The 56,478-nt window shown below is 66.2% G+C and carries 49 protein-coding genes and 1 pseudogene (1 of these 50 only partly in view); 30 read left to right on the plus strand and 20 right to left on the minus strand.

Annotation, left to right across the window (positions count from 1 at the left end; translation table 11 throughout):
• Positions 1 to 185 precede the first annotated feature (185 nt).
• From N5C88_RS20675 to N5C88_RS20725, 11 genes are all read left to right on the plus strand, one after another.
• On the plus strand, positions 186 to 806 hold the full coding sequence (locus N5C88_RS20675) for a TRAP transporter small permease (protein WP_059375734.1): 621 nt from the start codon (positions 186 to 188) through the stop codon (positions 804 to 806).
• Complete coding sequence (locus N5C88_RS20680; RefSeq protein ID WP_059375736.1) at positions 803 to 2,086, plus strand: TRAP transporter large permease; 1,284 nt, start codon at positions 803 to 805, stop codon at positions 2,084 to 2,086. The genes N5C88_RS20675 and N5C88_RS20680 overlap by 4 nt, the downstream gene beginning before the upstream one ends.
• A 74-nt stretch (positions 2,087 to 2,160) precedes the next feature.
• Complete coding sequence (locus N5C88_RS20685; protein WP_118932042.1) at positions 2,161 to 2,844, plus strand: DUF2848 domain-containing protein; 684 nt, start codon at positions 2,161 to 2,163, stop codon at positions 2,842 to 2,844.
• A gap of 83 nt (positions 2,845 to 2,927) precedes the next feature.
• Complete coding sequence (locus tag N5C88_RS20690; protein WP_280016135.1) at positions 2,928 to 4,277, plus strand: amidase; 1,350 nt, start codon at positions 2,928 to 2,930, stop codon at positions 4,275 to 4,277.
• A 78-nt stretch (positions 4,278 to 4,355) separates the two neighbouring features.
• Positions 4,356 to 5,261, plus strand: coding sequence for a LysR family transcriptional regulator (locus N5C88_RS20695; RefSeq protein WP_059375739.1), 906 nt, complete (start codon positions 4,356 to 4,358; stop codon positions 5,259 to 5,261).
• A gap of 107 nt (positions 5,262 to 5,368) precedes the next feature.
• Positions 5,369 to 6,175: a putative hydro-lyase gene (locus N5C88_RS20700; RefSeq protein WP_059376159.1), complete on the plus strand. Its 807-nt coding sequence runs from the start codon at positions 5,369 to 5,371 to the stop codon at positions 6,173 to 6,175.
• Positions 6,176 to 6,404: 229 nt separating this feature from the next.
• Positions 6,405 to 7,652, plus strand: coding sequence for an ABC transporter substrate-binding protein (locus N5C88_RS20705; RefSeq protein WP_059375741.1), 1,248 nt, complete (start codon positions 6,405 to 6,407; stop codon positions 7,650 to 7,652).
• Positions 7,653 to 7,700: 48 nt separating this feature from the next.
• Positions 7,701 to 8,552: a branched-chain amino acid ABC transporter permease gene (locus N5C88_RS20710; RefSeq protein ID WP_054454041.1), complete on the plus strand. Its 852-nt coding sequence runs from the start codon at positions 7,701 to 7,703 to the stop codon at positions 8,550 to 8,552.
• 1 nt (position 8,553) lies between these two features.
• A complete protein-coding gene (locus tag N5C88_RS20715; RefSeq protein ID WP_280016137.1) occupies positions 8,554 to 9,543 on the plus strand; it encodes a branched-chain amino acid ABC transporter permease in 990 nt (329 codons plus the stop codon).
• Entirely contained in the window at positions 9,524 to 10,246 is a 723-nt protein-coding gene (locus N5C88_RS20720) for an ABC transporter ATP-binding protein (RefSeq protein ID WP_280016138.1), read from the plus strand. The genes N5C88_RS20715 and N5C88_RS20720 overlap by 20 nt, the downstream gene beginning before the upstream one ends.
• Before the next feature lie 4 nt (positions 10,247 to 10,250).
• A complete protein-coding gene (locus N5C88_RS20725; protein WP_059375749.1) occupies positions 10,251 to 10,958 on the plus strand; it encodes an ABC transporter ATP-binding protein in 708 nt (235 codons plus the stop codon).
• Positions 10,959 to 11,015: 57 nt separating this feature from the next.
• Here N5C88_RS20725 and N5C88_RS20730 read toward each other — a convergent pair whose 3' ends face one another.
• From N5C88_RS20730 to N5C88_RS20745, 4 genes are all read right to left on the minus strand, one after another.
• A complete protein-coding gene (locus N5C88_RS20730; RefSeq protein ID WP_059375752.1) occupies positions 11,016 to 12,086 on the minus strand; it encodes a porin in 1,071 nt (356 codons plus the stop codon).
• Positions 12,087 to 12,412: 326 nt separating this feature from the next.
• The gene (locus N5C88_RS20735) at positions 12,413 to 13,714 is read right to left on the minus strand and encodes a TRAP transporter large permease subunit (protein ID WP_059375756.1); all 1,302 of its coding nucleotides are present in this window, start codon (positions 13,712 to 13,714) and stop codon (positions 12,413 to 12,415) included.
• Positions 13,707 to 14,207 (minus strand): TRAP transporter small permease, encoded by a 501-nt coding sequence (locus N5C88_RS20740; protein ID WP_280016140.1) that lies wholly within the window; start codon positions 14,205 to 14,207, stop codon positions 13,707 to 13,709. Before N5C88_RS20740 ends, N5C88_RS20735 begins: the two co-directional genes overlap by 8 nt.
• A gap of 7 nt (positions 14,208 to 14,214) precedes the next feature.
• Positions 14,215 to 15,189, minus strand: a complete 975-nt coding sequence (locus N5C88_RS20745; protein WP_059375768.1) for a TRAP transporter substrate-binding protein — start codon at positions 15,187 to 15,189, stop codon at positions 14,215 to 14,217.
• Between the two features lie 270 nt (positions 15,190 to 15,459).
• Here N5C88_RS20745 and nudC point away from each other — a divergent pair, with 270 nt between their 5' ends.
• The 3 genes from nudC (at position 15,460) to N5C88_RS20760 (ending at position 20,562) form a co-directional block, all read left to right on the plus strand.
• The gene (nudC, locus tag N5C88_RS20750; protein ID WP_118932038.1) at positions 15,460 to 16,230 is read left to right on the plus strand and encodes an NAD(+) diphosphatase; all 771 of its coding nucleotides are present in this window, start codon (positions 15,460 to 15,462) and stop codon (positions 16,228 to 16,230) included.
• A gap of 138 nt (positions 16,231 to 16,368) precedes the next feature.
• Entirely contained in the window at positions 16,369 to 16,878 is a 510-nt protein-coding gene (locus N5C88_RS20755; RefSeq protein WP_059375770.1) for a winged helix DNA-binding protein, read from the plus strand.
• Positions 16,879 to 16,938: 60 nt separating this feature from the next.
• Complete coding sequence (locus tag N5C88_RS20760) at positions 16,939 to 20,562, plus strand: hydantoinase B/oxoprolinase family protein (protein WP_280016142.1); 3,624 nt, start codon at positions 16,939 to 16,941, stop codon at positions 20,560 to 20,562.
• 73 nt (positions 20,563 to 20,635) lie between these two features.
• Here the strand turns inward: N5C88_RS20760 and N5C88_RS20765 are convergent, their stop codons facing one another.
• Positions 20,636 to 21,670, minus strand: a complete 1,035-nt coding sequence (locus tag N5C88_RS20765) for a C45 family peptidase (protein ID WP_280016143.1) — start codon at positions 21,668 to 21,670, stop codon at positions 20,636 to 20,638.
• A gap of 167 nt (positions 21,671 to 21,837) precedes the next feature.
• Here N5C88_RS20765 and glnH point away from each other — a divergent pair, with 167 nt between their 5' ends.
• From glnH to glnQ, 3 genes are all read left to right on the plus strand, one after another.
• On the plus strand, positions 21,838 to 22,590 hold the full coding sequence (gene glnH / locus N5C88_RS20770) for a glutamine ABC transporter substrate-binding protein GlnH (protein ID WP_054454063.1): 753 nt from the start codon (positions 21,838 to 21,840) through the stop codon (positions 22,588 to 22,590).
• A gap of 143 nt (positions 22,591 to 22,733) precedes the next feature.
• Entirely contained in the window at positions 22,734 to 23,390 is a 657-nt protein-coding gene (glnP, locus tag N5C88_RS20775; RefSeq protein WP_054454065.1) for a glutamine ABC transporter permease GlnP, read from the plus strand.
• Positions 23,387 to 24,115, plus strand: coding sequence for a glutamine ABC transporter ATP-binding protein GlnQ (glnQ, locus tag N5C88_RS20780; RefSeq protein ID WP_059375777.1), 729 nt, complete (start codon positions 23,387 to 23,389; stop codon positions 24,113 to 24,115). Before glnP ends, glnQ begins: the two co-directional genes overlap by 4 nt.
• A gap of 47 nt (positions 24,116 to 24,162) precedes the next feature.
• Here glnQ and N5C88_RS20785 read toward each other — a convergent pair whose 3' ends face one another.
• From N5C88_RS20785 to N5C88_RS20805, 5 genes are all read right to left on the minus strand, one after another.
• Positions 24,163 to 26,460 (minus strand): bifunctional (p)ppGpp synthetase/guanosine-3',5'-bis(diphosphate) 3'-pyrophosphohydrolase, encoded by a 2,298-nt coding sequence (locus tag N5C88_RS20785; protein WP_054454071.1) that lies wholly within the window; start codon positions 26,458 to 26,460, stop codon positions 24,163 to 24,165.
• Positions 26,461 to 26,481: 21 nt separating this feature from the next.
• On the minus strand, positions 26,482 to 26,685 hold the full coding sequence (gene rpoZ, locus N5C88_RS20790) for a DNA-directed RNA polymerase subunit omega (RefSeq protein ID WP_006219679.1): 204 nt from the start codon (positions 26,683 to 26,685) through the stop codon (positions 26,482 to 26,484).
• Positions 26,686 to 26,729: 44 nt separating this feature from the next.
• A complete protein-coding gene (gene gmk / locus N5C88_RS20795; protein WP_082400970.1) occupies positions 26,730 to 27,362 on the minus strand; it encodes a guanylate kinase in 633 nt (210 codons plus the stop codon).
• Positions 27,363 to 27,464: 102 nt separating this feature from the next.
• On the minus strand, positions 27,465 to 28,382 hold the full coding sequence (locus tag N5C88_RS20800; RefSeq protein ID WP_059375780.1) for a c-type cytochrome: 918 nt from the start codon (positions 28,380 to 28,382) through the stop codon (positions 27,465 to 27,467).
• The gene (locus N5C88_RS20805) at positions 28,379 to 29,083 is read right to left on the minus strand and encodes a c-type cytochrome (RefSeq protein WP_059375787.1); all 705 of its coding nucleotides are present in this window, start codon (positions 29,081 to 29,083) and stop codon (positions 28,379 to 28,381) included. The genes N5C88_RS20800 and N5C88_RS20805 overlap by 4 nt, the downstream gene beginning before the upstream one ends.
• 333 nt (positions 29,084 to 29,416) lie before the next feature.
• On the opposite strand from N5C88_RS20805, the gene N5C88_RS20810 reads away from it, so the two are divergent.
• On the plus strand, positions 29,417 to 30,187 hold the full coding sequence (locus N5C88_RS20810) for an SDR family oxidoreductase (RefSeq protein WP_059375790.1): 771 nt from the start codon (positions 29,417 to 29,419) through the stop codon (positions 30,185 to 30,187).
• A gap of 102 nt (positions 30,188 to 30,289) precedes the next feature.
• Here the strand turns inward: N5C88_RS20810 and N5C88_RS20815 are convergent, their stop codons facing one another.
• Entirely contained in the window at positions 30,290 to 30,889 is a 600-nt protein-coding gene (locus N5C88_RS20815) for a C40 family peptidase (protein ID WP_059375793.1), read from the minus strand.
• Positions 30,890 to 31,201: 312 nt separating this feature from the next.
• Between N5C88_RS20815 and N5C88_RS20820 the strand changes: the two genes are divergently transcribed.
• Together N5C88_RS20820 and N5C88_RS20825 are read left to right on the plus strand one after the other, a co-directional pair.
• Positions 31,202 to 32,698 carry an AMP nucleosidase gene (locus tag N5C88_RS20820; protein ID WP_280016171.1) on the plus strand — a complete coding sequence of 499 codons (1,497 nt, stop codon included), beginning with the start codon at positions 31,202 to 31,204 and terminating at the stop codon, positions 32,696 to 32,698.
• Positions 32,699 to 32,880: 182 nt separating this feature from the next.
• Positions 32,881 to 34,395 carry an amino acid permease gene (locus N5C88_RS20825; protein ID WP_133304578.1) on the plus strand — a complete coding sequence of 505 codons (1,515 nt, stop codon included), beginning with the start codon at positions 32,881 to 32,883 and terminating at the stop codon, positions 34,393 to 34,395.
• A 78-nt stretch (positions 34,396 to 34,473) separates the two neighbouring features.
• Here N5C88_RS20825 and N5C88_RS20830 read toward each other — a convergent pair whose 3' ends face one another.
• Both N5C88_RS20830 and N5C88_RS20835 read right to left on the minus strand, forming a co-directional pair.
• Entirely contained in the window at positions 34,474 to 34,836 is a 363-nt protein-coding gene (locus tag N5C88_RS20830; RefSeq protein ID WP_347881406.1) for an addiction module antidote protein, read from the minus strand.
• A gap of 24 nt (positions 34,837 to 34,860) precedes the next feature.
• Entirely contained in the window at positions 34,861 to 35,793 is a 933-nt protein-coding gene (locus N5C88_RS20835; protein WP_059376168.1) for a YicC/YloC family endoribonuclease, read from the minus strand.
• Between the two features lie 180 nt (positions 35,794 to 35,973).
• Here N5C88_RS20835 and rph point away from each other — a divergent pair, with 180 nt between their 5' ends.
• Positions 35,974 to 36,708 carry a ribonuclease PH gene (rph, locus tag N5C88_RS20840; protein ID WP_054454085.1) on the plus strand — a complete coding sequence of 245 codons (735 nt, stop codon included), beginning with the start codon at positions 35,974 to 35,976 and terminating at the stop codon, positions 36,706 to 36,708.
• A gap of 65 nt (positions 36,709 to 36,773) precedes the next feature.
• Here the strand turns inward: rph and N5C88_RS20845 are convergent, their stop codons facing one another.
• Together N5C88_RS20845 and N5C88_RS20850 are read right to left on the minus strand one after the other, a co-directional pair.
• Positions 36,774 to 38,150: an MmgE/PrpD family protein gene (locus N5C88_RS20845; RefSeq protein WP_280016144.1), complete on the minus strand. Its 1,377-nt coding sequence runs from the start codon at positions 38,148 to 38,150 to the stop codon at positions 36,774 to 36,776.
• A gap of 16 nt (positions 38,151 to 38,166) precedes the next feature.
• On the minus strand, positions 38,167 to 39,327 hold the full coding sequence (locus N5C88_RS20850; protein ID WP_059375802.1) for an acyl-CoA dehydrogenase family protein: 1,161 nt from the start codon (positions 39,325 to 39,327) through the stop codon (positions 38,167 to 38,169).
• A 212-nt stretch (positions 39,328 to 39,539) separates the two neighbouring features.
• Here N5C88_RS20850 and N5C88_RS20855 point away from each other — a divergent pair.
• A pseudogene (locus tag N5C88_RS20855) lies at positions 39,540 to 40,973 on the plus strand (methyl-accepting chemotaxis protein); the annotation flags it as partial.
• Positions 40,974 to 41,123: 150 nt separating this feature from the next.
• Here N5C88_RS20855 and N5C88_RS20860 read toward each other — a convergent pair.
• A complete protein-coding gene (locus tag N5C88_RS20860) occupies positions 41,124 to 42,977 on the minus strand; it encodes an EAL domain-containing protein (protein ID WP_251879977.1) in 1,854 nt (617 codons plus the stop codon).
• A gap of 206 nt (positions 42,978 to 43,183) precedes the next feature.
• On the opposite strand from N5C88_RS20860, the gene rdgB reads away from it, so the two are divergent.
• The 5 genes from rdgB to ntrC all read left to right on the plus strand — a co-directional run bounded on the left by rdgB (position 43,184) and on the right by ntrC (position 49,403).
• On the plus strand, positions 43,184 to 43,807 hold the full coding sequence (gene rdgB / locus N5C88_RS20865) for an RdgB/HAM1 family non-canonical purine NTP pyrophosphatase (RefSeq protein ID WP_280016145.1): 624 nt from the start codon (positions 43,184 to 43,186) through the stop codon (positions 43,805 to 43,807).
• 37 nt (positions 43,808 to 43,844) lie between these two features.
• On the plus strand, positions 43,845 to 45,065 hold the full coding sequence (gene hemW, locus N5C88_RS20870) for a radical SAM family heme chaperone HemW (RefSeq protein WP_118932481.1): 1,221 nt from the start codon (positions 43,845 to 43,847) through the stop codon (positions 45,063 to 45,065).
• 184 nt (positions 45,066 to 45,249) lie between these two features.
• On the plus strand, positions 45,250 to 46,662 hold the full coding sequence (gene glnA, locus N5C88_RS20875; RefSeq protein WP_059375815.1) for a type I glutamate--ammonia ligase: 1,413 nt from the start codon (positions 45,250 to 45,252) through the stop codon (positions 46,660 to 46,662).
• A gap of 183 nt (positions 46,663 to 46,845) precedes the next feature.
• Positions 46,846 to 47,910, plus strand: coding sequence for a nitrogen regulation protein NR(II) (gene glnL / locus N5C88_RS20880; protein WP_059375818.1), 1,065 nt, complete (start codon positions 46,846 to 46,848; stop codon positions 47,908 to 47,910).
• The gene (gene ntrC, locus N5C88_RS20885; protein ID WP_280016146.1) at positions 47,910 to 49,403 is read left to right on the plus strand and encodes a nitrogen regulation protein NR(I); all 1,494 of its coding nucleotides are present in this window, start codon (positions 47,910 to 47,912) and stop codon (positions 49,401 to 49,403) included. Before glnL ends, ntrC begins: the two co-directional genes overlap by 1 nt.
• 18 nt (positions 49,404 to 49,421) lie before the next feature.
• Here the strand turns inward: ntrC and N5C88_RS20890 are convergent, their stop codons facing one another.
• Positions 49,422 to 50,336, minus strand: coding sequence for a LysR family transcriptional regulator (locus N5C88_RS20890; protein WP_059376173.1), 915 nt, complete (start codon positions 50,334 to 50,336; stop codon positions 49,422 to 49,424).
• A 171-nt stretch (positions 50,337 to 50,507) separates the two neighbouring features.
• Here N5C88_RS20890 and N5C88_RS20895 point away from each other — a divergent pair, with 171 nt between their 5' ends.
• The 3 genes from N5C88_RS20895 (at position 50,508) to N5C88_RS20905 (ending at position 53,284) form a co-directional block, all read left to right on the plus strand.
• Positions 50,508 to 51,206 (plus strand): pirin family protein, encoded by a 699-nt coding sequence (locus tag N5C88_RS20895; RefSeq protein ID WP_059375824.1) that lies wholly within the window; start codon positions 50,508 to 50,510, stop codon positions 51,204 to 51,206.
• Between the two features lie 106 nt (positions 51,207 to 51,312).
• Entirely contained in the window at positions 51,313 to 52,218 is a 906-nt protein-coding gene (locus N5C88_RS20900; RefSeq protein ID WP_059375827.1) for a pirin family protein, read from the plus strand.
• An 88-nt stretch (positions 52,219 to 52,306) separates the two neighbouring features.
• The gene (locus N5C88_RS20905; protein WP_059375831.1) at positions 52,307 to 53,284 is read left to right on the plus strand and encodes a tripartite tricarboxylate transporter substrate binding protein; all 978 of its coding nucleotides are present in this window, start codon (positions 52,307 to 52,309) and stop codon (positions 53,282 to 53,284) included.
• Between the two features lie 15 nt (positions 53,285 to 53,299).
• Here N5C88_RS20905 and N5C88_RS20910 read toward each other — a convergent pair whose 3' ends face one another.
• The 3 genes from N5C88_RS20910 to N5C88_RS20920 form a co-directional block, all read right to left on the minus strand.
• The gene (locus N5C88_RS20910; protein ID WP_042797075.1) at positions 53,300 to 54,076 is read right to left on the minus strand and encodes an ABC transporter ATP-binding protein; all 777 of its coding nucleotides are present in this window, start codon (positions 54,074 to 54,076) and stop codon (positions 53,300 to 53,302) included.
• 5 nt (positions 54,077 to 54,081) lie between these two features.
• Positions 54,082 to 55,752 (minus strand): iron ABC transporter permease, encoded by a 1,671-nt coding sequence (locus tag N5C88_RS20915; protein WP_118932476.1) that lies wholly within the window; start codon positions 55,750 to 55,752, stop codon positions 54,082 to 54,084.
• A gap of 145 nt (positions 55,753 to 55,897) precedes the next feature.
• Positions 55,898 to 56,478, minus strand: partial view of a Fe(3+) ABC transporter substrate-binding protein gene (locus N5C88_RS20920; protein WP_059375838.1) — the 3' portion only. It continues 463 nt past the right edge of the window; 581 of the gene's 1,044 nt are visible here — the last part of the coding sequence; the start codon falls outside the window, past its right edge; the stop codon is at positions 55,898 to 55,900.

Here is a 56,478-nt window from a genome sequence, read left to right on the forward strand (position 1 = left end):
CGGCGGAGCCGGATCCGCGGCATCCGGATCGGGGAGGGGCGCTGCAGATCGGCTGAGCTGGCTTCGTGGCCCCCTGATGGGGGAGTTGCTGCAGATCGGCATAGCCGGCTTCGTGGCATCGCTATGGGATCGTTCGTTACATAGCAGGGAGGGCGATGTGTGCCTGCCCTGCAAAGGTTTGACTCATGACTCAATCTGAACACTTCCGCCTGCTGGGCGGGCTATTGCGGCGCGCCGAGAGCTTTTCGCGCTTGGCCGTGTGGGCCGGCGGCGCGCTGACGGTGGCCAGCGTGTTGCTGATCTCGTTTGACGTGCTGGCCCGCAAGTTCCTGGGCTTCACGACTGGCGGCGCGGACGAGTTGTCCAGCTATGCCTTCGCCATCAGCACCTCCTGGGCGTTGGCATTCGCCACGCTGCAGCGCGCCAACGTGCGCGTGGACGTGGTCTACCAGTACATGCCGGTGCGCGTCGCCGCCGTGCTGGACTGGATCTCCATGGTGGCCCTGGCGGTCTTCATGGTGTATCTGACGTATTACGCGTTCGAGGTGGTGCAGACCTCCTGGGCGCAGAAGTCCGCGGCCAATACGCCGCTGGCCACGCCTTTGTGGATTCCGCAGGGCCTGTGGGCGCTGGGCCTGGCCTGGATGTGCGTCACGGTCGCGCTGATGCTGGCGCGCGCTTCCGCCGCGCTGGTCACGGGTGATATCGAACTGGTCAGGAGCATTTGCGGCGTGCGTTCGGCGCAGGAAGAGGCCGACGAGGAAGCCGCCGCCGGCGAGCGCATGGTGAAGGGAGAGGCCGCATGATTTCCACCGCATTGATACTGCTCCTGGTTTTGATCGGCCTGTCGATTCCGGTGGGCGCGGCGCTGGGCGTGCTGGGCCTGATCCTGGACCCGCTGTTCTCCATGTTGCCGCTGACGCGCGCGATCGGCGAAGTTTCCTGGAGCACCAACAACGAATTCCTGCTGGTGGCGATTCCGCTGTTCATCATGCTGGGCGAGGTGCTGCTGCGCGCAGGATTCGCCGAACGCATGTATGGCGCGATGAGCCTGTGGCTGTCGTGGCTGCCGGGCGGGCTGATGCACGCCAACATCGGCGCCTCGACGTTGTTCTCGGCCACCTCCGGCTCCAGCGTGGCGACCGCCGCGACGGTGGGCACCGTGGCGATCCCGCAGATCCGCAAGTATGGCTACAACGAGCCGTTGTTCCTGGGCAGCCTGGCCGCCGGCGGCACGCTGGGCATCCTGATCCCGCCCTCGATCAACCTGGTCATCTACGGCGTGCTGACGAACTCCTCGGTGCCCAAGCTGTACCTGGCCGGCATCATCCCGGGTTTCGCGATGGCCGCGCTGTTCATGCTTACGGTGGTCATCGCCTGCGTCGCCAAGCCGTCCTGGGGCGGCAAGAAGATCCAGGCGACCTGGGGCCAGCGTTTCGCCAGCTTGGTGCATCTGGCGCCGCCCATGGGGATCTTCTTCCTGGTGGTGGGTTCCATCTACGCCGGCCTGGCCACGCCGACCGAGGCCGCCGCGCTGGGCGTGCTGGGCGCCTTCATCCTCGCGGCCTGGTTCCGCCGCCTGTCGTGGTCGATGCTGCGCGAGGTCATGGAAGGCACCATGCGCTCCACGGCCATGATCATGCTGATCGTGGTGGCGGCCAGCTTCCTGAACTTCGTCATGTCCGCGACCGGCCTGACCGATGCGCTGACCAAGTCGATCACGGGCCTGGGCCTGTCGCCCGGCTGGATGCTGCTGATCGTGGTGATCTTCTACCTGGTGCTGGGCTGCTTCATGGAAACCCTGTCCATGATGATCACGACCATCCCCATCGTGGCGCCCATCATGATCGGCCTGGGTTTCGACCCCATCTGGCTGGGCATCGTCATCATCATCCTGGTCGAAGCCGCCCTGATCACGCCTCCGGTGGGCCTGAACCTGTTCGTGGTGCAAAGCCTGCGCAAGAGCGGTTCCATGAGCGCGGTCATCGTCGGCAGCCTGCCGTTCGTGGCCGCCATGTTCGTGATGCTGGCGCTGCTGGCCTTCTGGCCGGACGTGGCGCTGTGGCTGCCGCGCGTATTCGGCTGACCTTTATTGCCTAGACGTTCCGGGGCGCGGCGAACCGCCGCGTCCTTCACTCCCTAATTCTCAGCAGGACAGATATGAAAGCCGTATTCCAGATCGAAGACTCGCAACCCCGCCAGGTGGAAGTGGAGTTCAACACCCTGATCGTCGCCGGCTGGGCCGGCCGCGACATGGCCGCGATCGAGCATCACATCGAAGAGCTGGCCGCCATCGGCGTGCCGCGTCCCAGCAGCGTGCCGCTGTACTACCGCATTGCCGACAATCAACTGACGCAGAAGGAAACCGTGCAGGCCCTGGGCGAGGATTCCTCGGGCGAAGTCGAGACCTTCGTGTTCTCCGTGGACGGCGAAATGTACGTCAGCATCGCCTCCGACCATACCGACCGCAAGCTGGAAACCTACAGCGTGGCGATGTCCAAGCAGGTCTGCGTCAAGCCCGTGGCCACGAGCGCCTGGCGCCTGGCCGACGTGGCGGACTACTGGGACGAGCTCGTCATCCGTTCCTACATCGTCGAGAACGGCGTGGAAGTGCTGTACCAGGAAGGCCCGCTGGCGTCGCTGCGCACGCCGCAGGACCTGATCGCGGGCTATACCGGCGGCGCCACGGTGCTGCCGGCCGGCGCGGGCATGACCTGCGGCACGGTGGGCGCGATCGGCGGCATCCGCGCCGCGGCCGACTTCACCATGGAATTGCACGATCCGCGGCGCCAGCGCAGTCTGCGCCACCGCTATCATGTCGAGACGCTGCCCGTGGTGGCCTGATTCTGGCCCCAGGCGCCGATCGCCAGGCGCGCCCGCGGGCGCGCCCGTTTGCACTCAAGCCGCAAGACGGCACTAGGATGACTATGGTTCCGACTTTGAACGATCTGACCCAGGCCCTGCAAGAGGGCCGCAGCACCTCCGTGGAACTGACGCAGGCGGCGCTGGCCCGCGCGCAGGACGAAGCGGGCGAGGGCGCGCGCGCGTTCACCCGCCTGTACGCCGAATCCGCGTTGGCGCAGGCGCAAGCTTCCGACACGCTGCGCGCCGCCGGCATCGTCCGCTCCGCGATCGAGGGCTTGCCGATCAGCATCAAGGATCTCTTCGACATCGAAGGCGAAACCACGATGGCTGGCTCGGTGGCCCGTGAAGGCGAACCGGCGGCCGACGCCGACGCTGAAGTCGTGCGCCGTCTGATCGCGGCAGGCGCGGTCATCATCGGCCGCACCAACATGACCGAATTCGCCTATTCGGGCCTGGGCATCAATCCCCATTACGGCACGCCCCTGAACCCCTACGACCGCGCCACCGGCCGCATCCCGGGCGGCTCGTCCTCGGGCGCCGCGGTGTCGGTTGCCGACGGCATGTCGGCCGCGGCCATCGGTTCGGACACTGGCGGTTCCGTGCGCATTCCGGCCGCGCTTTGCGGCCTGACGGGCTTCAAGCCCAGCGCCTGGCGCGTCTCCATGGAAGGCGTGCTGCCGCTGTCGGCCAACCTGGACTCCATCGGCCCCATCGCCGCCAGCGTGCGCTGCTGCGCCGAACTGGACGCCATCCTGTCCGGCGACGGCGGCCCGGCGCCGGAAGCGGCGGTGCTGCGCGGGTTGCGCCTGGCCATCCCGACCACGCTGGCGCTGGACGCCATGGACAAGCATGTTGCCGACAGCTTCGCAGCCGCCGTGAACCGCCTGAAGGCCGCCGGCGCCCTGGTCGAAGAGATCGCGATTCCGGAATTCGCCGAACTGGCCGCCATCAACGCCAAGGGCGGCTTTACCGCCGCCGAAGCCTGGGCCTGGCACCGCGACCTGATCGCCCGCGCCGGCAAGCGCTATGACCCGCGCGTGGTGTCGCGCATCATGCGCGGCAAGGACATGAGTGCGGCCGACTACCTGGACTTGCTGGATGCGCGCGAAGCCTGGGTCTCGGCGGTGGACCGCCGCATTGCCGGCTACGACGCCCTGATCATGCCGACCACGCCCATCGTGGCGCCGGCGGTGGCCGACCTGCAGGCCTCCGATGATGCCTATTACGCCGCCAACGGCCTGATCTTGCGCAATCCGACGCTGATCAATTTCCTGGATGGCTGCGCGTTGTCGCTGCCTTGCCATGCCGCCGGCACGGCGCCGGTGGGCCTGATGATCGCGGCCAGCAACGGCGCGGACCGCCGTATCCTGAGCATCGGCCTGGCGGTGGAAGCGCTCTACGCCGGGCAGTGACGCGCAGCCGGGACGGGCGGCGGCCGCCGGTCCGTCCTGGGCGCTAAGATGGCGGCTGCATAGCCGGATGCCGCCGCCATGATCGATCTGCGCAATATCGAAACGTTCTTCTGGGTCGCCACCCTGGGCGGTTTCCGGGCGGCGGCCGAGAAGCTCAATGCCACCCAGCCGGCCATTTCCCAGCGCATCGCGTCGCTGGAATCCGATCTGGGCGTGCGCCTGTTCGACCGCGACACGCGTGGCATCAAGCTGACAGGCAAGGGGCGCGAGCTGCTGTCGCATGCCGAGCGCATGCTGCAGATGCGGCGCGACATGCAGGAGGCCGCGCGCGCCAAGAGCGTGATGAGCGGCATGCTGCGGCTGGGGGTATCGGAAACCATCGTCCATACCTGGCTGCCAACCCTGATGGAATATCTGCACGACGCCTATCCGGCGCTGATGGTCGAGATCCAGGTGGATACGACCACGGTGCTGAAGACGCAGCTTGCCTCGCGCCAGATCGACCTGGCATTTCTGCTGGGGCCGATGGAAGAGCCCCGCATCGAGAACCTCTACCTCTGCAATTACCCGCTGTCCTGGGTGGCAAGCCCCAAGCTCAAGGTCGGACGCCAGCCGATCGCGCTCAAGCGCCTGGCCGAATGGCCGGTGATCACCTATCCCTCCACCACCGATCCGCATCGCGCCGTGCGCCAGCTGTTGCAGCAGGCGGGCGTCGAGGCGCCGCGCATGTACGGCAGCTCCGCGCTCAGCGTCATCGTGCGGATGGCGCAGGACGGCATCGGCACCGCGGTCATCGCGCCCGTCATCCTGCACAAGGAGCTGGCGCAGGGCGAATTGCGCATCCTGGACGTGAAGGCGCCGGCCTTGCCGCCGCTGCATTACACCGCTTGCTGGATGCAGGGGCCGGACAGCCAGATTCCGCGCGCGGTGGCTGAGGCGGCGCAGCAGATCGCGCGGGAAGAGGCGCTGCGCCATCCGGCATAACCCTGATAAATATTTTTGATCGGGGTCTATCGCAACTTGTGATTGGACGCTGGCCCGCGGTTCCTGTGCAATGCCCCAATACCTGCATCATCATCAAGGGGATAGGCATGCAATCCAAACCCGCGGCGCGCGCCAGCGTCGAATTGGCCCGGCAGGCGCGGCTGGACGCGCGCAGCGGCAAGCTGACCGGCCCGACCGCCAATCTGGCGCCGGGCCACGTCCAGGCCAACCTCGCCATTCTGCCGCGCGCGCTGGCCGCGGACTTCCTGCATTTCTGCCAGCGCAATCCCAAGCCCTGTCCCTTGCTGGCCATGTCTGAGCCCGGCGATCCCGCCTTGCCGGAACTGGGCCAGGACATCGACATCCGCAGCGACATCCCGCGTTACCGGGTATGGAAGAACGGCGAGCTGGTGGCCGAGCCTACCGATGTGCGCGATATCTGGCGCGACGACCTGGTGTCGTTCCTGATCGGCTGCTCGTTCTCCTTCGAGGAAGCGATGCTGGACAACGGCTTGCCCGTGCGCCACATCGAGCAGGGCTGCAACGTGCCCATGTATCGCACCAGCGTCCCGACCCATGCCGCGGGCGTGTTCGGCGGTCCGTTGGTCGTGTCCATGCGTCCCCTGAAGGCGGCGGACGCCATCCGCGCCATCCAGGTCACTTCGCGTTTTCCCTCGGTCCACGGCGCGCCGGTGCATATCGGCGACCCCGCGTTGATCGGGATTGCCGACATCAACCGCCCGGACTATGGTGATCCGGTGGAAATCCGCGAAGGGGAAATGCCCGTGTTCTGGGCTTGCGGCGTAACGCCACAGTCGGTGGTCGCAGCGGTCAAGCCGGAATTCTGCATTACCCACGCGCCGGGCCATATGCTGGTCACGGACCTCATCAACAGCCGGATGGCGGTGTTCTGACCGCCCGCGATCCGCTTTCTCAGTAGCGCGTAAGCGGGTAGCGGTTAGAGGTCTCTACTCGCGCTGCAGTACCAGTTGTGCCACCAAAACGATCCATTAAAGGACAAGGGGAAATGGCGACAACCGCTTTGAATCTGGGGCCTTCCGGCTTGCCGGAGGGTCTCGTGCCGCCGCCAACGCGGCCATGCATTGCTTTCACACCCAGCCGGTCCAATCCAGGAGTCCAGTTATGAAGATGAAGCTCATCGCGGGTGTCGCCGCGAGCCTGGCGCTGATGTGCGCCGTTCCCGCGCAGGCGCAACAGGCCGTGCGCATCGGCGCAATCTATCCGCTATCGGGCGCCTTGGCGTCCACCGGGGCTGAAATCAAGGCGGCCGTCGAACTGGCGGTCGAGATCATCAACAATCCGCATCCCGAGCTGGAAGGCATACCGCTGGCAGCGGGCAGCGGCTTGCCGGCGCTGGGCGGCGCCAAGATCGAAGTGGTGTTCGGCGATTCCCAGGGCAAGCCCGAAGTGGGCCTGGCCGACGCCCAACGCCTGATCGACCAGGAAAAGGTAGTGGCCCTGACCGGCGCTTACCAGTCCGCCGTAACCAAGACCGCCAGCCGCATCGCCGAGCAGCGCGGCATACCCTACGTCAATGGCGAATCCAGCAGCCCGGACCTGACCGAGCGCGGCTATAAGTGGTTCTTCCGCACCTCGCCCAACGACGATACCTTCGTCGAGAACATGATGCAGTTCCTGGATGGCATCAAGGCGGTGCCGACCGCCAAGATCGCCGTGGTGTACGAGAACACCGACTTCGGCGTGAACACCTACAAGGCGGTCGAAAAGTTCGCCAAGCAATACAACCGCCAATTGGTCGCCAACATCGCCTACAGCGCCGGCTCGGCCTCGGTGACGGCGGAAGTGCAGAAACTGGCGGCCGCCAAGCCCGATGTGGCGATCTTCGCCAGCTATACCTCGGACGCCATGCTGTTCGTGCGCACCATGCGCGAAAGCAAGTACGCGCCGCCGGTGTTCCTGGCCAACGACGCGGGCTTCATCGATTCGCGCTTCGTGCAGGAGGTGGGACCGCAGGTCCAGGGCGTGCTGACGCGCGACGTCTGGGGCAATGACGTGGCGGCATCAAAGGCCGGGCTGAAAAAGATCAACGACATGTACAAGGCCAAGACGGGCAAGGACCTGAACGGCAACAACGCCCGTTCGATGCAGGGCGTGCTGGTGCTGGCCGACGCGATCAACCGGGCCGGTTCGACCGACCCCGAGGCGATCCGCAAGGCGCTGGCCGCCACCGATCTGGGCGAGGCGCAGGTCGCGATGCCCTGGGCCGGGGTGCAGTTCGACGCCAAGGGCCAGAACACCAAGGGTTCGGGCCTGATCCTGGAGCTCAAGGGCGCGGCCTACCAGACCGTGTGGCCGGAAAAATACCGTACCGACAAGAACCTGCCCACGCTGCCGTTCACCTGGAAGTAAACATAGTCTGACGCGGCGGGCCGCGGGGCCCGCCGCGAGGAGCACTCCATGTTCGAAGCTCTCTCGGCAGGCCTGTTCAACGGCCTGATCTATGCCGCGGTGGCGGTGGGGCTGGCGCTGATCTGGGGCATCACCGACGTCATCAACTTCGCCCATGGCGAGTTCCTGATGCTGGGCATGTATGCCGCCTATTGGCTCTACACGCTGGGCCACATCGATCCCACGCTGTCGGCGCCGCTGGTGGCGGTCCTGCTCGCCTTCGTCGGCTTCCTGACTTATGCCCTCATTATCCGCCGCCTGCAAAAGGGGCCGGCGATGGCGGTCATCCTGGCCACCTTCGGCCTTGGGCTGGTGCTGCGCCAGATTGCCTTCATCGCCTTCAGCCCCGACTACCGCAGCCTGCCGGACACGCTGGTGTCGGGCAGCGTCACGGTTGCCGGCATCTCGCTGGGCCGACCCCAAGTGGTGACGGGCCTGATCGCGCTGGTGGTGGTGGTCGCGCTGTTCATCCTGGTGTACCGCACGCGCTGGGGCCATGCCCTGCAGGCGGTGGCGGAAGACCGCCAGGTGGCGGCGCTGGTGGGCATTTCGCCCGACCGGGTCAACGCCCAGGTCTGGATGCTGGGCAGCGCGGCGGTCGGCCTGGCCGGCGCCTTGCTGACCACCTTCTTCTATGTATTTCCCTCGGTGGGCACGGTGTTTGGCCTGCTGGCCTTCGTGGCGGTGTGCATGGGCGGCTTCGGGTCGTTGCCTGGCGCCTTCATCGCGGGGATCCTGATCGGCATCATCGAGGCCATGACCGGCTACTTCGTCGCCCCAGCGTTGAAGACCGTGAGCGTCTTCATCCTGTTCATCCTGGTTCTCTGGTATCGGCCGCGCGGCCTGTTCGGGCGGTGGTGAGATGAACAAGACAGACAAGATCGATACCGTGTCCGCCGGCGTGCCCAAATGGCCGGTCCTGGCCGCTGCCGTCGCGGCCATCCTGATGGCCCTGGTGCCGCTGGTGGTGAAGGATGCTTTCACCCTGCAGGTGCTGCTGCTGGCCATCATGTTCGGCGCGCTGGGCGCCTGCTGGAACCTGGTGGGCGGCTTCCTCGGGCGGATCTCCTTCGGCCATAGCGTGTTCGTGGGGGTAGGGGGCTACACCACCTTGCTGCTGCTGCACCATCTGAAGCTCACGCCGCTTTTAGGCATCCCGCTGGGTGGGGTGATCAGCGCCGCGCTGGCGTGGCTGGTGGGCGGACCCACCCTGCGGCTGTCCGGCCATTACTTCGCCATGGCTACCATTGCGCTGCTGCAGATCGGCCTGCTGCTGATGATCAACTGGGAATGGGCGGGCGGCGCGGTCGGCCTGGAGGCGCCCATCGGCGACGCCGCCTGGATGCTGCTGTTCCGCAGCAAGGTGCCGTACTACTGGATCGCGGTGGGGCTGGCCTTCCTGACCTTTTGCGCCACCTTCTTCCTGGTGCATTCCAAGACCGGCTTCTACTGGCGTGCCATCAACGGCGACGAGGCGGCCTCGCGCAGCCTGGGCGTGCCCGCGGACCGCTACAAGATGCTGGCCTTCGTGATGTCGGCGGGCATGACCGGCGTATGGGGCGGCTTCTTTGCCATGTACGTGGGCTTCATCGACCCGGAATCCATGTTCAACCTGACGATGTCGGTGCAGGTCGTGCTGGTGACCATCCTGGGCGGGGTCGGCACGCTGATCGGCCCGTGGCTGGGCGCGGCGGTGCTGCTGCCGCTGTCCGAGGGCACGCGCGTGTTGTGGGGCAGTTCGGGCCTGGGCCTGGATCTGCTGATTTTCGGCCTGGCCATCTTGCTGGTCACGCTGTTCCTGCCGGGTGGGCTGGTGACATTGAGGAGGCGCCGTGACTCTGCTGGACGTTAAGAACCTGACCAAGCAATTCGGCGGGCTGGTCGCGAACAAGGACATCTCGCTGTCGGTCGAGGCGGGCGAGATCGTCGCCATCATCGGCCCGAACGGAGCGGGCAAGAGCACCTTGTTCAACGGCCTGGTCGGGCATCATGAGCCCACCTCCGGCTCGGTGACTTTCGACGGCCAGTCGATGATAGGCCGGCGGCCCGAACAGGTGGCCGCCATGGGTCTGGTGCGCACTTACCAGATCCCGCGCAGCTTCGGGCAGATGACGGTGCTGGAGAACGCCATGGTCGGCGCGCTGCTGCGCCATCCGCGCCTGCAGGACGCGCGCCGCGAATCGGCCCGCGTGCTGGAACTGGTGGGCTTGGCCGAACGCGCCGACGTCAGGGCGGCCGAGCTCAATGTGGCGGGACAGAAGCGGGTCGAACTGGCCCGGGCGCTGGCCACCGAGCCGCGCATGCTGCTGCTGGACGAAGTGGCGGGCGGACTGAACCCGGCCGAGGCCATCGCCCTGGCCGAGATCCTGCGCGGCATCCACGCGTCGGGCGTCACGCTCATCATCGTGGAGCATGTGCTGGAGGTGGTCATGCGGCTGGCGCACCGGGTGCTGGTGTTGAACTTCGGCCAGATGATCGCCGAGGGGGCGCCGCAGGAAATCGTGCGCAATCCGGCCGTGATCGAAGCCTATCTGGGGAGAAAGCACCGTGCCTGATGCGATGCTGAAAGTGGAAGACCTGAGCGTGGCCTACGGCGGCGTGCAGGCGGTGCGCGGCCTGTCACTGGAGGTCAGGCCGGGCGAGATCGCTGCGCTGCTGGGCGCCAACGGCGCGGGCAAGTCCAGCACCCTGATGGCGATCGTCGGCTCCGTCAAGCCCAAGAGCGGCCGGGTGATTTTCGAAGGCCGGGATATCACCGGCACGCCGCCGGACAGGCTGGTGACGCAGGGTATCTCGATGATTCCCGAAGGCGCCCGCGTATTTGCGCGCCAGCCCGTGGAACAGAATCTGCGCCTGGGCGCGTACACCGTGCGCGATGAGCGCGTGTACGGGGAACGCCTGGAGCGCGTCTACACCTTGTTCCCGCGCCTGAAGGAACGTCGCACGCAGTTGGCCGGAACCATGTCGGGCGGCGAGCGCCAGATGCTGGCCATCGGCCGGGCGCTGATGAGCGGACCGCGCCTGCTCTTGATCGACGAGCCCAGCCTGGGCCTGTCGCCCTTGCTGGTGGAACAGGTATTCGACGCGCTGGCGGCCTTGAACCGCGATGACGGCCTGTCGGTCTTGTTGGTGGAGCAGAATATGGCCCAGGCGCTGGAAGTCGCGGCGCGCGCCTACGTGATGCAAAGCGGCAGGGTGGCGCTGTCGGGCGAAGCGGCGGAGCTGGCAGCCTCGGACGAGGTGCGCAAGGCCTATCTGGGGATGTAAGGAAGGGAGCGTGACGAAACTGCGCCGGACGCGCAAGGCGTCCGGCGCGTACAGTCATCAGAAGATGTGGCGGAAGCCCACTGCGGCGCCGAGCTGGCTGCTCTTGCCGGCGATTTCGCCGCTGGCGGCGTCGTTGACCTTGTTCCAGTCGACCGTGCCGTAGATCTGCGAGCGCTTGGACAGCGAGTACTCGGCCACGGCGACCAGCGCGTAGCGCTTGCCCTTGTCGCCGTCTTCGACCACGTTCTTGCTCTGGTCGTAGTAGGCGGCGCCGGTGATGGCCCAGCGCGGCGTGGCCTGCCAGGTGGCGCCGGCGAAGTAGCCATTGTCCTTGCGGTCCAGGCCGGGCGCCTGGTTGCCGCCCATCACGGCGTTGACCCAGCCGGTTTCGTCGCGGCCGTTGTAGTAGCCGGCGAAGACCTTGGCGCCGTCGAACTGATACGAGGCGTTCAGGTTCCAGACGCGCTGGCGCAGATCGGAATCCGTGCCATCGTAGGTCTGCTGGTAGGCCGCGCCCAGGCCCAGCTTGCCGACGGTGTAGCGCAGGCTGGCGCCGTACTGCTGGCCGGCCTTGTGGTCCTTGTAGTCGTCGCCGTTGGCCCAGGACAGCACGAACGCCAGGTCTCCAATGGTGTTGGAGTACTTGGTCATGTTGTTGGTGCGCACGCGCGACATGGCGGCGGGCAGCCAGGCGTTCTGGTCGTAGTTGCCGACGGTCAGCGGGTCGAAGTAGTCGGCCAGCAGGTCGAACATCGGGGTGTTCTGCAGACCCAGGGTCAGCGCGCCGATGTTGCCGCCGTCCAGGCCGATGTAGGCCAGGCGGCTGAAGGTCTTGGACGGATCCGAGCCGCGGCCGTTCTGCATGTTGAAGCCGTTTTCCAGGCGGAAGAAGGCGCGGTTGCCGTCGCCCAGGTCTTCGGAGCCGCGCAGGCCCCAACGGCTGTTGGATATGGCGCCGTTCTCCATCGACACGCGGCTGCCGTCTTGACCGACGCTGCCGGCGCTGGTGCTCAGGTAGCGGATGCTGACGTCGGCGATGCCGTACAGGGTGACGCTGGTTTCGGCGTGGGCCGCGCCGGCGGCCAGGCCCAGGCTTGCAAGGGCGAGGGATAGGGGAATGCGTTTCATGCTGGGGGCTCCTCCTGGGTAGCGCTATTTATTAGTGGCGCCGGGCTTTTGGCCCGGCTGTTCGCGCCTGGCGGATCGTCAGGCGCTGGGCCGTCGCACCGACGCTTACGGTAAGCGCGGGTCCGGGCGATAGCCGCATATGCACATATACGCCGTAATGTTGCAACGTAGCAGCGCCAGGGAATTCTAGAAAAACTGGGGCGTGAGCGGCACCTGTTGTTTTTTGGAGTTTTCCCTGGTTTACAACACGAAAAAACAGGGGGAGGCGAGACCGGAGGCCAAAAAAAACCCCGTTTCAGAAACGGGGTTTTCATGTCAGCGTCGCGCTATAGCGTCATGTGCAGCGGCAGCCACGTCGCTATGCCGGGCACGGCATAGAGCAGCAGCACCGCCAGGATCATCAGGAAGAACATCGGCAGCGAGGCGCGCGCGATGTAGGGCAGTTCCCTGCCGCTCATGCCGGACAGAACGAACAGGTTGAACCCCACGGGCGGCGTGATTTGTGCCATTTCCACAACGAACACGATGAAGATGCCGAACCAGATCAGATCGATGCCGGCGGCCTGCACGGTGGGCAACAGCACGCCCATGGTCAGCACGACAATGGAGATGCCGTCCAGGAAGCAGCCCAGGACGATGAAGAACACCATCAGCGCCATGATGAGCCCGAACTGCGACAGGCCCAGCCCCCCGATCCATTCAGCCAGCGCGCGCGGCAGGCCGATATAGCCCATGGCCAGGGTCAGGAACTGGGCGCCCGCCAGGATCAGCGCAATCATGCAGTACAGCCGGGTGGCGCCCAGCAGCGATTGCATGAAGGCGGAGCGGTTCAGCGATCCCTGCAGCGCAGACAGGATCAGCGCGCCCACCACGCCGACCGCCGCCGCTTCCGTGGCGGTGGCGATGCCGGTATAGATGGAGCCCAGCACCGCGCCGATCAGCAGCATCACCGGGATCAGATGGCGCGAACGCGACAGCTTTTCCAGCAGCGACAGGCCGGGGTCGGCCGCCGGCACCTGGCCGGGGTTGCGGATCGCCCACCAGGCGATGTAGCCCATGAACAGCAGGGCCAGCAGGATGCCCGGCACGATGCCCGCGATGAACAGCTTGGCGATGGACACGTCCGCCGCCACGCCGTACACGATCATGATGATGGATGGCGGGATCAGCAGGCCCAGCGTGCCGGCGCCCGACAGCGTGCCCAGGATCTTGTCCTCGGGATAGCCGCGGCGCGTCAGTTCCGGGATGGTCATCTTGCCGACCGTGGCGCAGGTCGCCGCGGACGAGCCCGAGACCGCCGCGAAGATGGCGCAGCCGATCACGTTGGTGTGCAGCAGCCGCCCGGGCAGGCGGTTGAGCCAGGGGGCGAGCCCCTTGAACAGGTCTTCGGACAGCCGCGTGCGGAACAGGATTTCGCCCATCCACAGGAAAAGCGGCAGGGCGGTCAGCGTCCAGCTGGAGGACGCGCCCCAGATGGTGACGGCCATGGCATCGCCCGCGGGCCGGCTGGAGAAGATCTCCATGCCGATCCAGGCGGTCCCCGCCAGGGTCAGACCGACCCAGACCCCGCAGCCCAGGAGCGCGAAGATCGAGACGACCAATAGGGTGATGACGAGTAGTTCATTCATGGGTTTGCTGCGAAGTGGCGGCGGACAGGCCGCGTGAGCGTCGGATCAGCTCGTCGATCAGGGCGACCAGGAACAGCACCGTGCCCACGGCCATGCTGAGTTGCGGTACCCAGAGCGGCGTCGCGTCGTTGGACGTGGAGATGTCGTTGAACTGCCAGGAGTCGTAGGTCAGCTTGACGCTGAAGAACGCGAAGGCGGACGCGAGCAGGCAGCCGACCGCCAGGGCGAAGATATCCAGCTTGCGGCCTGCGGCGGGCTTGAGTGAATTGAGCAGCAGCGTCACGCGGATGTGTTCGCCGTGCTTGAACGTACTGGCAAGGGCGAGGAACCCGGCGGCGGCCATGAAATACCCGGCATAGGCGTCCGTGCCGGGTATGTTCATGCTGAGCTGGCGCGCGATGATCGCGGCCAGCACCGACACCAGGACGCCGATCGTGCACAGGCCGGCCAGCAGGCCGGCCGCGCCGTAAAGACCATCTAGAAAGCGGCGCATGGAAATATCACTGCTTCTTGTAGGCGTCGATCATGGCCTGGCCATCGGCGCCAGCCTTCTTCAGCCAGTCGTCCAGCATGCGCTTGCCGATCACGGACAGGCCTTCCTTCAGCTCGACCGTGGGCTGGATGGTTTCCATGCCGTTCTTGGCCAGTTCCGCCTGATACCACTTGTTCTTTTCCTGCGACAGCTTCCAGCCGCGCTCTTCGGCTTGCGCGCCGGCCTTCTTCAAGGCGGCCTGGGTCGCGGGGTCAAGCGCGTCGAACGCCTTCTTGTTGACGATGATGGCGTTCTTCGGCAGCCAGGCCTGGGTGTCGTAGAACTTCTTGATGTACTCGTAGGTCTTGGTGTCGTAGCCGGTGGAGGCCGAGGACATATAGGAATCGATCACGCCGGTGGCCATGGCCTGGGCCAGTTCAGCCTGCTGCACGGTAACGGGCTGCGCGCCGACCAGTTCGGCGATCTTGGCCGTCACCGGGCTGTAGGCGCGCCACTTCAGGCCCTTCATATCGCTGATCTGCTTGATGTCCTTGTTGGCGAAGATGCCCTGGGGCGGCCAGGCCACCGCGTACAGCAGCGTCATGCCGTGCGCGTTGAGCTTCTTTTCGAGGAAGGGCTTCTGCGCTTGATAGAGTTTGAACGACGCGTCATAGCCGGTGGCCAGGAAGGGCAGGCCGTCCAGTTCGTAGATCGGATCTTCGTTCGCAAAGTTGGTCAGCAGGATCTCGCCGATCTGCGCCTGGTTGCCCTGCACCGCGCGCTTGATCTCGGGCGCTTTGTACAGCGAGGCGTTGTTGTGCAGCGTGATCTTCAGCTTGCCTTCGGACAGCGTGTCGACGTCCTTGACGAAGGTGGTCAGGTTTTCAACGTGGAAGTTGCTGGCCGGATAGGCGGTGGGCAGATCCCATTTCGTTTGAGCCTGGGCGCCGGCGCTGAACGCCAGGACGATGCTGCCTGCCAACAGGGAAATCTTCTTGTGCATGGGGTGGTCCTTCTTTGCGAATGGTGAAGCCGGGTTGTGCCCGATAGGCATTGCGAAAAAGAGAGCGCTGCGGCGATGACGCGCAGCTGAAAAGCCGTGCCATTCTATGTTGCTATGCGGCGGCGGGGCGCGCGAAATCGCGTCTTTACGGGTTATTCCTAACAGGCGTGCGCAGCGTCGATCATTGAGGGTTCAATCTTTGCGCAAACGCATTGCGGCAGCCGTTTTTCTTCTAACATTGCGTATCGAATGCATGGTGCCGAGGCGTGTGTGAATTTCGTTTTCCGTCGTGATGAGTTGCTGGTTGAAGAGACGTCCGCCGTATTGCCGGACACCGCCTTGTGCGTGCAGATAGGCGTGGCGGCCGCGGCCTTGCAGCCGATCTGGGCCATGCCCGGCTCGCCCTGCCGCACGGTGCATGTCGAACCTGGCGTGGAACCGCCGCAGGGCTACGCCTTCAGGAAGCTGCGTTCGCTCTTTGGCGTGCTGGATGACGAGCGCATGGCGCTGGCCGGACGCGCCTACCAGATCGCCGAATGGGCGCGCACGCACCGGTTCTGCGGCGTCTGCGGTACGCCGGCAGAGCGGGTGCCCACCGAATTCTGTCTGCGTTGCCCGTCCTGCGGCTTCTCGGCCTACCCGCGCATTTCGCCCGCCATGATGGTGCTGATCCGCAAGGGCGACAGCATCCTGCTGGCGCGCCACACCACCACCGCGACCTCGCGCTATACCGCGTTGGCCGGTTTCGTCGAGCCCGGCGAAAGCATCGAACAGACCATCCACCGCGAGGTCCATGAGGAGGTCGGCCTGAAGGTCGGCAACCTGCAGTATTTCGGCAGCCAGTCCTGGCCGTTTCCGCATTCGCTCATGGTCGCGTTCACGGCGGACTATGTGTCCGGCGACATACGCGTTCAGGAAGACGAGATCGCCGATGCGCGCTGGTTCGGTCCGGGCGATCCCATGCCCGAGATCGCGCCGCGGATTTCCATCGCGGGATGGTTGATCCGGGCGAACCTGCCCATGGGCTGGTCGGCGCCTTAAAACCGTCGTTTCGCTTGCAGTCTCCTAGGGGTATTCCCTCGAAAGAGGGAATTTTTGGCGTCCCGTCCGCATTTTTTATTGATGAAATATAGATAAATTATTAGTATTTCGCTCATATAAACTCGGCTTGCGTCTTCCATGACCCCCACTTTGATTGCATCGTCAGCCCATTTGGCCGGCGGCAGCGCGCCCGACCTTTCCGAAGTGGAATTCGGTCTGATGATCGCCAGCCATGCCTTCGACCGCTGGACCGTGCGCTGCATGGCGGCGGCCGGGCTGCCCGACCTGACGCCCACCGACGTGATGGTCTTTCATCATGTCTATCACCGTGAGCGTCCCAAAAAGCTGGCCGACATCTGCTTCACGCTGAATGTCGAGGACACGCACATCGTCAGCTACGCGCTTAAGAAGCTGGACCGCCTGGGCGTGGTCAAGGGCGAGCGCAGCAGCAAGGAAGTCTTTTACAGCGTGACCCCGGAAGGCGCGGCCATACTCAAGCGCTATGCCGAGGTCCGCGAACAATGCCTGACCGCCGGCCTGGACGCGCCGGGCGGGGGCGGGCTGGACTACAGCCGCCAACTGGCGCATACGCTGCGCGCGTTGTCCGGCCTGTACGACCAGGCGGCCCGCGCGGCGACCTCTCTCTGATTCCGTTTACCCGTGCGCGGCCGCAGGCGCCGCGGCGACCCTTTGTTTGCAAGGACAGCTATGAAGTGGCAATTCTGGATTGACCGTGGGGGCACCTTTACCGACATCGTGGCGCGGCGCCCCGATGGCACGACCACCACGGCCAAGATGCTCTCGGAGAACCCCGAGCAGTATCGCGACGCGGCCGTGGCCGGCATCCGTAAGCTGCTGGGCATCGCGCCCGGCCAGCCCGTGCCCGCCGATCAGGTCGAGTGCGTGAAGATGGGTACTACCGTTGCCACCAACGCCTTGCTGGAACGCAAGGGCGAGCGCACCTTGCTGGTGACGACCCGGGGTTTCCGCGACGGCCTGCGCATTGCCTACCAGAACCGTCCGCGCCTGTTCGACCGCAACGTCGTCCTGCCCGAGATGCTCTACGAGTCCGTGGTGGAAGCGGACGAGCGCGTGGCCGCCGACGGCGAAGTGATCCGCGAGCTGGATCAGGAAGCGCTGCGCGCGGCCATGCAGGCCGCTTACGACAGCGGCATCCGCGCCGTGGCCATCGTCTTCATGCACGCCTGGCATGCGCCCGAGCACGAGCGCATCGCGGCCCGCATCGCGCGTGAAGTGGGCTTCCCGCAGGTGTCGGCCTCGCACGAGGTCAGCCCGCTGATCAAGTTCGTGTCGCGTGGCGACACCACGGTGGTGGACGCCTATCTGTCGCCCATCCTGAAGCGCTATGTCGACCAGGTGGCCGGCGAACTGCCGGGCATCCGCCTCATGTTCATGCAATCCAGCGGCGGCTTGACCGACGCGCACCGTTTCCGCGGCAAGGATGCCATCCTGTCGGGTCCTGCCGGCGGCATCGTCGGCATGGTGCGCACCAGCGAGATCGCGGGCTTTCCCAAGGTCATCGGCTTCGACATGGGCGGGACCTCCACCGACGTGTCGCATTACGCGGGCGAATTCGAACGCGAGTTCGAGACCCAGGTGGCCGGCGTGCGCATGCGCGCGCCCATGATGAGCATCCACACCGTGGCGGCGGGCGGCGGCTCGATCCTGCATTTCGACGGCGCACGTCTGCGCGTGGGCCCCGATTCGGCCGGGGCCAACCCGGGTCCCGCCTGCTACCGCCGCGGCGGCCCGCTGGCGGTGACGGACTGCAACGTCCTTCTGGGCAAGATCCAACCCGACTTTTTCCCCAAGGTCTTCGGTCCCGAAGCCAATGAGCCGCTGGACCGCGAGGCGGTCGTGGCGCGCTTTACGGCCATGTCCGACGAAGTGCGTGCCGCCACCGGCCGCGAAATGAGTCCCGAACAGCTGGCCGAAGGCTTCCTGGAAATCGCCGTGGGCAACATGGCCGAAGCCATCAAGCGCATCTCGGTGCAGCGCGGCCATGACGTGACCGAGTACGCGCTGACCGTGTTCGGCGGCGCGGGTGGGCAGCACGCCTGCCTGGTGGCCGATGCGCTGGGCATGACCACGGTGTTCGCGCACCCGCTGGGCGGCGTGCTGTCGGCCTACGGCATGGGCCTGGCCGACCAGACCGACATGCGCCAGAAGACCGTCGAGAAGGTGCTCGATGCCGAACTGATGCAGGCGTTGAAGGGCGAGCTCGACGAGCTGGCTGGGCAGGCTGTGGGCGAACTGCGCCGCCAGCATGTCGCCGAAAGCGACATCAGCGTGCAACGCCGCCTGCACCTGAAGTACCGCGGCACGGATACCTCGCTGGAAGTGGCGTACACCGACCTGGAACAGGCGCGCAAGGAATTCGAAGCGGCCTACCGCCTGCGCTATTCCTTCCTCATGCCCAACCGCGAACTGGTGGTGGAAACCATCTCGGTCGAAGCCACGGGCGGCGGCGAACGCGTCGGCGAAGCCGCCAGCGCGCGGGTGCGCGACGGCGCGCTGGCTCCCAGCCGCGTCGTCAGCATGTACAGCGGCGGCGCCTGGCGCGATACGCCTCTGTACGTGCGCGAGGACATGGCGGGCGGCGACGTGGTGGCGGGACCCGCCATCATTTCCGAACCCAACCAGACCACGGTGGTCGAGGCCGGCTGGCAGGCCGAACTGACGGCGCAGGACCACTTCGTGATCCGTCGCGTGGAAGCGCGTCCGGAACGCCGCGCCATCGGCACGCAGGCCGACCCGGTCATGCTGGAGGTCTTCAACAACCTCTTCATGTCGATCGCCGAGCAGATGGGCTACCGCCTGCAGAACACGGCTTATTCGGTCAACATCAAGGAACGCCTGGACTTCTCCTGCGCGATCTTCGATGCGCAGGCCCGGCTGATCGCCAATGCCCCGCACATGCCGGTGCACCTGGGTTCCATGGGCGAATCGGTGCGCACGGTCATGCGCGCCAACGCCGGCAGCATGCAGCCTGGCGATGCCTATGTGGTCAACGATCCATATCACGGCGGCACGCACTTGCCCGACGTCACGGTCATCACGCCGGTGTTCGACCGCGAGGGGCGCGAGATCCTGTTCTACGTCGGTTCGCGCGGCCACCATGCCGACATTGGCGGCACCACGCCGGGTTCCATGCCGCCGGATTCCAAGACGGTGGAAGACGAGGGCGTGCTCTTTACCAACTTCCAGCTGGTGAAGAACGGCGAATTCCGCGAGGCCGCGGCGCGCGGCATCCTGGGCTCGGGCCGCTGGCCGGCGCGCAATCCGGACCAGAACATCGCCGATATGCACGCGCAGATTGCCGCCAATGAAAAGGGCGTGCAGGAGTTGCTGCGCATGTGCGACCACTTCGGCCTGGACGTGGTCCGCGCCTACATGGGACATGTGCAGGACAACGCCGAGGAAGCGGTGCGCCGCGTGATTTCGGTGTTGAAGGACGGCAGCTACGAGTACCCGCTGGACAACGGCGCGGTGATCCGCGTCGCCGTGAAGGTGGATACTGAGGCGCGCAGCGCCGTGGTGGATTTCACCGGCACGTCCAACCAGTTGGACAACAACTTCAACGCCCCGGGCGCCATCGCCGTGGCGGCGGTGCTGTACGTGTTCCGCACGCTGGTCAATGACGATATTCCGCTGAACGACGGCTGCCTCGTGCCGCTGTCCATCATCCTGCCGGAAGGCTCGATGCTGCGCCCGAATCCGCCGGCCTCGGTGGTGGCGGGCAACGTGGAAACCTCCATGTGCATCGTCAACGCGCTGTACGGCGCGCTGGGCGTGTTGGCCGCAAGCCAGGGCACGATGAACAACTTCACGTTCGGGAATGCGCGTCATCAGTACTACGAGACCATCTCGGGCGGCACGGGCGCGGGTCCGGTGCGCATCGACGCCGCGGGTCCCTGCGACGAAGGTTTCGCCGGCACCTCGCTGGTGCAGGCGCACATGACCAATTCGCGTCTGACGGACCCGGAAGTGCTGGAGTTCCGGTTCCCGGTGCGGTTGGAGTCCTACGAAATCCGCAAGGGCTCGGGCGGCGCCGGCCGCTATCCGGGCGGTGACGGCGGCGTGCGCCGCATCCGTTTCCTGGAGGACATGACGGCCGCCATCCTGTCGAACAACCGCCTGTATGCGCCGTTCGGCCTGGCGGGCGGGCAGCCCGGCGCCATGGGCCGCAACTCGGTCGAACGCGCCGACGGGTCGGTCCAGGAGCTGGGTCCGCAGGACAGCGCCCAGCTGCGTCCGGGCGATATCTTCGTCGTCGAAACGCCGGGAGGCGGGGGCTACGGGGCGGCGTAATCCGTCCGCACGGAAACAAAACGGCCGCGTCAGTGATGACGCGGCCGTTTTGTTGATGGGTCACGCGGCTATCTCACTCCGCATCCGACATGACGTCCAGCGCGATCTCCGCCTTGGCCTTCCGGTCGTATACCCGCAAGGTCACTTCGCTTTCCCCAATTTCAAAGACGGCCGTCGCCAGCGTGTTTTCGTCGTCCGGATCGTCCGGCGAGGTTCGCAGTATCGGCAGCTCGCCTTCGGTGTTATGCAAGGCGGCGAGCAGATCGGCGCTGGCGGTGGCGCTGGACCAGCCGTCCACGATGCCTTCGATGCGGTTTTGCCGTGCCCGCGACGAGTCGGTGACGATCTGCGCGATGCCCCCCATGTCGGCATGCACCATGTGATTGGCATGGCCGTAGCGCGTGCCGATTTCCAGGATGGAAACCTCGCCTGGCGCCACTTCCGCGCTGAGCAGGCGGGCGTCGCCGGCCGCGCCCAGCGTGTGGTGAAAGCCCCCGGAATGCGGCAGGTCGCGCATCAGGGCGAGCGCCTGGTCCAGCGTCGTGCAGTCGAGCACGGCGCGCGCCATCAGCATGCGCGGCACCCCCGGATGGCGCTGCCGGATGCGCAGGTTGTTGATGGTCTGCACCAGTCCGGCGCGATTGGCGCCGAAGGTATGGCCGGGCAGGGAGCCGGGATAGTAGAAGCTGAGGTAGCCGGGCGCGTCGTCCAGCGCCACGTCGACCAGATGGCAGCGCCCGCGCAGGTAGGGATCGCCGTCCTCGTTGTGCGCGATCCAGCGTGTGCCGTCGGCCGCTTTCAGCGCGACGGAGGTGCAGCCGTCGGTGGTGCTGTGCAGCAGGTCGCCGCGGCAGTTCCACAGCAGCACGTCCTCGATGGGCATGTGCAAGCCCTCGGCCATGCCTTCCAATTCTTCCCAGATCGCCGGCAGCGCGGTTTGCGCCTGCTGCGCCAACTCGTCCAGGAAGGCGTGGCCGCGCCATGGCCGCAGCGCGTCCCAGGTGCGGCTTTGGTCCAGGTAGGTCGCCATCAGGGGCCGCGCCAGCTTGCCCAGCGCGAGGCCGGTCTGACGCCGGTTTCCGGCAATGCGTACATGTTTGTAGGCCATGGGAATCCTCCGGGTGTCATGCGGATTGTAAATTTTCCGGCCGCTGCCGGGTGGGGACGTATGCGTTAAGATCGGCGGTAAGCCGTGCCGGAGACCCCGGCGCAGCCCAGGAATCATGCCCCTACAACAACCCCGGGGTGCCGACTGGTCCCCAAGAGGAGAGTTTCATGATCAAACGCAAAGTCGCCGCCGCACTGGTCGGCCTGTCCGTGGCCATGTTCGGCGCTGTCTCAGGCGCGCATGCCCAAGGCAAGGAATTGGTGGTGGCCACCGATACCGCTTTCGTGCCGTTCGAGTTCAAGCAGGGTAATACCTATGTGGGCTTCGACGTGGATCTGTGGGCGGCCATCGCCAAGGAACTCAACCTCAAGTACAAGCTGCAGCCGATGGACTTCGCGGGCATCATCCCGGGCCTGCAGACCAAGAACATCGATGCGGCGTTGGCCGGCATCACGATCCGCGATGACCGCAAGAAGGTCATCGACTTCTCCGATCCCTATTACGAAAGCGGCCTGGCCATCCTGGTCGGCGAAAAGAATACGGACATCAAGGACGCCAAGTCCCTGGCCGGCAAGACCGTCGCGGTCAAGACCGGCACCGCCACCGTGGACTTCCTGAAGGCGCAGGTGCCGGACGCGAAGCTCAAGCTGTTCCCCAACATCGACAACGCCTATCTGGAACTGGCCACCGGCCGCGTGGACGCCGCGGTGCACGATACGCCCAATGTCCAGTACTACGCCAATACCGCAGGCAAGGGACGCGTGAAGGTGGTCGGCTCGGTCAAGAGCGGCGACTTCTACGGCATCGCCTTCCCCAAGGGCAGCGATCTGGTGCCGCAGGTTAACAAGGCGCTGGCCACGCTGAAGGCCAACGGCCAGTACGACGCCATCTATACCAAGTGGTTCGGCAAGAAGCCCTGAGCATCCGGGTCCGCATTGCATTCCGGGACCGCCCGGCATCGGCCCGCACTGGCTGATGCCGGACGCTACGCCGCAGTCGGGCGCAGGGTCCCGCGCCGCTCCCGCCGCGCTACGGCGCGGCGCCGCGCCATAGGGGGAATATCGTGGAGTTTGACTGGACTGTAATCAGGGACGCGCTACCCAATCTGCTCGAGGGTACGCTGATGACCATCAAGATCACGTTCTGGGGCTTGTTTGGCGGCTTTCTGCTGGGCGCGCTGTCCGGCGTGACACGGGCTTACGGGCATCCCATCCTGTCGGCCATCGCACAGGTCTACGTCGCGGTCATCCGCGGCACGCCCATCGTTGTGCAGGTGATGTTCATCTATTTCGCCTTGCCGCTGCTGGCGAACATCCGGGTGGACGCGGAGTGGGCGGCGATCGTCACGCTCATCATCAATTCCGGCGCCTACATTTCCGAGATCGTGCGCGGCGCGCTGTTGTCCGTGCACAAGGGCCTGAAGGAAGCCGGACAGGCCATGGGGCTGCCGTTCCACAAGATCCTCTTCCACATCATCGGGCCGGTGGCGTTCCGCCGCATGATTCCGCCGCTGGGCAACCAGTGCATCATCAGCCTCAAGGATTCCTCGCTCTTCATCGTGATCGGCGTGGCCGAGCTGACGCGGCAGGGCCAGGAAATCATGGCCAGCAACTTCCGCGCCGTCGAGATCTGGTCGGCGGTGGCGATCGTCTACCTGATCCTGACCGGCCTGATGGCGCTGGGCCTGCATCTGATTGAAAGAAGGATGCGCATACTATGAGCATGGTTGAATTCCACAACGTCACCAAGAACTTCGGCGAGTCCATGGTGCTCAACGGCATTTCGTTGAACATCGACGCGGGTGAGGTCGTGGTGGTGGTCGGCCCGTCGGGCTCCGGCAAATCCACCTTCCTGCGCTGCATCAACGTGCTGGAAACCATCAATGGCGGCGACTTGCTGGTGGACGGACTGAGCGTGAACGGCGGGGCCGCGCAAGTGCGCGAGATCCGGCGCGAGGCGGGCATGGTGTTCCAGCAATTCAATCTGTTCCCGCAGATGACCGCGCTGGAAAACGTCATGTTCGGCCCGATCCACACGCGCGGCCAGAGCCGCGCCGAGGCGCGCGAACTGGCCGAAAGCCTGCTGGCCAAGGTCGGCTTGGCCGAGCGCATGAACCACTATCCGTCCGAGCTTTCAGGCGGCCAGCAGCAGCGTGTGGCGATCGCGCGGGCGCTGGCCATCAAACCCAAGCTGATGCTGTTCGACGAGCCGACCTCGGCGCTGGATCCGGAGCTGCGTCACGAAGTGCTCAAGGTCATGCGCGACCTGGCCGAAGAGGGCATGACCATGGTGGTGGTCACGCATGAAATGGAGTTCGCGCGCAAGGTGGGCAGCCGCCTGATCTTCATCGACGCCGGCAAGATCGCCCATGACGGTCCGCCGGGCGAATTGCTCAGCAATCCGCCCAGCCAGCGGCTCAAGGATTTTCTGCAGCACGTGACCTGAGGTGCGCAGTGCAGGGCTGGCGTTTCAGCCCTGCACTGAAGAACGGCTCAACCCTTCACGCGCACGATCTTCTGCACTTGCGGCACGTGGCGGATGGCGCGGATGACTTGCGCCAGGTGCTTGCGGCTGTCGACCTGGATCGTCAGATGCAGCGACACCGTAGCGACCGCGTCGTCGTGCATGGTGACGTGCACGATGTTGGCGTCGGCCGCCGTGACCTCCGCCGCCAGCCGCCCCAATACCCCGCGCTCGTTTCGCGTGACGATGTCCAGGCGCGTGGCCAGGTGCTTGGCGGTGTTGTTGGGATCCCAGGCGACGTTGATCCAGCGTTCCGGCTCGCGCAGGCGCTGGCGCATGGCCACCGGGCAATCGGCGGTATGCACCACCAGCCCGTGTCCCATGCGCATGCCGGCGATGATGGGGTCGCCTGGCAGCGGACCGCAGCAAGGCGCCAATTGCACCGCCTGGCCCTCATTGCCCTGGATCAGGATGGGGGCGCTGCGCGCCGAGGTCAGCTCGTCCACCGCCGCGGCCGTGGTCGCGACCAGTTGGTGTTCGGGCGCGAAGCGGCGCGCCACCACGGCGGCCAGGCGCTTGCCCAGGCCGATGTCGGCCAGGATTTCCTCGCGCGAGCTGGCGCCGGTGCTGCGCGCCAGCTTCTGCCAGGCCGGGTCGTCGGTGGCGGGCAGGGGCATGTGCAGCTCCTGCAGCGCCTGTCCCAGCAGGCGTTCGCCAAAGGCCACGGACTCTTCGTACTTGACGGTGCGCAGGTAGTGGCGGATTTCAGAGCGGGCGCGGCCAGTGCGTACATAGTTGAGCCACTGCGCGTTCGGACGGGAAGCGGGGGAGGTGACGATTTCCACCGTGTCGCCGCTGTTGAGTTCGGTGCGCAACGGCACGAATTCGCCGTTGACCTTGGCGGCCACCGCCTGGTTGCCGATGTCGGTGTGGATCGCGTAGGCGAAGTCCACCGGCGTGGCGCCGCGGGGCAGCGAGATGATCTTGCCGCGCGGTGTGAACACATAGACCGCGTCGGGGAACAGATCGACCTTGACGTGCTCCAGGAATTCGCCGGAATCGCCGGTCTGGCTCTGGATGTCCAGCAGCGACTGCAGCCACTGGTGGGTGCGCTTCTGCAGGTCGTTGAGGGTGAGGTCCGCGCCCTTGTAGAGCCAGTGCGAGGCCACGCCTTCTTCCGCCACATGATGCATGTCGCGGGTACGGAACTGGAACTCCACCGGCGTGCCGTAGGGGCCGACCAGGGTCGTGTGCAGGGACTGGTAGCCGTTCACCTTGGGGATGGCGATGTAGTCCTTGAACTTGCCGGGTACGGGCCGGTAGAGCTGGTGCAGCGTGCCCAGCGCCAGGTAGCACTCGGGCAGGGTGTGCACGATGACGCGAAAGCCGTAGATGTCCAGGACGTCGGAGAACGACTTCTTCTGGTCGACCATCTTGCGGTAGATGCCGTAGAGCGTCTTCTCGCGGCCGGTGACTTCGGCTTCGATGCCTGCGGCGGGCAGCGAGGCCCGCACCGAATCGGCGATCTTGGTGATGACCTCGCGGCGGTTGCCGCGCGCGGCCAGCACCGCCTTGTACAGCACCTGGTAGCGGTTCGGGTACATGGCCGCGAAGCACAGGTCCTGCAATTCGCGGAACAGCAGGTTCAGGCCCAGGCGATGGGCGATCGGCGCGTAGATGTCCAGGGTTTCGCGTGCGATGCGCCGGCGCTTTTCCGGATTGACCGCATCCAGCGTGCGCATGTTGTGCAGGCGGTCGGCCAGCTTGATGAGGATGACGCGCACGTCGCGCGCCATCGCCAGCAGCATCTTGCGGAAACTCTCGGCCTGCTGTTCGGCCTTGGTGGCGAAGTCCAGGCGGTCGAGCTTGGACAGGCCGTCGACCAGTTCGGCGACTTCAGGGCCGAATTTCTCGGCCAATTCGTGCTTGGCGATGCCCTGGTCTTCCATCACGTCGTGCAGCAGGGCGGCTGACAACGCGTTGACGTCGAGCTTCCAGCCTGCGCAGATTTCCGTGACGGCGATGGGGTGAGAGATGTAGGGCGAACCGCTGGCGCGGAACTGGCCCAGATGCGCCTGGTCCGCGAAGCGATAGGCCTCGCGCACGCGCTCTACGTCTTTCTTGTCGAGATAGCTGCCGATGATTTCGGTCAGCGGCGCCAGCGAAGCGACCGGCGAGGCGGTCGCGTCCGCCGCTTCTTGCGCGGCGACGGACGGTGGCGTGGGGGGAGTCTTGTCTTTCTTGCCCGTGCGGCGCCCGAGACGGGAGCCGGCACGCAGTGCGGCAAGCAGACCTGATGAAGCGTACTTCAGCCCGGGAAAAGCCATGCTTGCCGCCCCCGGAAACGATCAGGTGGGTACTTTACGCAGCATTTCCACGCCGGTGAGGCCGCCCGCGATTTCGCGCAGGGCAGTGACCGTGGGCTTGTCTTTGCTGTCCAGGCGCGGGGCATGGCCTTGCGCCAACTCGCGGGCGCGGTACGTTGCGGCCAGCGTGAGCTTGAAACGATTGGGGATTTGATTCAGACAGTCTTCGACGGTAATGCGAGCCATTAGGACACCTGGTGCTGATGGAGGATGGGGAGAATGCGTTCGGCTCAGTGCTCGGCCGGGATGCCCAGCTGCGAGAACAACTGGCTGTGGCGGGCGGCCTGAGACGAAAAGCGCAGCCGTGCGGCGCTGACTATTTGAGTCAATTCCGACAAGGCCACGCTAAATTCTTGATTAATAATAACATATTCGCATTCAGGCGCGTGGGCGATTTCGCCGCCAGCGGCCATCAGGCGACGCGCGATCACCTGGGGCGCATCCTGGCCGCGCGCCTTGAGCCGGCTTTCGAGTTCGTCAATGGACGGCGGCAGCACGAACACGCCGATCGCGCCGGGGAAGCGCTGCTTCACCTGGCGCGCGCCTTGCCAGTCGATCTCCAGCAGCACGTCGCGGCCGGCGCGGGTGGCTTCGTCGATGCGGTCTCGTGGCGTGCCGTAGAAATTGCCGTGCACTTCCGCCCATTCCAGCAGGTTGTTGCCTTCGCGCAGGAGCTTGAACTCGTCCGTGGACACGAAGCGGTACTCGCGGCCGTCTTCCTCGCCGGGGCGGGGCGCGCGGGTGGTGCAAGAGATGGAGAGCAGGATGGAGGGGTCTTGCTGAAGCAAGGCCTTGACCAGGCTGGACTTGCCGGCGCCGCTGGGCGCGACGACCATGAAGACGTTTCCGGGATTGGCGGACATGAATGTGGCGGGCGTGTGATGCTAAGACACGAAGAATAACAAATCACGCGGCCGGGCAGGGGGGAACCCGCAAGCCGGCCACGTGATTTGCGCCTTCCGGACTTAGCCGCCAGCCTTGGCGGCGGCCTGGGTCAGCTTGCCGCCGGCTGGCGGCGAGTCGCTGCCCAGCAGATGGCCGTTGACCTCGATACCGTATAGCGAATCGTCGGAGTCGTGGTACTTGGCCCGGGTCGCGGCCACAGACTCCGTGTAGCGCGGATCCTGCGGACGTTCGTGCGCGTTCATGAAGTAGGCCACGTCCCAGGCTTCCTGGTCGCTCAGCATGCCCGCCTGTCCGAGTGGCATGTTGGCCTTGATGAAGCCGGCGGCATTGCCGATCTGGTGCATGCCCGCGCCCCAGTTGAAGGAGTCCGCGCCCCACAGGGCGGGGAACACCCAGTGCTTGCCGTTCTTCTGGCCCTGGCCTTCGGCCCCGTGACAGACCGCGCAATACTGCGCGTAGACCTCGCTGCCGCGCAGGTAGTCCGCCTTCTTGGCGGGCGCGGGCAGCTTGCGATAGCCCTGGCCTTCCAGCACCACGCCGGTCGGCGCCTTGCTGGCCAGCCAGAACATGTAGGTCTGCAGCGCGGTCAGGGTGGGATCGTCCGCGGCGGGCGCCTTGCCGTTCATGCTGAAGCGGAAGCACCCTTGCAGGCGTTCGGCCAGGGTGTTGACGTGGCCGTTCTTGGCGCGATAGGCGGGGTAGAGCACGTAGGCCGCCCACATCGGCGCGGAGTCCGGCCGGCGGCCGGCGTCCAGGTGGCAACTGACGCAGTTCAGGTTGTTGCCGACGAACTTGGCGGCCTTTTGGGGCGTGTGCAGGAAGATCTGCTCGCCTTCGCGTACGGCTTTGCCGAAATCGTTGTCGGGAATGGACGCGGCCGACGGCGGCGTGAAGGACGGGCGGGGTTCGGCCGCAAACGCGGCGGCGGATGCGAACAGACAGGCGGCGGACAGCAGGCGCAGGCTGATGGGGGTCATTGCTGGGCTCCCGCGGCGGTGTTGGCTTGCGCGGCAAGCTGGTCGGCGGCCTTGGGCAGGCCTGCGTAATAGGCGGACACGGCGTCGATCTCGGCGCTGGAGAGGCGCGTGGCCACGGCCGGCATCAGGCCCAGCGGACCTGGCGGGCGCTGGCCTTGCTGCCAGGCGCGCAGTTGGCCGGCGATGTAGGCGGCGGGCTGGCCCGCCAAGGCGGGGAAATTCGCGCCTACGCCGATGCCGCCCGGCCCGTGGCACTGGTTGCAGGCCGGCACGTTCTTGTCCCAGGCGCCGCGCGTAGCCAGCCAGGCGCCAGTATCGGCCGGATTGGCCGGATGCATGGCGGTCGCGGCCAGTTTGTCGATGTCCTGCGCGGAGGGCAGGGAGGCGTAGTATTGCGCGACGGCCTTGCGCTGCGCCGGGTCCAGCGCCTTGGCGGTGGCGGCCATGACCGGGCTGACGCGCGAGCCATTGGCCATGGCTTCGAGCTGTTCTTCGAGGTAGGCGCTGCCCATGCCGGCGAGTTGCGGGAAGCCGGCAGCCGGGTTGCCTTCGCCACGGGCGCCGTGGCAGGTGATACAGGCGGGCGCGCCGTTGGCGCCCTGGGTGCTGATCTGCTTGCCGTCGGGCGCGCTTTGCGCACCGGCCGAGGCGGCGTGCAGCGCGCTCAGGATCAGTGCGGCGGATAGGGACCGTGGGGTCATAGAACCTGCTCCGTGGGTGTTATTGGATTTCTGGTAATAAGCTAATTGCCAGGAATTATATAAAGACTTGTGACGGATCAACACGGAATTGTCGACCCTATGGCATGCGTTGCGCGGTTTTTTTCTGCGAGAAAAAGCGGCGCGGGCGCGGATCCGCCGGTCGCGATCGCTTCAGGAAAAACGCGTCTTCCGGCGCGTTCGGCAGTTCGGCCATGCCGGGTAATTTTTGCTTGCGTGTGACGCGTTCGAATGTGTCACGGCTGGAACCTTCGCTTGCAGCATGGCCAGAATGATTGGGGTAGCATTCCGCCGATCGATAACAAGGAGAATCCGATGCAAGCGAACGAGATCGAACACCCGCGCGTGGCGCTGGTCACCGGCGCCGGTACCGGCATAGGCCGCGCGGTGGCGCTGGAATTCCTGGCGCAAGGTTATCGGGTCGTGCTGGCCGGCCGCCGCCGCGAACCGCTGGAAGCCACCCGCACCGCGGCCGGCGAGGACGGCGTGAGGGCGCTGGTGGTGCCCACGGATGTATCCGACGAGCAGGCCGTGCGTGAACTCTTCGACAGCGCGCAGCGTGAGTATGGCCGGCTGGATGTGCTGTTCAACAATGCCGGCCGCGGCGCGCCCGCGATGCCGATCGAAGAATTGCCCGTGTCGGTCTGGCGTGACGTGGTCGACACCAATCTGACCGGCATGTTCCTGTGCGCGCAAGCCGCCATCCGCGTGATGAAGGCGCAGAATCCGCGCGGCGGACGCATCATCAACAACGGTTCGATCTCGGCGCATGCGCCGCGTCCGTTCTCCATTGCCTACACCGCCACCAAGCACGCGGTGACCGGGCTGACCAAGTCGATTTCGCTGGACTGCCGGCCCTACAACATTGCTTGCGGCCAGATCGATATCGGCAATGCCGCCACCGACATGACCGAGCGCATGGCCGCAGGCATCCTGCAGGCCGACGGCAGCACCAAGGTGGAGCCGCGCATGGACGTGGCGCACGTGGCGCAGGCGGTGGCCGCCATGGCACGCCTGCCGCTGGAGGCCAACGTGCAGTTCATGACCATCATGGCGACCAATATGCCCTTCGTGGGCCGGGGCTGAAACGCAGCAAGCCTGCGGCGGCGCGTCCTGGATGGACTGGCCGCGGCAGGCTGTGGTGCCACCCCCCGGGGCGCGCCGGCAGCGCCGCCCCGATCATTTCCGTCAGCGGGCGGAAGCCTGGGCCAGCATCTGGCCCGGTTGCATATCCAGATAGCGCCGGGCGCCGACGTAGCGCTTGTTCCAGTACGAATTCTTCATTTCATCCACACGCACCTTGGTGCCGCGGCGCGGAGCGTGGACAAACTTGTTCTGGCCGATGTAGATGCCGACGTGCGAGGTCACGCCGCGGCCGCGCGTGGCGAAGAACACCAGATCGCCGGGGCGCAATTCCTGCTTGTTGGCGACGGATTCGCCGGCGGTGCGTTGCGCGCGCGCCGTGCGGGGCAACTCCAGGCCGGCGATTTCGCGGAAGACGTGCAGCACAAGTCCGCTGCAATCGAATCCGTCGGCATCGTCGCCGCCCCAGCTATAGGGGGTGCCGATGGCATCCAGGCCGGCTTGCACGACGCGGTCGCGCAGGGTGGGGACGGTGGGTTCCTGCGCCAGGCGCAGGCCGGTGAGCGAGGGGCGGGCCTGCTCGGAGCGGATGGACGCCTGGGCGGCGTCGGGAATCCAGGAGAGAGTCAGGGCGATGATGGGCGCTGACAGGAATACGGGAATGCGGAGTTGGGCAATTCGGGCTTTTCGCGTGGGCGGCGTCATTACGTCACTTCAAGAATCGGAGTGGGCGGCATGGCTTTGCCTGGACAGGCAAGCCGGCGGAAAGGGGCAACACCGGGACGTAAAACCCCGGACTGCCATGTGATTGTAATGGAATAATGTTTCATTACATTTGTAGTGCAATGCAGCATTCTTGTCGGCGGAAGTTACGGCGTGCGCAGCTTCCCGGGCCGTCGAATATGACACTTCATCTTGCGCGGGCTCGGGCATAATCGTCGCAATCGGCCCTGCGGCCCGGCAAGCCGGCAGCGGCCGCGGTTACAGATAAGATGAGAAGCGGAGTAAAGCTCGATGATGAACGCAGTGCACCCTTTGTCTTCCATGAGCCGGCCGGAAGCCTTGCCTTTCGAGCCGTTCCAGGATGCGGTGGCGGCAGTGGAGCGCCTGATCGAAATCTATGGGCGCAATACCGCATTCCTGCGCGCCGCCTTCCGTGAAGTGCTGAAAGGCTCGACCAACGGCCGCGAGCGCGCCCGCGCCTACTACCCGGCCATCCGCATCGTGGTGGAAACCTACGACCCTATCGATACCCGGCTGTCCTACGGCCACGTCGCCGAGCCGGGCATTTACCAGACCACCATCACCCAGCCCGCGCTGTTTCGCGACTACCTGATAGAGCAGGTCAGCCAGCTGCTGCAGAACCACCGCGTGGCGGTCGAAGTCGGCGAGTCCGATTCGCCCATTCCGCTGCATTTCGCCTTCCCGGAGGGCGCCTACGTCGAGGGCGAGCACCTGGAGGCGCTCAAGCGCCCCTTGCGCGACCTGTTCGACGTGCCCGACCTGGCGGTGACGGACGACGCCATCGTCAACGGTTCCTGGCGCGGCAAGGAGGGCGAACCCAAGCCGCTGGCGCCGTTCACGGCCCAGCGCGTGGACTATTCGCTGCACCGGCTGCAGCACTACACCTCGACCGCGCCGGCGCATTTCCAGAATTTCGTGCTGTTCACCAACTACCAGTTCTACGTCGACGAGTTCTGCGCCCGCGCCCGCGCGCTCATGGCCAGCGGCAACGAAGACTACGAAATGCTGGTGGAGCCAGGCAACCGCATTACGCGCCGCGGCGAAAGCGGTCCGGGCGACGAGGACCAGGCGGTCCGCCTGCCGCAGATGCCGGCCTATCACCTGGTGCGCGGCGACCATTCCGGCATCACGCTGGTGAACATCGGCGTGGGACCGTCCAACGCCAAGACCATTACCGACCACATCGCCGTGCTGCGCCCGCACGCCTGGCTGATGCTGGGCCACTGCGCCGGCCTGCGCGATTCGCAGCGCCTGGGCGACTATGTGCTGGCGCACGGCTATGTGCGCGAGGACCACGTGCTGGACGCCGACCTGCCGACCTGGGTGCCGGTTCCGGCGCTGGCCGAGGTGCAGGTGGCGCTGGAGCAGGCGGTCGAAGAGGTGGCGGGGCTGTCGGGTTGGGACCTCAAGCGCATCATGCGCACGGGCACGGTGGCCACCATCGACAACCGCAACTGGGAACTGCGCGATCATCTGGAATTGGTGGAGCGCTTTGCGCAGTCCCGCGCGATCGCGCTGGACATGGAGTCCGCCACCATCGCGGCCAACGGCTTCCGTTTCCGCGTGCCATACGGCACCTTGCTATGCGTGTCGGACAAGCCGCTGCACGGTGAGCTGAAGCTGCCCGGCATGGCCAGCGCCTTCTACCGCCGCCAGGTAAATCAGCATCTGGAAATCGGCATCCGCGCCCTGGAGCGGTTGCGCGACATGCCGCCGGAACGCCTGCATTCGCGCAAGCTGCGCACCTTCATGGAAACAGCGTTTCAATAGGTTCGTCGATCCGTCCCCGAGGCCGCCCGATTTCACCGGATGGGGCCTCTTGCGCTATTCTCGCCGGTTGCTTGGAAATTCCCAGGCACCTGGCGCTGCGCGCGGGTGCCTTCATGACCTGAAGGAAATGCATTTTGGCACCATCGGAACACGATGAACGTCGCTCGGGCGGCACGCGCGAGGTGAAGGCGAACCCGCCTTCGGAACTGCGTCGCACGCTGTCCGCGCGCCACCTGACCATGATTGCGGTGGGCGGGTCCATCGGCACCGGCCTGTTCGTGGCTTCCGGCGCGACCATTGCAAAGGCCGGCCCCGGCGGGGCGCTGCTGGGTTACGTGCTCATCGGCATCATGGTCTATTTCCTGATGACCAGCCTGGGCGAACTGGCCGCCGCCATGCCGGTTTCCGGCTCCTTTTCCACCTACGGCGCGCGTTACGTCGAGGACGGCTTCGGCTTCGCCCTGGGCTGGAACTATTGGTACAACTGGGCCGTAACCGTGGCGGTGGACCTGGTGGCGGCGCAGCTGGTCATGGCCTATTGGTTTCCCGACGTGCCAGGCTTCTATTGGAGCGCCTTGTTCCTGGCGATCACCTTCGGCCTGAATGCCATGTCGGCGCGCGGCTTCGGCGAGGCGGAGTTCTGGTTCGCGCTGATCAAGGTGATCGCGGTGCTGGCTTTCGTGGCCATGGGCGTGATGATGCTGCTGGGCATCATCCGCGGCGGAGAAACCGGCGGCCTGGCCAACTGGACGGTGGGCGATGCGCCGTTCTCGGGCGGCTTCGCCGCGCTGATCGGCGTGGCCATGGTGGTGGGCTTTTCGTTCCAGGGTACCGAGCTGATCGGTATCGCCGCTGGCGAATCCAAGGACCCGGCGCGCAACCTGCCGCGCGCGGTGCGCCAGGTGTTCTGGCGCATCCTGCTGTTCTACGTGGCGGCCATCCTGGTCATCGGCCTTTTGATTCCCTATACCGATCCGCACCTGCTGCGCAACGAGGTCGAGGACATCAGCGTCAGTCCGTTCGCCCTGATATTCGAGCGTGCCGGTCTTCTGGGGGCGGCTTCGGTCATGAACGCGGTGGTGCTGACGTCGGTATTGTCCGCGGGCAACTCCGGCATGTACGCGGCCACGCGCATGCTTTACAGCCTGGCCCGCGAAGGCAAGGCGCCGCGCATCTTCGGCCGCATTTCGCGCAGTGGCGTGCCGCTATGGGCGCTGCTGGCGACCACGGTGGTGGCGGCGCTGTGCTTCTTTACCTTTATTTTCAGCCCCAATGCCGTCTACATCTGGCTGCTGAACACTTCCGGAATGACCGGCTTCATCGCCTGGCTGGGCATCGCCATCAGCCACTACCGCTTTCGCCGCGGCTACGTGAAGCAGGGCCACAATCTGGCCGATCTGCCCTATGTGTCGCCGTTCTTCCCGTTCGGACCGATCTTCGCTTTCGTGCTGTGCCTGATCATCACCCTGGGGCAGAACTACCAGGCGTTCCTGCAGGACAAGATCGATTGGGGCGGCGTGGTCGCCACCTACATCGGGATTCCGCTGTTCCTGCTGATCTGGGCCGGCTACCGGCTGGCGCGCGGCTCGCGTTTCGTGAACTACCGCGACATGCATTTCCCGGATGCGCGGGCGCGTAGCGCTTATCTGGATTCAGCGTTGCGGGGGGAGCCTGCGGCGGGTGAGGCGAGGGGATAGGCGCGCGGGTGATGGGCAGGCCGTCGTGGCGCTGCCCCGTTGCTGGCCGCGCTCAAAGACGCGGCCTGCGCAAGTCTCTCAAGCGTGTTCAATCTCCGCATGCAGTTTGAGTCCCAAGGCGCGGATCACTTTCATGATGGTGCTGAACTCCGGGTTTCCTTTGGCCGATAGGGCCTGATACAGCCCTTCACGGGACAGACCCGTCTCGCGGGCAAGCTGGCTCATGCCGCGTGCCCGGGCGATGTCGCCCAGAGCCGCACGGATCAGACTGCCGTCACCTGGGTCTTCCGCGAGGCAAGCTTCAAAGTACAGCACGGCAGATGTGGACGGTTGTCCGGCCTCTCTCAATTCGAAAACCAGGCGAAAAGCAGCCCTTACGCACTGGATCATCCATCCAGCAGGTAAGGGCTGCTTTTTCTTGCGCCAGGATCCGGCGCCCACTCAGAGGCGCTGCCGCGTATTCCGCTATTCGATGTTCTGCGCCTGTTCCCGCATCTGCTCGATCAGCAGCTTCAGGTCCATGGCGGCGCGGGTGACTTCCATGCTGCCGGCCTTGGAGCCCAGGGTGTTGGCTTCGCGGTTCATTTCCTGGAACAGAAAGTCCAGGCGCTTGCCTGCGCTGCCTGCATTCTTCTTGCCGGAGGCGGGTTTGCCGCCGCCGTCGCCCAGCAGGTGGCGCAGTTCTTCCAGGTGCGAGCGCAGGCGCGACAGTTCTTCGGCCACGTCGATGCGCAGCGCGAACAGGTTGGCTTCCTGGGACAGGCGTTCGGACAGTTCCGCGCCGGAAATGTGGGTGAAGCCGCCGGGGAAAGCGGATTCCACGCTTTCGCGCAGCTTGGAAGCGAGCTTGTCGCGGTGGTCGGCCAGCAGCTGGGGCAGGTGCGCCTGCACCAGTTCGACGATGCGCGCCACGCCGTCGGCGCATTCGCGCATCATGCCGGCCAGGCGTTCGCCTTCGCGTTCGCGGCCTTCCTGCAGTTGGGTCAGAGCCTGCTGGGCGGCCTGCATGCAGGCCGCGCCCCAGACTTGCGGGTCGAGCGCGTCGTTGGCGCGCTGGCCGGGCCAGTTGAATAGTTCCACCAGGCGCGGGGCGGCGATGTCGGGGAGGATGCGGCGCGCGGCTTGCAGCTGTTCGGCCAGGCTTTCGAGCCAGGCCGGTTCCAGCTTGGACAGGTCGGTGTTGGCGTTGCGCGTGTAGGAGACGCGGATTTCGACCTTGCCGCGCGCCAGGTTGGCGGTCAGCAGTTCGCGCAGCGGCGTTTCCACGTGGCGCAGTTCGTCGGGCAGGCGGAAGTAGAGGTCGAGGAAGCGGCTGTTGACGCTGCGGAATTCGAGCGCAAGCGTGCCTTGCTCGAGATCTGCGCGGGCGTTGCCGAAAGCGGTCATGCTGCGAATCATGATGTGCGTGTCCTGGTAATGCTTTTTATTGGGAACCGGCGGGCCTGCGCGCCAGCCGGTTTTCGGCGCGGGCCATTCCATTTGTACCGGTTATATCGCGGCAGGATACTCCAAGCGGCGTTTTCCTGCGGCGCCACCCCGTACAATGCGGCGGATCTAAGCCACGTCTGGAGTCTGCCTGTGACCACTACCCCCGCCATCGCCCGTCCCTCGGGCCGCGCCGTCGACGAATTGCGGCCGTTCAGCCTGGAGCGCGGGTTCACGCGCTACGCCGAAGGTTCGGTGCTGGTGAAGGCCGGCAACACCCATGTGCTGTGCACGGCCAGCGTACTTGAGAAAGTACCGCCTTTTCTGAAGGGCAAGGGGGAAGGCTGGGTAACGGCTGAATACGGCATGTTGCCGCGCGCCACCCACACGCGCGGCGACCGCGAGGCCGCGCGCGGCAAGCAGAGCGGCCGCACGCAGGAAATCCAGCGCCTGATCGGCCGCAGCCTGCGGGCCGTGTTCGACATGAAGGCGCTGGGCGAGCGCACGCTGCACCTGGATTGCGACGTGCTGCAGGCCGACGGCGGCACGCGCTGCGCCAGCATTACCGGCGCCTGGGTGGCGGCGGCCGACGCCGTCGCGTTGCTGATGCAGCGCGGCGACCTGGCCGCGAACCCGATCCGCGATGCGGTCGCGGCGGTGTCCGTCGGCCTGGTGCAGGGCCGCGCGGTGCTGGACCTGGATTACGAGGAAGACTCGGCCTGCGACGCCGACGTGAACGTGATCATGACCGGCAGCGGCGCCTTCGTGGAAGTGCAGGGTACGGGCGAGGGCGCCACCTTCACCCGCGCGGAACTGGACACGATGCTGGTGTTGGCCGAAAGCGGCATCGCCGGCCTGGTGCGGGCGCAGCGCGCGGCGCTGGCCTGATCGGCGCCAAACAAAACGGGTTGGACGCGCACTCCGCGGCCAACCCGCGGCCCCGCCTGCTGGCACTATTTCGGCGCCAGCAGCGTTTCCATTTTTTCCGCCTTTTCCAGGTTCCAGATCGCCGCGATCAGCCCGCGCAGCTCTTGCTCCGTGGCGGCGTCCGCGTAGCGGCCCAGGCTTAGCGTCTTGTCCTCGATTTCCGCCCGGCTCAGGGTGTTGCCCGGATCGCCCTTGGGTTCGTCCACGCGGCCATGCAGCTTGCGGCCGTCGCGCGTGTAGACCGTGACCTTGCCGATCCAGCGCTGCGGGTAGGCGCCATCGACCTCGGGATCTAGCTCCATTTCGACCTTGCCGCGGAACGTGGCCACGCCCGGATCGTCCAGGCCGGCGTCGAACTCGGCCAGGCCTGCGCGGCCTTGGCGGGCGATCAGGGCCAGCACGGTGCCCATCGAGAACTTGGACTGGTGCACCGTCTGCGGATTGACTACCGGGCCCAGCACGTCGATGGCGCCCTGGTGCACGTGGGCCACGACGCGCTCGATGTCGGCCTCGGTCAGATTGTTGTCGCGCAGCGCTTGCTGCAGCGCGTCGGCCGCCGGGTGGGTGTGGCGGCAGGACGCGTGGAACTTGAACGAGGTCTCGGCCAGCGCCCAGCGCTCGCCCAGGCGGTCGCACAAGCGGCTGGGATCGGCGTCGGTGGACATGCCGGCCGCCATGCCCTGCGGGCCTTCCAGGATGTGGCGCGCGCCGGTGAAACCTTCGCGCGCCAGATAGGCGGCGGTGATGCCGTCGGCCGCGGCCTTGGCGGTGTGCAATTGCTTGGAGTCGGCGGCGTCGCGCAGGAACTCCCAGAGGCCCGCGGCCTGCGTGCCGGCCGAGCCCAGCGCGTGCAGCATTTCCTCGGGCGACAGGTTCAGCAGGCGGCCGGTGGTGACGGCGGCGGCCAGCGTGCCGGCGGTGCCAGTGGTGTGGAAGATCTTGTAGTGCGAACGGCCCAGGAATTCACCGACGCGTATGCCCACTTCGTAGCCCGCAACGGAGGCGACCAGCAGGTCGCGGCCCGAGCGGCCCAGCGCCTGGGCCACGGCCAGCGCCGGCGGGAATACCACGGCGGCGGGGTGGAACACGGAACCGTTATGCACGTCGTCCTGCTCGACCACGTGGGCGGCCGCCGCGTTGACCATGGCGGCGAACAGCGGCGTGGTGCGGCGGCGCGTGATCAGGACTTCGCTGGGGCCGTCGGCCGGACCCATGGCGGCGGCATAGCGGTCGATGGCCTGCACCGCGCGGGCCGAAGCGCCCGCCAGAATGGAGGCCAGGCAGTCCAGCAGCAGATCCTCGGCGCGGCGCAGCACCGGGGCTGGAATGTCTTCATAGCGCAGATTGGCGGCAAAGGCCGCGAGTTCGGCGCTCAGGTGCGGGGTGTCTTTGGCAGCGGTCATGGATGTCGGGATCCGGTCAGAAGGAGCGGGGCAGGCCCAGGATGTGTTCGGCCACGTAGGACAGGATCAGGTTGGTCGAGATCGGCGCGACCTGATACAGGCGGGTTTCGCGGAACTTGCGCTCTACATCGTATTCCGTGGCGAAGCCGAAGCCGCCATGGAATTGCAGGCAGGCATTGGCGGCTTCCCAGGATGCGTCGGCGGCCAGCAGCTTGGCCATGTTGGCCTGGGCGCCGCAGGGCTCGTGGGCGTCGAACAGGCGGCAGGCCTCGTAGCGCATCAGGCTGGCGGCTTCGACGTTGATGTGGGCGCGGGCGATGGGGAACTGCACGCCCTGGTTCTGGCCGATGGGGCGGCCGAACACCATGCGCTCCTTGGCGTAGGCGGTGACCTTGTCCACGAACCAGTAGCCGTCGCCAATGCATTCGGCGGCGATCAGGGTGCGTTCGGCGTTCAGACCGTCCAGGATGTACTTGAAGCCCTTGCCTTCCTCGCCGATCAGGTTCTCTTCGGGGATTTCCAGATTGTCGAAGAACAGCTCGTTGGTCTCGTGGTTGACCATGTTGGGGATCGGGCGGATCGACATGCCATGCTTCACCGCGTGATGCAGGTCCACCAGGAAGATGGACATGCCTTCGGACTTGCGCGTGACCTGGTCCAGCGGCGTGGTGCGCGCCAGCAGGATCATCAGGTCCGAGTGCTGCACGCGCGAGATCCAGACCTTCTGGCCGTTGATGACGTAGCGGTCGCCGCGCTTGACCGCGGTGGTCTTGATCTTGGTGGTGTCGGTGCCGGTGGTGGGTTCGGTCACGCCCATGGACTGCAGGCGCAGTTCGCCGGCGGCGATGCGCGGCAGGTACTCGCGCTTCTGGGCCTCGGAGCCGTGGCGCAGCAGCGTGCCCATGTTGTACATCTGGCCGTGGCAGGCGCCGGAGTTGCCGCCGCTGCGGTTGATTTCTTCCATGATGACCGACGCTTCGGTCAGGCCCAGGCCGGAGCCGCCGTATTCCTGCGGAATCAGCGCGGCCAGCCAGCCCGCCTCGGTCAGTGCGCGGACGAAGGCTTCGGGATAGCCGCGTTCTTCATCGACCTTGCGGAAATATTCGGAGGGGAACTGGGCGCAGAGGTCGCGCACGGCTTCGCGGATGTCCTGATAGGCGTGGGAGGCGTTGGGCATGATGCTGTTTTCTATATGGGTGATGGATCGGTACAGCGTTGAATGTGCCGTAAGCGGCCGCCCCTGCCAATTCACAATTGCTTAATACGGGGTTCGGTTTCATGACGGGAGTTTGTCATCCCCGTGCCCGGGTTGTGTCAAGAAATTGCCAAACTGGGTGTCCATAATCCATGCGAACGCCGCCGCTGGCGGCAGGTTTTGTATGGACGGATATGCGGAAAAACATCAGGGTCACGACGGCGTTGTCGGCCATTCTTGCGTTGTTCGTAGTGCTGTTCGCGCTGGCGGCAGCGGCGGGAATCTCGGTGCTGCGGGAAAACCGGACGGATATCGAAGCGCTGGGCCGGGGCAGCATCGAACGGGCCGGCGATCTGGCCGACATGACCAGCCGGCTGTTCCAGGCGCGGGCCGCGCTCACGGATGCCAAGACGGCGATGGAAGGCGGGCTGGAAGAGGCGCGCAACGAGTCGCTGGCGCACGCCGAGGCGCTCTTCAAGCAGGCCGCGGACAGCCTGGGACGCTTGCGCGCCAATCCCGACATCAGCGCCGAGGGCGCGCCGTTGTTCGATGCGGTGCTGGCGGCCTACGCCGCCTTCGCGGACAAGACGCTGGCGCCCATGCATGCGGCGATCAAGGGCTGGAACGGCATCGAGGTGAACCGCCTGGTGGACAAGGTGCTGCCCGCCAGCGGCGCCGCCTACGTCAAGCAGGCTGACGCCTACCAGACCTACGCCCGCGATCAGGGCCAGGCGGCGGTGGCCAGCGCCAGCCTCACGCTGCAGCGGGTAATCGGCGTGGCGGCCGGGGTGCTGGCGCTGGTGCTGTTGCTGGCAGTGCTGATCCGGCTGGCGTTTCGCCGCAGCATCCTGCGGCCGCTGAACGAAGCCGGCGCGCATTTCGACCGCATCGCCGACGGCGATCTCACGGGCGCGATCGCCATGCGCGGCGACAACGAGATCGGCGTCCTGTACAGCGCCATGCGGCGCATGCAGAAGGGCCTGTCGGCGGCCGTGGCTTCGGTGCGCCACGGCGTCGAGGAAATCCATACCGGTTCGGGCGAGATCGCCGCGGGCGGGGCGGACATGTCGGACCGCACCGCGCGCCAGGCCGGCTCGCTGCAGGAAGCCTCGGCCAACATGATGCAGCTGGCGCATACGGTGCAACTGACCGCCGGCAACGCCGACCTGGCCAGCCGCCAGGCACTGGGCGCGACCCAACTGGCGCAACGTGGCGGCGCGGCGGTGGAAGAGGTGGTGCAGAGCATGCAAGGCATCGCCGAGAGCGCCCGCCGCATCGGCGAGATCGTGGGCGTGGTCGACAGCATCGCTTTCCAGACCAACATCCTGGCGCTCAATGCCGCGGTGGAAGCGGCGCGCGCGGGAGAGCAGGGCAAGGGCTTTGCCGTGGTGGCGGGCGAGGTGCGTTCGCTCGCCCAGCGCAGCGCGCAGGCCGCCAAGGAAATCAAGGGGCTGATCGAGGATTCCGCGGCGCGCGTGCAAGCCGGCGTGCGTCAGGTCAGCCTGGCCGGCGACACCATGCGCGACATGGTGCAATCGGTGGACCGGGTCACGCAGATCGTGGCCGAGATCTCCAGCGCGACGGCCGAGCAGGCGGCGGGCATTGCCTCGGTGAACCATGCGGTGGCGGATATCGAACGGTCGACGCAGGAGAACGCCGCCATGGTGGAGCAGACCGCGGCCGCGGCCGCTGCGCTGGAAGCCCAGGCGCAAGGTTTGCGGCGGGCGGTGGCGGTGTTCCAGATCGCCCCGCCGGCCGACGGTGCGGCCGGACAGGATTCAGCTGTCCAGCTGCGGCAGGATGCCGCCGGTGTAGCGCTCGGCCACCAGCGACAGGTTCCCGTGCTTGACCTTGTGCTTGACGTGAGCCGCGGCCGACGCGATGTCCTCAGGGCGGATGCGCTCGCATAACGATGGCGTGACGGTGAGGGCTCCCACGCCCAGCGTCACGAAGGGAAAGAAGCGTGGCACGCCGTAGCGGTCCTCGGCTTCGATCCCGCCGTTGCGGCGGCCTGCTTCGTCGTACAGGTCCATGGCGCGGTCGTTGAACTCCGCGATGATGCGCTGGGCGCGCGCCATCCAGTCGGGGCTGCGCAGCAGCACCACGAAGTCGTCGCCGCCCACATGGCCGACGAAGTCGCGCTGCGGATCGCAGTGGCGCTTGATGACTTCGGCGGTCAGCATGATCATGTCGTCGCCGCGCCAATAGCCGTAGACGTCGTTGAAGGGCTTGAAATTGTTCAGGTCGCCATAGCAGATGGTGAAATCGTCGCCGTCTTCAAGAAGGGTGGCGATGTGCCGGCTGATAGGGATGTTGCCGGGCAGGGACGTCAGCGGATTGGCGTAGCGTGCCGCCTCGATGCGCATTTCGGTGACTGACCGCACCAGCGTTTCGCCGGTGGCCAGGCCGTCGTAGCGGCCCTCGCGGGTAATGATCAGGCCGTCCATCAAGTAGCGCTGGTCTTCGGAGATCAGCACGTGGCTCAACTGGTCGATGGACACGTCCAGATCGACCAGCACCGGTTCGGCGTTCATGAAGGTGGAGCAGGCGTCGCGTCCAAACAGCTCGCGGGTATAGCGCTGTGCGTAATGTTCCGAAAAGTCGCGCCGGTTGATGATGCCGACGGGGCGGTTATCGTCGTCGATCACCGCCACCGCGTGCATTTCCTTGTGTTCGATGAAGAGCCGGTGCACGTCGTCATTGGTGTGTCCGGTCAGCCGCACCGCCGGCGCTTCGACGCGCAGGCTGGCCGCCGTGCCGCCGACGCCGCGCGCCGGCGCCGTGGCGGGCGGGCGCAGGCGCAGCGAATCGCGCAGCGGCGGCGCCAACTCGGTCAGCAGCATTTCTTCCGGCCGGCCCAGCAGCCAGCCTTGCGCGTAGCGGATGTCCAGCTCGCGCACCACGGCCAGGTCCTCGGCTGTCTCGATGCCTTCGGCGACGATGGTGGTGCCCAGATGCTGCGCCACCTTCAGGATGGCGCGCACCATGTTCTGCTTGCGTTCATCCTGGCCGATGCCGGCGAAGAAATAGCGGTCGATCTTGACCAGGTCCGGCTGCATCTCGGCCCAGAGCTGCAGATTGGAGTTGCCCACCCCATAGTCGTCCAGCGCGACACGCATGCCATGCGCCCGCAGGCAGGCAAATGCGCTGGACAGCTCGCCCATGTGTTCGGACAGCGGATCCTGCTCGGTGAGTTCGACGATGATGCTGGAAGGCGCGAGCGAGCAATTCTTGAGCAGGCGCTCGGGCATTTCCTCGCCCCAGAGAGTCCAGTAGTGCAGCAGCGCCGAACCGGACAGGTTCAGGAACAGCATTCCGGCGGCGTCGTGCTGGTGAAAGCCCTGCGCGCCCGCGCGGAAGCTGGCCAGCTCCAGCTGCGGATGCAGGCCCTGGCGGCGGGCCTCGGCGAATAAGGCGTCGGGAAAGTGCAGGGCGGTGTCGACCGGGCCGCGGATCAGGCTTTCATGGCCGTAGATGCGGCTGTGCGAAAGATCGACCACGGGTTGGAAGCGCGGGCGCAGCAGCCGTTCCCGCAGGATGCCAGCCAGGCTCACGTGCGCTGACGCGCCGTCCAGGGAGGCTGAGGGCGCGCGGGCCGCTACCGGCCGGGGCAAAGCGTGAATGGGGTCCATCGCCGGTGCGTTCAGATACTATCAGTGACAAGTTTGATCATGTTGACAACAAAATATGTCCGCGTTGTTTCGCCGACGGCAGGCGCGCCATATTCAATTAGGGTCAGTATCACTGTCAACCCCGGCGCAAGGTATATCCATTCCACTGGCACGGGCATGACGCCCGCAGGCGGCGCAGGGGGCCCGCGCCCTATACAATTTGCTCCATGACTGCTCCCAAGATTCCCGATTCCCTGCGCCGCGTGGTGCTGGCCTCCAACAACCCCGGCAAGTTGCGCGAGTTTTCCGCGCTGTTCGCGCCCCTGGGCATGGAACTCGTGCCCCAGGGCGAACTGGGCTTACCCGAAGCCGAAGAACCGCACGTGACGTTCGTCGAGAACGCGCTGGCCAAGGCGCGCCATGCCAGCCGCCTGACCGGGCTGCCGGCCCTGGCCGACGATTCCGGCCTGTGCGTGGCGGCGCTGGATGGCGCGCCTGGGGTGTATTCGGCGCGCTACGCCAAGATGCTCGGCGGCGAAAAATCCGATCAGGCCAATAACGAACTGCTGGTGCGCAATCTGGCCGGCGTGGCCGACCGCAGCGCCTGGTACGTGGCGGTGCTGGCGCTGGTGCGTTCCGAGAACGATCCGCGGCCCCTGATAGGCGAAGGCCTGTGGCACGGCGAGATCATCGACCAGCCCGAAGGCGCCAACGGCTTTGGCTACGATCCGCATTTCTACCTGCCCGACCAGGCCTTGACCGCCGCGGCGCTGGATCCCGAGGAAAAGAACCGGCTGAGCCATCGCGCCCGCGCGCTGCGCGAACTGTTGAGCAAGCTGAACCAGGCTTGACGAGGGCGCCGCGCGGCGCCCGGTTCAGGAATTACGCATGTCCATCATCATTCCCATCCGCAACGACATGGGCGCGCAGCCGTCGCGCCTGAAACTGCCGGCCGGCGCCACGCTGACCAGCCTGCCGCCGCTGTCCGTCTACGTGCACGTGCCCTGGTGCGTGCGCAAATGCCCTTATTGCGACTTCAATTCCCATGCTGCGCCGGGCGAGATCCCGGAGCGCGCCTATCTGGATGCCCTGCGCAGCGACCTCGAGCAGGCGCTGCCTTCGATCTGGGGGCGGCAGGTGGTATCGGTCTTCATAGGCGGGGGCACGCCCAGCCTGCTCTCGTCTGAAGGTCTGGACGAACTGCTGGCGATGCTGCGCGCCTGTCTGAACTTGTGGCCCGATGCCGAGATCACCATGGAAGCCAATCCCGGCACGGCCGAGGCCGGGCGTTTCCGCGACTATGCCGCCAGCGGCGTGACGCGGTTCTCGCTGGGGATCCAGAGCTTTGACGATGCGCAGCTGAAGAAGCTGGGCCGCATCCATGACAGCGCGCAGGCGAGGGCGGCGATCGAGATGGCGCAGCGGGCGGTTTCGCGCGTCAACCTGGACATGATGTTCGCCTTGCCCGGCCAGACGCTGGACGCCTGTGTGGCCGATCTGCGGCAGGCCGTGGCCTTCGGCACCGAGCACCTGTCGCTCTATCACCTGACGATGGAACCCAACACCGTCTTCGCCAAGTTCCCGCCCGAGGATCTGCCCGACGACGACACCAGCGCCGCCATGCAGGACGCGGTGGAAGCCGAGCTGGCCGCGGCCGGCCTGGCGCGCTACGAGGTCTCGGCCTATGCCAAGCCCGGCGCGCGCTGCCGCCACAACCTGAATTACTGGGAGTTCGGCGATTACCTCGGCTTGGGTCCCGGCGCGCACGGCAAGCTGTCGTTCCATGATCGCATCCTGCGCGAAGCGCGGCTGCGCGGCCCCGACTCCTGGATGCAGGCCGCCATGGCTCGGGATGGCAGCCACATCGCCGAAAGCCGCCAGGTCGGCCCGGACGAATTGCCGTTCGAGTTCATGCTGAACGCGCTGCGATTGAAGGACGGCGTCGCCGCCACTGCCTTCAATGAGCGCACCGGCCTGTCGCTGGCCGCCATTGCGCACCAATTGGAGGCGGCCTCCAAGCGCGGGCTGTTGGACGCCGATCCGACCCGCCTGCGGGCGACGCCACTGGGCTGGAGATTCCTCAACGACCTGCAGGAAATGTTCCTGTAGTGTTGCTGCACCATAGTGGGGCATTCATGCCCCACTATTTGCACCATGATGGTGCTACATTTTCCCATGATCGAGCCGACTTCCCCGGGGAATCCCGGAGAGGAAACCTGGCACGCTTATTGCTTCCCTCTTTTATGCCAGTCGACGGGCAAAGCCCTCGACCTTTTTATCTAATGGAGATGACATGGCAAGCCCGAAAGATGTCCTGAAACAGATCGCCGACAACGAAGTCAAATTCGTGGATTTCCGCTTTACCGATACGATTGGCCGTGAGCATCACATTTCGGTGCCGATCAGCCAGATCGACGAAGACAAGCTGGAAAGCGGGCAGGCCTTCGACGGTTCGTCGATCCCGGGCTGGAAGGGCATCGAAGCCTCCGACATGCTGCTCATCCCCGATCTGTCCACCGGCAACCTGGATCCGTTCCGCGAGGAGCCGACCCTGATCCTGTCGTGCGACGTGGTCGAACCGTCCGACCTGAAGGGCTATGACCGCGACCCGCGTTCGCTGGCCAAGCGCGCCGAAGCCTACCTGAAGTCCTCCGGCCTGGGCGACACCGCCTACTTCGGTCCGGAACCCGAATTCTTCGTCTTCGACGGCGTGACCTGGAACAGCGACATGTCCGGCACCTTCGTCAAGATCAAGTCCGAAGAAGCGCCCTGGTCCTCGGGCCTGGAGTTCGAAGGTGGCAACACCGGCCACCGTCCCACCGTCAAGGGCGGCTACTTCCCCGTGCCCCCGGTCGACTCCTTCCAGGACATGCGTTCGGAAATGTGCCTGCTGATGGAACAGATGGGCGTGCCGGTCGAAGTGCACCACCATGAAGTGGCTGGCGCCGGCCAGCTGGAAATCGGCACCAAGTTCAGCACGCTGGTGCAGCGCGCCGACTGGACGCAGATCGTCAAGTACGTGATTCACAACGTGGCTCACGCCTACGGCAAGACCGCCACGTTCATGCCCAAGCCCATCGTTGGCGACAACGGCTCCGGCATGCACGTCCACCAGTCCATCTGGAAGGACGGCCAGAACCTGTTCGCGGGCAACGGCTACGCCGGCCTGTCGGAATTCGCGCTGTACTACATCGGCGGCATCATCAAGCACGCCCGCGCGCTGAACGCCATCACCAACCCCGGCACCAACTCGTACAAGCGCCTGGTTCCGCACTACGAAGCGCCGGTGAAGCTGGCCTACTCGGCCCGCAACCGTTCGGCCTCGATCCGTATTCCGTACGTCGGCAACCCGAAGGGCCGCCGCGTCGAAGCGCGTTTCCCGGACCCCCTGGCCAACCCGTACCTGGCTTTCTCGGCCCTGATGATGGCCGGCCTGGACGGCGTGCAGAACAAGATTCACCCCGGCGATCCCGCCGACAAGAACCTGTACGACCTGCCGCCGGAAGAAGACGCGAAGATCCCGACCGTCTGCGCCTCGCTGGAACAGGCCCTGGAAGCCCTGGACAACGACCGCGAGTTCCTGACCCGCGGCGGCGTGTTCAGCAACGACATGCTCAGCGCCTACATCGACCTGAAGATGGCCGATGTGAACCGTCTGCGCATGACGCCGCACCCGGTCGAGTTCGACATGTACTACAGCCTCTGATGTCCTGAGGCAGTAGCTGGAGGTGGCGCGATGATGCAGGCAGAAACCAGGGCCCGCAGCACGCGCACCGCCAGATCGCGGTTCGACGTGCTGTCCGCCAGGCGCTGCGCCTGGCGGGCAGGGCGCCGGCTTCCGGCGCGGCCGTCGCGTTCCGCCGTCCCCTCACATTCGGGTATGTAGAAAATGAATGTAGAAGCTCTCGATTTGCTAGCCACGTCCGTTTTCCTGGTCAACGAACGCGGTCATATCGAATACGCCAATGCGGCCGCCGAAGATCTGTTTGGCCGCTCGCGCAAGCAACTAAGCGGCCATTCCGCCGCCACGCTGTTCGACAGTCCGGAAAACATCCAATCCTCCATCGATCGCGCCGCCGCCGGGCGCTATGCCGACGTCAGGCAACTGGCCTCGCTGCGCCGCGCCGCCGAATCCGTGGAAGTGTCCGTGACGACCGTCGGACTGACGGGCCAGCGCTGGCCCGTGCTGATAGAAACCCGCGAGATCGAGCAGCGCGTGCTGGCCGACCGCAACCACCGGCTGGTTGACGAGATCGAAGCCCACCGCGAGCTCCTGCGCAATCTGGCGCATGAAGTCAAGAATCCCCTGGGCGGCCTGCGCGGCGCCGCGCAATTGCTCGAAGCCGAACTGCCAAGCGCGGCCCTGGCCGAGTACACCCAGGTCATCATTTCCGAAGCCGACCGCCTGCAGGCGCTGGTGGACCGCCTGAGCGGCCCGCAACGTGTGCCGCTGAACGCGCGGCCGGTGAACATCCATGAGATCTGCGAACGCGTCTGCGCGCTGATCCAGGCCGAATTCCGCAATGACGTCACGCTGCTGCGCGACTACGACGCCTCGGTGCCGGACCTGAAGGGCGACGCCGCCCGCTTGATGCAGGCCGTGCTGAACGTGGCGCGCAACGCCGCGCAGGAACTGGTCGCCAGGCCGCCCGGGCCGCAGACCGAACCTGGCGTCGTCACGCTGCGCACGCGCGTGGCGCGGCAGGTGATGCTGGCCCACCGCCAGCACCGTCTGGCGCTGGTGCTGTCCATCATCGACAACGGTCCCGGCGTGCCGGACCAGATCCGTGACCGCATCTTCCATCCGCTGGTCACGGCCCGCGCCGGAGGCACCGGCCTGGGCTTGAGCCTGGCGCAGGATTTCGTGCAGCAGCACGGCGGCATCATCGAATTTGAATCCCGGCCCGGCCGCACCGAGTTCCGCCTGGTCCTACCGATGGAGCCCGCACACTGATGAAACCCGTATGGATCGTCGATGATGACCAGGCCATCCGCTGGGTCCTGGAAAAAGCCCTGGCGCGCGCCGGGGTGCCCACCCGCAGTTTTTCGCAATCGGCCGACGTGCTGGAAGCGCTGTCGCGCGAAGCGCCCGCCGCGCTGGTGTCCGACATCCGCATGCCCGGCGGCAACGGCCTGGAGCTGCTGCGCCAGCTGAAGGAACGCAATCCTGGCCTGCCGGTCATCGTCATGACCGCGTTCGCCGACCTGGACAGCACCGTGTCCGCGTTCCAGGGCGGCGCTTTCGACTACCTGGCCAAGCCGTTCGACGTGAACGAGGCGGTGGCGCTGATCCAGCGCGCCATGCAGGAGTCCGCCGAGCCTGAAAACCCCGAAGGGCAAGGCGAGTCGGCGCAGAACAACGAGCGCTGGATGATGACGCAGTCCTCGTCCACCGCCATGCAGGAAGTGTTCCGCGCGATCGGCCGGCTGGCGCAGTCCAAGGTCACCGTGCTGATCACCGGCGAGTCCGGCACTGGCAAGGAGCTGGTGGCGCGCGCCTTGCACGGCCATGGCGTGCGCGCCGGCGGTCCCTTCGTGGCGCTGAACGCGGCGGCCATTCCGCGCGACCTGCTGGAGGCCGAGCTGTTCGGCCACGAACGCGGCGCGTTCACGGGCGCCAACAATTTGCGCCGCGGCCGCTTCGAGGAAGCGCATGGCGGCACGTTGTTCCTGGACGAAATCGGCGACATGCCGATCGAGTTGCAGACACGCCTGTTGCGCGTGCTGGCCGAGGGCAGCTTCTACCGCGTCGGCGGCGCGCAGCCGGTGCGTGTCGATGTGCGCATCGTCGCCGCCACCCACCAGCCGCTGGAACAGCGCGTGGAGCAGGGCCTGTTCCGCGAGGATTTGTTCCACCGCCTGAACGTGATACGGCTGCGCCTGCCGCCCTTGCGCGAACGGGTGGAGGACATACCGGCGCTGGCCGGCCACTTCCTCACCGCCAGCGCCCGCGCGCTGGGGGTGCCGGTCAAGCGCCTGACGCCGGAAGCGCTAGCCGTGCTGTCCAAGTTCGACTTCCCGGGCAATGTGCGCCAGCTGGAGAACTTCTGCCACTGGCTGACGGTGATGGCGCCTGGCCAGACCGTGGAGCCGGCGGACCTGCCGCCGGAAATCCGCGCCATGGAACACCAGCAGCACCCGAGTCCCGCCTTGTCGCGTCCGGCCGTATCCATGGCCGGCGTGGGCACGGTGGTTCCGACCGCGGCGCCCGTGGAGGCCGGTTCGCAGCGCAACTGGCAGGATTCGCTGCTGCGCGATGCGCAGTACCGGCTGGAACGCGGCGAGCCCGCGGTCATGGCCACGCTGACGCGCCAGTTCGAGAAGATCCTGCTGCAAAGCGCGCTGGACGCCAGCCGCGGCCGGCGCGTGGAAGCCGCCAGCCGCCTGGGCATAGGCCGTAACACCATCACGCGCAAGCTGCGCGAACTGGGCATCGAAGACGAATAGGGCGCGCGGCCGCGCGCCTTATCCTATCCCCAAGAGGCTCTCGCACAGGCGCGGCGACTTCAGTTTCTGCAGCCACCATTTCAAGGCTTCGCCCGGCGGCTCCGAGCGCCAGGCGTAGGTCAGGTGTTCCGTCAGGGACATGCCTTCGTCTGTCTCGCACACCACCAGCAGGCCCTGCGCCAGATACGGCGCGGCCAGGGTCAGCGGCAGGTAGCCGCAGCCCAGGCCGCGCACCTGGGCGTCTATCTTGGCCTGCATGGTGGGCATGACCAGGGTGGGTTGCTCGGCCAGGATGCCGCGCGTCTGCGGCGCCAGGTTGCGCGACGTGTCCGCCACCACCACCGCGCAATAACGCGTGATGTCGGCGCGGCTCAAGGGCTGCGGCAGTGACGCCAGCGGATGGTGCGCGGCCACGCAGAAGCCGAATTGGGATTGGCCCATGGCTTGCGAGCGATAGGGGCCGGTGGGCTCGCCCGCCGCGCCCGCGCCGATGACCAGGTCGGCCCGTCCTGAGGTCAGGGCGTCCCAGTTGCCGCTCAACACCTCGCTGGAAAAGCGCAGCGTGGTGGCGCTGCCCAGCGCCTGGAACTCTTCGATCAGGTCATACAGCGGCCGCCACGGCAGCACCGCGCTGACGGCGATGCGCAGCTCCACCTCCCAGCCTGTGGCAATGCGCTTGACGCGGCAGGCCAGATCGTCCAGCGATTGCAGCACGTGGCGGCCGTCCTTCAGCAGCGTTTCGCCCGCCGGCGTCAGCAGCGCGCGGTGCCCGGAGCGGTCGAACAGCAGCACGTCCAGGCCATCTTCCAGCTTGCGGATGGAATAGGTGACGGCCGAAGGCACCTTGCCCAGTTCGCGGGCGGCCTTGGCAAAGCTGCCGTGGCGCGCGATGGCGTCCACCAGGATCAGCAGTTCGGGGGTGATGGCTTGCATGGTCGCTTCCGGCACAGGTATTCAAAAAATTTGAATGATTCCGTCAAAATATAGCGCCAAACAGGCCGGTCCGCACGCGCACAATATCACTCATGCCGGTGGTGCAGCGGCCTCCCAAGAATTGATGGCAGGGCTGCACAACCATTCACATTATTGAAACAGGAGTCCGCAATGCTTACCACTCGCCGCGCCGCTGAACGGGGTCATGCCAACCACGGATGGCTGGACTCGTTCCACACGTTTTCCTTCGCCAATTACTACGATCCTGCCCACATGGGCTTCGGCGCCCTGCGCGTGATCAATGACGACCGCATCGCGGCCGGCCGCGGCTTCGGCACGCATGGCCATCGCGACATGGAAATCATCACGTATGTGCTGGACGGCGCGATCGCCCACAAGGACAGCATGGGCAGCGGCTCGACCATCCAGCCCGGCAACGTGCAGCGCATGAGCGCCGGTCGCGGCGTCATGCACTCCGAGTTCAACCCGCTGGCGGACCGCGAAACGCACATGCTGCAGATCTGGATCGAGCCCGACGTCACCGGCATCGCGCCGGAGTACGAAGAGCGCGGTTTCAGCGACGAGCAGAAGCGCGGCCGGCTGCAAGCGCTGGTGTCGCCGGATGGCGCCGATGGCTCGATGAAGATCCATCAGGATGCGCGCCTCTATGGCGGGCTGTTCGACGGCGCCGAGTCGGCCGCCCTGGATCTGGCCGCCGGCCGCCGCGCCTGGGTGCACGTGGCCCGCGGCAGCCTGACGGTCAACGGGGTTGAACTGTCGGCTGGCGACGCGCTCGCCATCACCGGCGAGCCCCGCGTCGAGCTGTCGGGCGGCAAGCAGGCCGAAGTCCTGGTGTTCGACCTGGCGTAATGCGCCAAGGCGGGCGGACTGAACCAAGTCCGCCCGCCGCAGTTTTTTTCATGCAGGCGGCAGGCCTTAAGATGGCCTTAGTCCCCACCACCCGGAGAGTCCGATCATGTCCACCTTGTCCGAAGCCGGCGAAAGCCAGATTGAATCCGTCGTGGTGCCGCGCACCAGCGACCTGGGCGGCTTTTCCGTGCGCCGCGCCATCCCCTCCGCGCAGCGCCGCACCGTCGGGCCGTTCGTCTTCCTGGACCACATGGGTCCGGTCGAATTTGCCGCCGGTACGGGCATAGACGTGCGCCCGCATCCGCATATCGGCCTGTCCACGGTGACCTATCTGTACGAAGGCTCCATGGTGCATCGCGACGGTGCGGGCCACACCCAGACCATCCTGCCCGGCGAGGTCAACTGGATGACGGCCGGCCGCGGCATCGTGCACTCGGAACGCTCCTCGCCCGAAAGCCGCCAGGCGGCGCAGCGCCTCTGTGGCCTGCAGATCTGGGTGGGGCTGCCCAAGGAACATGAGGAAACCGATCCGGGCTTCACCCACTATGGTCTGGATGCCCAGCCGGTCATCGAAGGCGAGGGCGTGCGCGCCCAGGTGGTGGCGGGTTCGCTGTTCGGCAAGACGTCTTCGGTGAAGACGCTGTCGCCGCTCTTCTATGGCGATCTGCAACTGCAGGCGGGCGCGACCACGGTGCTGCCGGCCGAGCATGAAGAGCGCGCCGCCTATCTGGCGCAGGGTACGGTCGAGATCGACGGCCAGGAGTTCGAAAGCGGCCGCCTGGTCGTGTTTGCGCCGGGCCGCCCCGTGCAGATCCGCGCCAAGACCGCGGCGCGCTTTGCCGTGATCGGCGGCGAACCTCTCGATGGGCCGCGCTTCGTGTGGTGGAACTTCGTCTCCAGCAGCAAGGACCGCATCGAACAGGCCAAGCAGGATTGGCAGCGCAGCCGCTTCGACCAGGTCGTGCCGGGCGACGAGACTGAGTACATCCCGCTGCCCGAACCGCGCGCCTGACTCAACGCTCAAGCCCGGCCGCGCGCAAGCGCCGCGCGGCCGGCGGTATGATGCGCCTCCGAACCCAACAACACGGGATGGAGACAACATGCATCGCTACACATTCAACGCGCTGCGCGGCCTGGCCGCGGTGGCGCTGATCCAGGGCGCTTCGGCGGCGCTCGCCGCCGGCTATCCGGCCAAGCCCATCACCTTCATCGTGCCTTACACCGCCGGCGGCACCACCGACCTGGTGGCGCGCACCGCCGGGCAAAAGGTGGCGGAAAAATTGGGCCAACCCGTCATCGTCGAGAACCGTCCCGGCGCGGGCGGCAACATCGGCATGGACGCCGTGGCCAAGGCCGCGCCCGACGGCTACACCATCGGCTTCGGGGCCATCTCGACCAATGCGCTGAATCCCTTCGTCTACCCGTCGATGCCTTTCGATCCCACCAAGGATTTCACGGGCGTCAGCATGCTGGGCGCGTCCACCGTGGTGCTGGAAGTCGGCCCGGCCTTGAAGGTCGACAGCGTCAAGGATCTGGTCGCCTACGCCAAGCAGCATCCGGGCACCTCGTTCGGCACGCCGGGCACCGGCACCTCCATGCATCTGGCCGGCGTGATGTTCGACCAGCTGACCGGCGCCGGCATGCAGCACATTCCGTACAAGGGCAGCGCGCAGGGGCTGAACGACCTGCTGGGCGGCCACCTGCCGGTGATGTTCGACAATCTGCCGGCGTCGCTGCCGCATATCAAGGCGGGCAAGGTGCATGCGCTGGCGGTGACGGGCAGCAAGCGTGCGCCCGCCTTGCCGGACGTGCCGACGCTGGCCGAGCTGGGCTACGAGGCAGCCGTGGTCGATCCGTGGTTCGCGGTCTATGGGCCGGCGAAGATGTCGCCCGAAGTGACCAAGGCGCTCAGCGAAGCCTTCCAATGGGCGCTGGCCCTGCCGGAAGTGAAGACCAAGCTGGAACAGGCCGGCTTCATGCCCTATGGTTCCACGCCGCAGGAAGTGGAGCGCCTGACCCAGAGCCAGCACGAGGCTTTCAAGGCCTTGTCGCAAAAGGTGAAGCTGTCGGCCGACTGAGCGGCCGGGATGACCTCAGCGGCCGCGGGCGTAGGCCTGCTCGCGCCGCTCTTCCAGCGCTTCGCGGCGGATGAAATCGCGCACGAAGTCGCTGGCGGGATGATGGTGCAGGTTATAGGGCGTGTCCCACTGCGCGATGCTGCCCTTGGACATGACGCCGATGCGGTCGGCGATGGCGAAGGCTTCGGCCTGGTTGTGCGTGACCAGGATGGCCGTGTGGCCGGTGGTCTTGAGGATGTCGCGCACCTCGAAGGCCAGGCGCTCGCGCGTGTCCACGTCCAGGTTCGAGAAGGGCTCGTCCAGCAGCAGCAGGTCGGGCGAGGGGGCCAGCGCGCGCGCCAGCGCCACGCGCTGTTGCTGGCCGCCGGAAATCTCGTGCGGATAGCTGTTGGCGGCATGGGCCAGACCCACCAGCTCCAGCATTTCTTCGACGCGGCGGGCGCGCTCCGGGCGCGCCATCTTGCGCAGGCCGAAGGCCACGTTCAGCGCCACCGTCAGGTGAGGGAAGAGCGCGTAGTCCTGGAACATCATGCCTACCCGGCGATGCTCGGGCGCGACCTGCACGGTGGGCGAGGAAATGACGGTGCCATCCAGCAGGATGCGTCCGGCCCGCACCGGCTCGAAGCCGGCGATGGCGCGCAGCACCGTGGTCTTGCCGCAGCCGGACTCGCCCAGCAGGCAGCCGATATGGCCCACGGGCAGCCCCAGCGTCAGGTCCTGCACCACGGGCTTGAGCCCCGCCGGCGTGTCGTAGGCGAGGGAAAGGTGATCGAGTTCTAACAGATCGGGCACGATGATCAATGTCCCATTTTCAGATTGGTGCGCGCCAGCAGGATGACGGGGAACAGGCCGGCCAGCACGATGGCCAGCGCGGCGACGGCGCCTTCTTCATAGGTGCCGCGGGCCGCCTCGGCGTAGAGCCAGGTTGCGAGCGTGTCGAAATTCATGGGCCGCAGCAGCAGCGTCGCGGGCAGTTCCTTCATGGCGTCCACGAACACCAGCAGGGCGCTGGCCGCGAGCGCGGGGCGCAAGAGCGGCAGATGCACGCGGCGCAAGGTCCCGGCCGAGCTTTCGCCCAAGAGGCGCGAAGCCTGCTCCAGTGACGGCGGAATACGGGCCAGGCCGGCTTCCAGCGCGCCGGTGGAAATTGCGAGGAAACGGATCGCGTAGGCGCAGACCAGCGCGCCCATCGAGCCCATCAGGAACAGTCCCGTGCCGCCGAAGACCTTGGCGACCGCGGTATCGATCCAGACGAACGGCGTGAGCAGGCCGATGGCCAGCACCGTGCCGGGCACGGCATAGCCCAGGCTGGCGATGCGCGCGCAGGCGCGGCCCGGGTTGAAGCCCGAGCTTTCGCGCAGCGTGCGTCCGGCCCAGGCCACGACCAGCCCGCACAGCAGGGTGACGACGGTGGCGCTGAAGGCCACGATCAGGGTATTGCTCAAGCCGTTCAACAACTGATGGGATACGCCGCCCACCAGATGCAGGCGCTTGTAGGTCTCCACGACCAGATAGAGCGCCGGCGCGACAAAACCGATCAGCACCGGTATCCAGCCCAACGCCGCGGCAACGGCCGCCGCCGGACCGCGCAGGCGGCGCGGCTGCATCGGGCGCATGCGCTGCGTGTTGGCGTAGCGTTGGCGCTTGCGGCCATGGCGTTCCAGCAGGATCAGCCCGATCACGATCGCCAGCATGGTGAGCGCGATCTGCGCCGCGCCCGCCAGGTCCGAACGCGTGACCCAGGTGGTGTAGACCGACACGGTCAGCGTCTGCACGCCCAGGAATTCCGAAGCGCCGATGTCATTCAGCGTTTCCAGCAGCGCCAGGCTGACGCCGACCACGATGGCGGGCCGGGCCAGCGGCAGGGCGACGCGGAAGAACACGGCGAGGCGGCCGGCGCCCAGCGTGCGGGCCGCTTCCAAGAGGCTGGCGGCCTGCGTCATGAACATGACGCGGGTGCTCAGGTACACATAAGGGTAGAGCACGAAGCCCAGCACGAAAATTGCGCCATAGATGGAACGCAGGTCGGGCAGGCGGAACTGGCGCGGGCTGTCATAGCCCAGCAGCGCGCGGATCGCGGTCTGTATCGGGCCGATGGGATGCAGCAGGTCCAGATAGGCGAAGGCGATGATGTAGGTCGGCACCGCCAGCGGCAGCAGCAGCGCCCAGGTCAGCACGCGGCGGGTAGGGAAGTCGTACGCGGTCACCAGCCAGGCCGCGCCCGTGCCCAGCAGCGTCACCAGCACGCCCACCCCGGCCAGCAGGATGGCGGTATTGGCCAGCGCCTGCGGCAATACGTAATTGGCGAGATGCTGCCAATGCGAGAGTTCGCCGCCCAGCGCCCACCAGCCCAGCGTCAGGACGGGCGCCAATACGGCCAGCGCGATCAGGGCGGCGCCGGCCAGCCAGCCGGCCCCGCGTTCAGTCCAGCGCAGACGCAGCGGCCGGGGCAAAGAATCTGTGTGCATGCTTCAAAGTCGATTGCATCAATGGCAAGGCCTGCTCCCCCAAAAGAAGGGAGCAGGCCCTACGCGTGAGCTTATGCGCAGCCCGCGCGTTTGTCACTGCCGCATGGTTTCGCCAAGCCGGCGGGCGTGGCGTTCCATGGGCCTATCAGTTGTCAAAACCGACCTTGTCCACCAATTCGCTGGCTTGCTTGCGATGCTTGGCGATCTCGGTCAGCGGCAGCGGGTCCACCTTCAGTTCGCCAAAACTGGCGATCACGGGGTCCAGCTTCACGCCCTTGCGGACGGGGTATTCATAGTTTGCCTGGGCGTACAGGGCCTGGGCGGGTTCCGACACCAGGAAGTCCAGCAGCTTGACCGCGTTGGCCTTGTTGGGCGCGTGGGCGGCAACGGCGGCGCCGCTGACGTTCACGTGCGTGCCGCCGCTCTTGGCGTTGGCGAAGGTCGGGCGGATCACCTTGATGGCATCGCCCCACTTGCGGGCGTCGGTGCCGGGCTCGGCATTCTTCATGTGGCCGACGTAATAAGCATTGGCCAGGCCGATGTCGCAGATGCCGCCCAGGATGTCGCGGGCCACGTCGCGGTCGCCGCCGGCAGCCTTGCGGGCCAGGTTGGCCTTGACGCCGCGCAGCCATTTTTCGGTGGCTTCGGCGCCGTCATGCGCGATCATGGAGGCGACCAGCGCGGTGTTGTAGGGATGCTGGCCCGAACGGATGCAGACCTTGCCCT

Source organism: Achromobacter sp. GD03932, assembly GCF_029839485.1.
GTDB lineage: Bacteria > Pseudomonadota > Gammaproteobacteria > Burkholderiales > Burkholderiaceae_B > Achromobacter > Achromobacter bronchisepticus_A.

What these genes read in the sequence shown, in the direction of transcription:
- N5C88_RS20715 (WP_280016137.1), top strand. Translation starts at nt 8,554, where the DNA reads ATGAACAAGACAGACAAGATCGATACCGTGTCCGCCGGCGTGCCCAAA.
- N5C88_RS20725 (WP_059375749.1), top strand. Translation starts at nt 10,251, where the DNA reads ATGCTGAAAGTGGAAGACCTGAGCGTGGCCTACGGCGGCGTGCAGGCG.
- rpoZ (WP_006219679.1), bottom strand. Translation starts at nt 26,685, where the DNA reads ATGGCTCGCATTACCGTCGAAGACTGTCTGAATCAAATCCCCAATCGT.
- N5C88_RS20900 (WP_059375827.1), top strand. Translation starts at nt 51,313, where the DNA reads ATGTCCACCTTGTCCGAAGCCGGCGAAAGCCAGATTGAATCCGTCGTG.
- N5C88_RS20760 (WP_280016142.1), top strand. Translation starts at nt 16,939, where the DNA reads ATGAAGTGGCAATTCTGGATTGACCGTGGGGGCACCTTTACCGACATC.
- N5C88_RS20785 (WP_054454071.1), bottom strand. Translation starts at nt 26,460, where the DNA reads ATGGCTTTTCCCGGGCTGAAGTACGCTTCATCAGGTCTGCTTGCCGCA.
- N5C88_RS20740 (WP_280016140.1), bottom strand. Translation starts at nt 14,207, where the DNA reads ATGCGCCGCTTTCTAGATGGTCTTTACGGCGCGGCCGGCCTGCTGGCC.
- glnQ (WP_059375777.1), top strand. Translation starts at nt 23,387, where the DNA reads ATGAGCATGGTTGAATTCCACAACGTCACCAAGAACTTCGGCGAGTCC.
- N5C88_RS20890 (WP_059376173.1), bottom strand. Translation starts at nt 50,336, where the DNA reads ATGCAAGCCATCACCCCCGAACTGCTGATCCTGGTGGACGCCATCGCG.
- hemW (WP_118932481.1), top strand. Translation starts at nt 43,845, where the DNA reads ATGTCCATCATCATTCCCATCCGCAACGACATGGGCGCGCAGCCGTCG.
- N5C88_RS20705 (WP_059375741.1), top strand. Translation starts at nt 6,405, where the DNA reads ATGAAGATGAAGCTCATCGCGGGTGTCGCCGCGAGCCTGGCGCTGATG.
- N5C88_RS20700 (WP_059376159.1), top strand. Translation starts at nt 5,369, where the DNA reads ATGCAATCCAAACCCGCGGCGCGCGCCAGCGTCGAATTGGCCCGGCAG.
- N5C88_RS20695 (WP_059375739.1), top strand. Translation starts at nt 4,356, where the DNA reads ATGATCGATCTGCGCAATATCGAAACGTTCTTCTGGGTCGCCACCCTG.
- N5C88_RS20820 (WP_280016171.1), top strand. Translation starts at nt 31,202, where the DNA reads ATGAACGCAGTGCACCCTTTGTCTTCCATGAGCCGGCCGGAAGCCTTG.
- N5C88_RS20805 (WP_059375787.1), bottom strand. Translation starts at nt 29,083, where the DNA reads ATGACCCCACGGTCCCTATCCGCCGCACTGATCCTGAGCGCGCTGCAC.
- N5C88_RS20735 (WP_059375756.1), bottom strand. Translation starts at nt 13,714, where the DNA reads ATGAATGAACTACTCGTCATCACCCTATTGGTCGTCTCGATCTTCGCG.
- N5C88_RS20675 (WP_059375734.1), top strand. Translation starts at nt 186, where the DNA reads ATGACTCAATCTGAACACTTCCGCCTGCTGGGCGGGCTATTGCGGCGC.
- N5C88_RS20905 (WP_059375831.1), top strand. Translation starts at nt 52,307, where the DNA reads ATGCATCGCTACACATTCAACGCGCTGCGCGGCCTGGCCGCGGTGGCG.
- glnL (WP_059375818.1), top strand. Translation starts at nt 46,846, where the DNA reads ATGAATGTAGAAGCTCTCGATTTGCTAGCCACGTCCGTTTTCCTGGTC.
- N5C88_RS20690 (WP_280016135.1), top strand. Translation starts at nt 2,928, where the DNA reads ATGGTTCCGACTTTGAACGATCTGACCCAGGCCCTGCAAGAGGGCCGC.
- N5C88_RS20765 (WP_280016143.1), bottom strand. Translation starts at nt 21,670, where the DNA reads ATGGCCTACAAACATGTACGCATTGCCGGAAACCGGCGTCAGACCGGC.
- N5C88_RS20730 (WP_059375752.1), bottom strand. Translation starts at nt 12,086, where the DNA reads ATGAAACGCATTCCCCTATCCCTCGCCCTTGCAAGCCTGGGCCTGGCC.
- N5C88_RS20895 (WP_059375824.1), top strand. Translation starts at nt 50,508, where the DNA reads ATGCTTACCACTCGCCGCGCCGCTGAACGGGGTCATGCCAACCACGGA.
- N5C88_RS20680 (WP_059375736.1), top strand. Translation starts at nt 803, where the DNA reads ATGATTTCCACCGCATTGATACTGCTCCTGGTTTTGATCGGCCTGTCG.
- rdgB (WP_280016145.1), top strand. Translation starts at nt 43,184, where the DNA reads ATGACTGCTCCCAAGATTCCCGATTCCCTGCGCCGCGTGGTGCTGGCC.
- ntrC (WP_280016146.1), top strand. Translation starts at nt 47,910, where the DNA reads ATGAAACCCGTATGGATCGTCGATGATGACCAGGCCATCCGCTGGGTC.
- N5C88_RS20755 (WP_059375770.1), top strand. Translation starts at nt 16,369, where the DNA reads ATGACCCCCACTTTGATTGCATCGTCAGCCCATTTGGCCGGCGGCAGC.
- N5C88_RS20800 (WP_059375780.1), bottom strand. Translation starts at nt 28,382, where the DNA reads ATGACCCCCATCAGCCTGCGCCTGCTGTCCGCCGCCTGTCTGTTCGCA.
- N5C88_RS20685 (WP_118932042.1), top strand. Translation starts at nt 2,161, where the DNA reads ATGAAAGCCGTATTCCAGATCGAAGACTCGCAACCCCGCCAGGTGGAA.
- N5C88_RS20850 (WP_059375802.1), bottom strand. Translation starts at nt 39,327, where the DNA reads ATGCCCAACGCCTCCCACGCCTATCAGGACATCCGCGAAGCCGTGCGC.
- N5C88_RS20845 (WP_280016144.1), bottom strand. Translation starts at nt 38,150, where the DNA reads ATGACCGCTGCCAAAGACACCCCGCACCTGAGCGCCGAACTCGCGGCC.
- N5C88_RS20835 (WP_059376168.1), bottom strand. Translation starts at nt 35,793, where the DNA reads ATGATTCGCAGCATGACCGCTTTCGGCAACGCCCGCGCAGATCTCGAG.
- N5C88_RS20815 (WP_059375793.1), bottom strand. Translation starts at nt 30,889, where the DNA reads ATGACGCCGCCCACGCGAAAAGCCCGAATTGCCCAACTCCGCATTCCC.
- N5C88_RS20810 (WP_059375790.1), top strand. Translation starts at nt 29,417, where the DNA reads ATGCAAGCGAACGAGATCGAACACCCGCGCGTGGCGCTGGTCACCGGC.
- N5C88_RS20915 (WP_118932476.1), bottom strand. Translation starts at nt 55,752, where the DNA reads ATGCACACAGATTCTTTGCCCCGGCCGCTGCGTCTGCGCTGGACTGAA.
- gmk (WP_082400970.1), bottom strand. Translation starts at nt 27,362, where the DNA reads ATGTCCGCCAATCCCGGAAACGTCTTCATGGTCGTCGCGCCCAGCGGC.
- N5C88_RS20710 (WP_054454041.1), top strand. Translation starts at nt 7,701, where the DNA reads ATGTTCGAAGCTCTCTCGGCAGGCCTGTTCAACGGCCTGATCTATGCC.
- glnA (WP_059375815.1), top strand. Translation starts at nt 45,250, where the DNA reads ATGGCAAGCCCGAAAGATGTCCTGAAACAGATCGCCGACAACGAAGTC.
- N5C88_RS20860 (WP_251879977.1), bottom strand. Translation starts at nt 42,977, where the DNA reads ATGGACCCCATTCACGCTTTGCCCCGGCCGGTAGCGGCCCGCGCGCCC.
- N5C88_RS20745 (WP_059375768.1), bottom strand. Translation starts at nt 15,189, where the DNA reads ATGCACAAGAAGATTTCCCTGTTGGCAGGCAGCATCGTCCTGGCGTTC.
- glnH (WP_054454063.1), top strand. Translation starts at nt 21,838, where the DNA reads ATGATCAAACGCAAAGTCGCCGCCGCACTGGTCGGCCTGTCCGTGGCC.